Source organism: Chitinivibrionales bacterium (assembly GCA_014728215.1).
GTDB lineage: Bacteria > Fibrobacterota > Chitinivibrionia > Chitinivibrionales > WJKA01 > WJKA01.
The window spans coordinates 1-57671 of record WJLZ01000152.1 but is presented as its reverse complement, the minus strand read 5'-3'; the positions used below and the strand labels follow the sequence as shown (position 1 = coordinate 57671).

Here is a 57671-nt window from a genome sequence, read left to right as displayed (position 1 = left end):
AAGCATGGCAGTTAATCGATATACGGCCTGTGGATGCCTATAACGGGTGGAGAATGGATGGCGAATCACGAGGTGGGCATATCCCCGGCGCACGGAATATCCCGGCAAAGTGGCTCCGGTATATCGACTGGATCGAAATTGTCCGTTCGAAAGGTATCGATCCCCGGGAGCAGGTTATTATCTATGGATACTCTGCGGTGGAGGCCGAAAAAGCGGCCCGTCAGTTTTTCCGTGCAGGATACAAGGATATTGTCATATACGACTCTTTTGTCCGGGAGTGGTCCGGCGAGCCTGGGCTCCCTCTCGAAAAGCTTAGCCGATATCACCGGCTCGTTCCTCCGCAATGGGTCAAGGAATTAATCGAAACTGGAACCGCACCCGGGGTGGAGAATAACGACTATGTAATTTGTCACGCTCACTATCGTAATCCGGATGCTCATCACCAGGGGCATATCCCGGGAGCAATCGATCTGGATACCAACCAGCTGGAATCTCCGGAAACCTGGAACCGCCGTTCGCCGGAAGAACTCGAACAGGTTTGTACCCGGCTGGGAATAGGACATGAGACAACCGTCGTTCTCTATGGCCGGTTTTCTTTCCCCGACAATAACGATCCCTTTCCGGGGAGCAGTGCAGGACATCTGGGAGCCATGCGGTGTGCATTTATTCTGCTCTATGCAGGGGTCAAGGATGTCCGGGTGCTCAACGGCGGATTGCAGGCGTGGCTGGATGCCGGTTTTGATACCGAAACAGGAGCTGTTTCCAGAACGCCTGTTGATAAATTCGGGGCCTCCATTCCCGGCAGGCCCGAACTTGCGGTTGATATGCCGCAGGCAAAGGAAATGCTGCGTTCCAGTGATGCAAACCTGGTGTGCGTTCGTTCGTGGCGCGAGTATATCGGGGAAGTCAGCGGGTATAATTATATCGAAAAAAAAGGAAGAATACCGGGGGCCGTATTCGGCAATTGCGGCAGTGATGCCTATCATATGGAAAATTACCGCAATCCCGATCATACCACCCGCGAATATCCCGAGATCCAAAAGCGATGGGCCATGGCGGGAATAACTCCCGACAAACACAATGCCTTCTACTGCGGTACCGGATGGCGCGGAAGTGAGGCGTTCTTCAATGCCTGGCTTTTAGGCTGGCCCCGGGTTTCTGTTTTTGACGGCGGATGGTTTGAATGGAGTAACGATCCGGGGAATCCCTGTGAGACAGGGGGGCCTCAGAATGAGCCGTTAATGTAATCATTAAAAATATACCACACAAGGGGAGGACTCCTTGATATGAATCCGAATAAAACTTCTTCCTATTCCCGCCAAACGGTTGTCATCGAAGATGTGTTGTCGAGAATCGATAATGCCAGGATAAGTGAAATCATTATCGATGGACTTACCGCACCGCAGATGTATATAAACTCGATGTTTTTTTACGATGATACCGGTTCAAAGCTCTTTGAAGAGATCACGCACCTCCCGGAGTATTACCCTCCGAAAATAGAAAAGCAACTCCTCCAAGAAGCATCTCCGGCATTGGGTGACACCCTGAGCGATATCGATCTTGTTGAACTTGGAAGCGGTGATTGTTCGAAGATTTCGCTTCTTCTCAATGCAATCCCGTGGTATGAACGGGAATCGGTCAGGTATTTTCCCGTTGATGTGAGTCGTGCTGCTGTAGAGGATTCTGCACGGATTCTGATCGAAAAGTTTCCCGGCCTGCATATTCACGGGTTGATTGCCGATTTTCTCACCCAGCTTCACATGATTCCATCCGGTGCCAGGCGGTTTTTCTGTTTTTTCGGCAGCACCCTTGGAAATCTGGAGCGCGACCAGGCGCTTTCCTTTTGCACCGCCGTGGCATCTGTCATGCAACCGGGGGATATGCTGCTTTTAGGACTTGATATGGTTAAAGACAGGAGTGTACTCGAAGCTGCCTACAACGACAGTCGCAATATTACCGCCGCGTTCAACCGGAATATCCTCACGGTTGTTAACCGGCATATCGATACGGATTTTAATCTCTCCGATTTTGATCACCGGGCATTTTACAACAGCAGTAAACAGCGTGTCGAAATGCATCTTGCAGCAAACAAAGAACTGGTTATCACCAGTCCATACCTGACAGTACCGGTTCGTATGCGCCAGGGCCAGACAATTCATACCGAAAATTCACATAAATTTACCGAATCCCATGTCGCGCAATTTACCCACAGCAGTGGTCTTGAAATACGGCATGTTTTCACCGATCAGCTGAAATGGTTTTCTCTGGTATACATGGTCAAACCTTAAAAAAAGGCGTTCAATGATCGATGTCGACAGAGTACGGAATGATTTTCCGCTTCTTCAGCAGCAGGTATACGGCAAACCGCTGATCTACCTCGATAATGCTGCAACTACCCAGAAGCCCGTGAATGTTCTTGACCGGGTTTCTGAGTTTTATCGTAAGGAGAACAGCAACATTCACCGCGGGGTCCATCTTCTCAGCGAACAGGCGAGTGAGGCCTATGAAAATGCCCGGGTGGCGGTACAGCATTTTCTGAAGGCCGGTCATGCCCACGAAATACTCTTTACCCGCGGAACAACAGAATCGATCAATCTTGTCGCCTATTCCTTTGGCCAAGCGTTCGTCGGGGCCGGTGATGAAATCATCATTTCCGTAATGGAGCATCATTCCAACATTATTCCCTGGCAGCTTCTCTGTGAACGAACGGGAGCGACACTGAAAGTGATTCCTCTTACCGAATCGCTCGAGCTGGATCTGGATGCATTCGAGGATCTTATTTCGGAGAAAACAAAACTGGTCGCCCTTACCTGGGTTTCCAATGTGACAGGGGTTATCAATCCGGTCAGGCAGGTGATCGAAACTGCTCATGAGCATGATGTGCCGGTATTGATCGATGCTGCTCAGGCGATTCAGCACATGCCCGTGGATGTTACTTCGCTGGATTGTGATTTCCTGGCTTTCTCGGGGCATAAGATTTATGCTGAAACAGGTATCGGGGTATTGTACGGCAAAGAAAAGTGGCTCGACCGGATGCCGCCATGGCAGGGCGGGGGAGGAATGATCGAAAAGGTAACCTTAGAAAAGACAACCTACGCGTCGTTACCACTCAAATTCGAGGCAGGAACCACAAACATCGGGGCAACGATCAGCCTTCATGCAGCACTCGAGTATGTCCAGTCGCTGGGAATTACCGAGATTGCCTCATACGAACAGAAGCTGCTTCGATATGCAGTGGATGGATTGGGGCGCTGCGAGGGGTTGAATGTTTACGCTGATGTTCCGAGCCGGGGTGGCGCTGTTTCGTTGAGCCTTGATGGGATTCATCCCTATGATGCCGGCGCTGTTCTTGATAAGCTCGGCATTGCGGTTCGCACTGGAACGATGTGCGCCGAACCGCTTATGCGTCATCTTGGCGTTAAAGGGGCTCTCAGGGCAAGCATTGTTTTTTATAATACCCGATGGGAGATCGATCGGTTAATTGAAGCGATTCCCCGGGTACAGGCATTGTTGGGTCGATAGGAGATAAAATTGAAGAAAGCTTCGGGTACTGCAGGGCATTAAAAAAGGATGTGGTATGGAAAACAGATCTATTGCTGAAATACAGGATGAGATTATCCGCGAGATGGCCGCGGCTGAGGACTGGCTTGAGAAATATGAGTATCTGATTGATCAGGGGAAAAAACTCGATGGTCTTGCGGAGGATGAGAAAAACGATGAGAATTCGCTTCCGGGCTGTCAGTCAAAAGTATGGATTACCTGTAATAACCAGGGAGAGCGTCTTGAGTTTCGGGCCGACAGTGATGCTCAGATTATCAGAGGGATTTTATTTCTTCTTCTCCGGGTGCTCAATGCTCGAACGCCCCGGGATATTGCTTCTGCCGACCTCTATTTTATCGAACGAACCGGTTTGCGGGCCAACCTCTCGCCTTCCAGGGCAAATGGAGTAGGGGCCATTGTAAAACATATGAAATCTCGCGCACAAAAATGAAAATCATGGTCTACAATGGTATATAATTTGAAACTACTCAGGTGGGCCGAAATGACGGCGGAAATCGTCCACAGGGATCTGAGTATTTTCTAAAATTTTTTATATAATTATGGAATATCCGTGCTGAAATTGTATTTTAACCCATTATTTTAATAGTTTCCAACAATTTCTAAAAGGGAATCGGCGTTGTGGTTTCGAAAGGTTCAATAGTAATCGGCTGTGATCATGGAGGATTTGATCTGAAGGAGCAGATCAAAGAAGTGCTGGAGAAGAAAGGGTTTTCTGTTGAAGACATGGGGGCAAAGGATTTTAATCCGGAGGATGACTATCCGTGTTATACTTCGAGTGTAGCCCGCAAGGTGGCCGACGGCACTTTTGAGCGGGGAGTTGTTGTGTGCGGTTCTGGAATCGGAGCATCGATAACAGCAAACAGATTTGCCGGTGTACGGGCCGCTTTGTGTTTAACGCCCGAGATGGCAACACTGTCCCGGTCCCATAACGATTCCAATGTTCTGGCACTCGGCGGAAGAATAACTCCGGGCAGGAAGGGAATTGAAATTCTGGAGGCCTGGCTGGATGGTGCTTTCAAAGGCGGGCGTCATGAAAGAAGAATCAGAGATATTGAATCGTGTACCGGCGAATGTTGAATCAGAGAGGTTAGATAATGGCAGCCACGAATGGTAAAGCTGAAAAATACGTCCGTCCTTCCTGGGATGAATATTTTCTGGGGATTGCCAATACTGTTGCAACCCGGGCTACCTGTGATCGGGGAAGAAGCGGCTGTGTCATTGCGCGGGACAAGCAGATTCTGGTGACCGGCTATGTGGGCTCGCCGATCGGATTGCCCCACTGCGATGAAGCCGGTCATGATATGAAAAAGGTAGTTCATGAGGACGGAAGAATTACGCAGCACTGCATGCGGACCATTCACGCCGAACAAAATGCTATCTGCCAGGCTGCAAAAACAGGAATCTCCATTGAAGGCGCTACCCTCTATTGCCGGATGACCCCCTGCAGGACCTGTGCCATGATGATTATCAACTGCGGTATAGAGCGGGTGGTGTGTGAAAAGAAATACCATGCCGGGTTGGTATCTGAAGAGCTGTTCGATCAGGCCGGGGTGGAAGTTATTTTTATGTCCGAAGAGATCGTTTCCTACCAGAATCAGTAAGACACTTCCTACTTATACGGGAATTCCTCCCAGGCCTTATCCACAAATTCCTTGAATTCTCTTTCGAATCGCGCGCGCGGAAACTGCTCGGCGTTTTTGCGGATTACCGCCGGATCGAAATTGTCTTCGGTTTGAAGGAACTGCTTGATTGCAGTAATGATGCTTGTACAATCCTGTTTATAAAAGAAAATCCCCGTTTGTCCTTCGATAACCGTTTCCAGTGCACCGCCGCGTCCGTAGGCGATTACCGGTATGCCTGATGCCTGGGCTTCAACGTTGACAATCCCGAAGTCTTCTTCGGCCGAAAAGACAAAGGCCCGGGCATTACGAAGGTATTCATCGAGTTGCGGGGAGGGGAGATGGCCAAGGAAGGTGATGTTTTTACCGGCGATCTTCTTGAGGGCACTTTTGGAGGGCCCATCACCGATAATAACCAGCGGCAGGTCGAGTTCATTGAATGCCCGGATAATCAGATCGATCCGTTTATAGGGCACCAGTCGTGAAATGGTGATGAAATAGTTGTCCCGTCGGTTGCTCAGTTTGAACCGGTCGATATCAACAGGGGGATAAATCACGGTCGCTTCGCGGTTGTAGCATTGCCGGATCCGGTTGGCGATGTAATTGGAATTGGCGACAAATTTATTGACTCGTTTCGACGATATGGCATCCCATAAACGAATGTAATGAAATATCAAACGAACCAGGAAGCTTTTCAGTCCTCCGTTGAGGCCGGCTGTTTCGAGATATTCGAATGTCAGGTCCCATACATAGCGCATGGGGGAGTGACAATAGCAGATGTGGAGCTGGTCGGATGAGTTGAGTGCGCCTTTGCATACCGCATAGGATGATGAAAGAATGATGTTGTAATCCCGCAGATCGAATTGCTCAACCGCCATGGGAAAAAGCGGGAGGTAGATTCGATGATGCTTTTTTCCAAGGGGCATGTGCTGGAGCATGGATGTAGTGACGGTAACATTTTCCCACAGCGTATCCTTGACGCCCTCAGGATCGTGAAAGAGCGTGAAAATATCACCGGGATACAGATTGTAAATCGACTGGAGTACACTTTCGGCCCCGGCCACGGTTACCAGCCATTCGTGAATAATCGCAGTTTTCATCTGGTTTCAGTATATCATAACGGATTAGCTAAGGGTAAGAGAAAAATGAAGATATGATTAATCCTCTATTAAGCGTCGGTTTTGATGGGAATATGGGAGATGCGTTAATATATTTTAGAAAGTTCGAATGAAATAGAAAAACTAATGCAAACGCTGGAGGAAAGTTCCATGTACAGGCCTCAGATCAAAGTGACCGATTGCACAATACGCGACGGTGGTTTAATGAATGACTCCAAATTTTCACTGCAAACAGTCAAAAATGTTTACAAAGCCCTGTGTGCCGCAGGTGTCGATATTATCGAAATAGGATACAGAAACAGCAAAGATCATTTCTCCCCCAGTGATTACGGTCCTTGGCGTTTCTGCGACGAAGATATGGTACAGAAGGCCGTTGAAGGTGTTGAAAAAAACAATACAAAGCTTGCGGTGATGCAGGATGCACATAAAGCTTCTCCCGAAGATATCCTTCCTAAAGAAGAGAGCGCTGTCGATATGATCAGAGTAGCGACCTATGTGAAAGATGTTGACAAAGCAATTAAGCTGGCGAATAATGCAACCGACAAGGGGTATCTGGCCACAATTAATATTATGGCGGTTTCGCATGCGCTCGAGCGGGAGCTTGATGAAGCGTTGCATCAGATCGAAGAAGAAACCAAGATCGTTGCCTGTTATATTGTCGACAGTTTCGGTGCGCTCTACAGTGAAGATGTCGATTACCTGGTAAACAAGTTCAAACGGTACCTGAAGACCAAAGAGGTAGGCATTCACTGTCACAATCAGCAGCAGCTTGCCTATGCAAACACTATCGAAGCGATTATCAAGGAGGCCAATTATCTCGATGGAACCCTGTATGGCCTTGGAAGAGCTGCGGGAAACTGTCCGCTCGAACTCCTGGTTGGTTTTTTGAAAAATCCCAAATTCGATATCCACCCGATACTCGATGTGATCGGCAGCACGATCCTTCCTCTGCGCAAAGAGTTTGAATGGGGTTACTCGGTTCCCTATATGATTTCAGGTGTTCTCAACGCCCACCCATCCGAAGCAATGAAACTGATGAAACTTTCCGATGATAATCCCGCGAAATGGGAGTTTGCGAAATTCTACGAAAAGATGGCCGGTGAAGCGGATTGATTGAGGCTGAGGTTAAGTAAAAGTACAGACTTCGACTTTCGACTCTACATAAGGTGCCTCATGGCCCACACAAGGCGGGGGAATCGACTCAGGCTGGTTTTGAATATTTTTGACATGGTCATTTCCCGCTGGGGGATATCGCTGAGTGCGCGGGCGGCACTATTGTAGTCGGTATCCGGGACTTTTGCCAGTGAGTTTTTCACTTTTGCCAGTTTCTGGTGACGTTTCCCGCGTTTTTCATACCATGCTTTTTCGTATTCTTTTCCGAGTTTTGTAATCTGCTTTTCGGTTGATGCTCCAAGCATTTTCAGGGCATACTCACCGGCAAGCTTACCCGAAATCATGGCTTCCACAATGCCGGCCCGTGAGACAGGGTTGATTGTATTGGCGGCATCGCCGGTTTTTATCAGGCCCTTAACGGCGAGTGTGGAACGTTCATACCCGCAGGGGATCGGTCCGGCAAAGCGTTGAATAATCTCTCCCCCGGGAAAATAGTTTTGTATGTATGTATCGAGCAGAACCCTGATATTGATCTTGCTTCGATATGCCTTTCCCACTAAAACACCGATGTTTGCGATACCTTCTTCCCGTGGAAATACCCACGCATAACCTCCGGGGGCAAGCGCTTTTCCTACCTGTATGTGCACGGTGTCGGTAGGAATATCGACATTCTTCACTACGGCAAAATAGGCGGGTTCCAAATCGAAATTTTTCCAGGTGATTTTTTCGCCTTTTCCGAACCTGGAGTTCGGCCCTGATGCATCGATTATCCAGGAGCAGGAAGTCTGAGAACCGTTTGAAAAATGTATGGTGCGACGGGAGTTTTCGGGCACGGATACTCTGGTGACGGCAATATTTGTTCTGCAATCAATTCCATGCTCGATTCCTTCATTAAACAAATCCTGCTGCATAAGTGCGCGGTTGATAACATATCCTTTTTTTTTGTCGGAATACTGTATGACCGTGTTGTCGGGAGAGTGGAATGTAGCATTGCTGACTTCAAAACGGATCCACGATTTTTTGATTTCGACGGCCTCGTGAAAACCGAGTCTGCCAACAGCTTCAGCGCACGGAATCGGTCGCTCCCAGGGAAGCGATTTATCTACCAGCAGGATGGAGACTTTTTCTCCCGACCGGTTGATACTCCGGAGAGCATTCAGTCCTGATGGTCCGGCGCCGATAATGACAATATCATAATGGTCGCGTAGTGTGGGAGATGTGGATTGCATATAATTAAATTACGCGGTTAAAACAGGACTGCTCAAATTATCGTAAAAATCGACCGTGAAAGTGCATTTATGAACCGCTTTCCCCGATTCGGAACAGTACGGGAAAACCGAGATTGTTATGGTATACCAGCCAGCCTACATATTATAGATAATATAATTTATCTATTGATGGTGTGACCGTTTTTTTCTCTTCTCTGATCTCCGGAGAGTATATTTAAAGGAAATATGCGGCCTTAGCTCAATGGATAGAGCATCTGGCTTCGGACCAGAGGGTTGGGGGTTCGACTCCCTCAGGCCGTGATTTATACCTTGGCGAGTTCTTCTTCGTTTTTGCAGATTTTTACCAGATCAGTAAATCCCACAGTGTTGAGCACCTCGATAATGTCCTCGTTGGGATTGATCACCGCCATTTTTCCGCCGTGATCTCGTACCATTTCAAATGACTGTACCAGGCTCGCGATGGATTTTGTATAGAGATAAGAATCGTCGGTGAATTTCAATGCAATATTAATCGGACCCTTTTCGACGTACTCTTCGATGATCTGCCTGAGTTCGGTAAGATCGGAATTCAGATTCAGTTCTTTTTTGATTTTCAGAAGTTGGTACCCGTGGATATAGGTTGATTCTATCAGCATAGGAATGTCCCGGTAATGGTAGAATGGATGATTCTGGTTTTTTAGTATACTTTAGTGTACTATTGAAATCTCTCTAATTAACAACCTAAGGGCGCGTCATGCCGGACTTGCCTGTCTCTAACTTGATTCGGGAATCCGGCATCCATCTGTCGCCAAAAGACTGGATTCTCCCGATGTAGCATCGGGACCGGAATGACGGAGAACAGAGGCATTTAATTAGGGAGCTCTCAATAATATGCCCTGTGCCGCTCCAAGAAAATATATCAGGTATGGCTGTGGCGACAGGATATGAAATCATTTGATGGCGGGGGGTGAGAAAGGCTGTGTGTCAAGCCGTTGCAGGTGCCGGGTGTAAAGAGCCCCTTTTATTCGAATTTCCTGTTTGGGCGCAATCCTTTATTTTCCGGGGTAGTATGTACTATTTTCTTGATTTATAATAAAGTGTCTGTTTTTCTCAATTTAAAATATGGAGTTTTCATTCGTGGAAAACCAGGAACCAATTAATGATCAGATGCAGGCCCGCATCGATAAAATCAAAGATTTAAGACTGCTGTATAATAATGCTTATGCAGAACGTTTTGAAAGAACTCATAACTGTGCTATCGCCAAAGCGCTCGAGGATGGCCATAAACCTGTGCTTGTAGCCGGTCGTGTCATGTCGATCCGTCAGTTCGGCAAATTGATTTTCGGCCATCTTCAGGACTTTCACGGCAGGATCCAGTTTGCCGCTCAGAAAGATGTTCTCAGAGAAAAATTCGATCCTCTGAAAAAATTAGTGGATGTCGGCGATTTCATCGGTATTGAAGGCGAAATGATTACCACGAAAAAAGGTGAAAAATCGATTAATGTTTTGAAGTGGAAGTTTCTTTCCAAATCATTGCGGCCTTTACCCGAGAAGTTCCATGGGCTTACCGATCCCGAACAGCGCCTCCGGCGGCGATATCTCGATATGGCCATGTCACCCGAGGTGCTGCACCGGTTCAAAAAGCGTACTAAAATCGTGGCTGCAATTCGTAATTACCTGAACAATAACGGTTTTTATGAAATTGAAACTCCGATCCTTCAGAACAAAGCAAGTGGTGCGCTGGCCACGCCTTTTGTAACTCACTACAATGCTCTGGATATGGATGTCTATATGCGAATAGCTCCTGAAACATATCTGAAACGTGCTATCGCAGGGGGGTTCGAAAAAGTATACGAATTTGCCCGTTCATTTCGTAATGAAGGAGTCGATTCATCCCATCTTCCCGATTTTACGCTTTTAGAATATTATGTTGCCTATTGGAACTACGAAGACAACATGGTTTTTACCGAACGGCTGATTAAACACCTTCTCATGGAAGTCAATGGAAGTGTGGTGGTGAAATACGGCGATACGGAAATCAATTTCGAAACATCATGGCCCCGTATTTCTTTCCGGGATCTGATCCTTCAGGACACCGGTGTCGATATCTACGAATGTCCAAACAAAGAGAAGCTTTTAGAAGCAATCAAAAGTGAAGGGATTGATCTCAGCGAGGAAGTGGATTTGAAGAAGGCGGGACGGGGTACGATTATCGACCAGTTGTATAAGAAAATGTCTCGTCCCGATCTCATCGATCCGGTTTTTGTCATTCATCACCCCCTCGACCTCTCTCCTTTGGCACGACGGAATGATGAAAACCCCCGGGTTGTCGACCGGTTTCAGCTTGTGGTCAATGGATGGGAAGTCGTGAATGCCTATTCAGAGCTGGTTGATCCTCTCGATCAGGCAGAACGTTTCAAGCAACAGGCAGAGATACGGGCTGAGGGTGAAAGCGAGGCAATGGTTGGTGAGGATGATTTTCTTACCTGCATGGAATACGGGATGCCGCCTATGTCAGGGTGGGGAATGGGTATCGACAGAATAGTTGCCCTGCTCACCAATGCAAACACATTACGTGATGTTGTTTTGTTTCCGCTGCTCCGTCCTGAGTAGCCTGCTGCGGTTATTAATTATTTTTTATAAGATGCATCTTTCATTGAAAAGCTGTTTTAAGGCTGTTGATACGTATTCTTTATTTTGAGCCGGAGAATGCCTCCGGTAAACCGGGCTAATGGTGCACCGGTTATGAAACAGCAGATAAAATCAACAATCAACAAGAAATAGTAAAAAACCGAATGGAATGGTTTATTGCACTCCGCTATCTTCGCGGAAAAAGAAAAAACGGATTTATTTCCTTTATAGCTTATATTTCTGCTGCAGGAGTATTCTTAGGAAGCTTTGTTCTTATTGTGGCGCTCTGTGTTGCCAACGGATTTGAAAGGGAGGTTCGTAACCGGATAATCGGCATTTTTGCCGACGCACGTATTCTTCAGTATTTCAGTCGTCCAATCGATAATTACGATTCGCTCCGCACCAGAATACTCGATCATCCCGATGTCGTTGCCGCGTCTCCCTATATCAGCGGTAAAGGCCTTATCGAGCATGAAGGCGTGCAGGAGGGAAATCTTATCATGGGTATCGATGATTCTCTTGAAGCAACGGTTACCGATTTAAGAAATACCATTGTGATCGGAGACCTGAATCTCGATTCGTTGGAGTCGAATGAAGGAAATGTATTGCCCGGAATACTGATAGGAATGGGACTTGCCAATAAGCTTGGTGTCAGAACAGGGTCGGAGGTGATTCTGGGAACGATTCCTGCCGTTGAAGATCAAATGGATATCATGTCGAGTGTTCGGGCCGGAAAGTTTTCGGTCACCGGCGTATTTGAAACCGGTATGTATGAGTACGATTTGAACCTGGTCTATACCTCGATTGCATCGGCACAGGAACTCTTTGACACAAAAGGGGTCGAAGGCATTCAGATAAAAACCACCAACGTTTACCAGGCCGATAAGATTGCAGAAAGTGTTGTCGAGCATGTCGATGGGTATCCCTACAGATCCGTTGACTGGAAAAGTCAGAACAAGAGCCTGTTTAAATGGATGAAACTCGAGCGGTTGATAATTTTCATTGTTATCTCCCTTATCATTGTTGTTGCCGCATTTAATATTATCTGTTCTCTTGTCATGATGATCATGGAAAAACGGCGCGAAATCGGAATTCTCATGGGCATGGGAACCACGTCAAAAACAATCATGAAAATTTTCATGCTCAATGGCGTGATAATCGGTCTGATCGGCTCGACACTGGGTGTTCTGGCGGGTTCGGTTCTTTCATATATACAATATAAATACCAATTGATTCCTCTTCCAGGAGACATTTATTTTATTACGACTCTTCCGATTCATATCCGCACAATCGATATATGGAGCATATATCTTTCGGCCAATATTATCTGTTTTCTGGCAACGCTCTATCCGGCCTGGAAAGCATCCCGTATTCTTCCTGCAGAATCGTTGCGGATAGAGTAGGAACTAAGAAAATATTATGATAAAAGTAGACAATGTAACAAAATCTTTTGTTGATGATGCCGGGAAGCTCGAGGTTATTCGCAGCGCATCCTTTTCGATTGAAAAAGGAGGAATGGTAGCGCTGGTAGGTATTTCGGGAGCGGGCAAAACTACGCTGTTACAGATAATCGGCGGACTTGATAAGCCTACTACCGGCTCGGTCGAGATAGCACACAAAGACCTTGGCCGTATGAAGCCCCGGGAACTTGCGTCCTTTCGCAGCCATGAAGTCGGATTCGTCTTTCAGTTCCATCATTTGTTGCCCGATTTTACTGCAATCGAAAATGTGCTGATGCCCGGGTTGATCTGCGGTAAGTCGAAAACGGAGTGTATGCCCAGAGCAAAGGAATTACTCGATATAATGGGGTTGTCCCGAAGGGGCACTCATTTTCCCTCGGAACTCTCCGGAGGGGAGCGGCAGAGAATCGCTCTTGCGCGGGCCTTGTTTAATGAGCCCACAATTGTTCTTGCCGATGAACCTACCGGAAATCTTGACAGAGAAAACAGTCAGCTTCTTCTGGATCTCTTTTGCAAGGCAAATAAAGAACTCAGGCAAACCTTTATTGTGGCAACACATAACGACCGGCTTTCGCAAGGTATGACGCAAACAATTTATATTGAAGATGGGACGGTAATAAGTAAAACTTAGAATTGATCGGCACGACAGAGGCTTTGAGGCTCTGATTCGAGAGGGCAAAAAATGAAGACGGTTGCAAGTGTTTGTAAATAGATGCAATACAGAAAAAGGATTATCATATGAGCAAATGTGAAGTGTGTGGCGCGAATCAGGCCAATGTTCATTTGACACAAATAATCAACGGGCAGACAACCGTTTTGCATTTATGTGAAGAGTGTGCCCAGAAAAAGGGAATCAATGTCAGTGTTGCAACCGGTGATGTTATGCCGGAGTCGATAAAGCTTCAGCAACCCCCGATGGCTGCAAAAGAGATATATTGCAGCAATTGCCGCATGCCGTTTTCGCAATTTCAGACAAATGGAAAACTCGGATGTTCGGAGTGTTACCGTTCGTTTCAGAATGAGATCGACGGCATGTTGAAGCAGGTTCACGGCTCCTGCGTGCATCGGGGGAAGCGATATGTTCCGGGAGGGAGTGTGCAAACAAGCCCGGTATCTCTCGGGCAGTTGCGTATTCAGCTGGACCGGGCGGTGAAAAATGAAGAATTTGAACTTGCAGCTGCTATTCGCGATACTATCCGAAGCATTGAAGCTGATGCTGCTGAATCAAAAAATACTATTGAGCATAAGTAATGGTGTCATCACGGGTAGACATTGTCCCTCCGTGGCTGGACAATTCCGGTCCTGAAAATGATGTAGTCATCTCAACAAGAATACGGCTTGCCCGTAATCTAGATGGACGGCGCTTTCCCGGGTTGGCATCGCTCTTTGAAAAAAAGACAATTTACGAAGAGATTACCGGAGCAATCGGGCAAATCGAAGACTATAAATCGTGTCCTTCGGTTAATTTTTGCTCTCTTCCCGAAATAAATCGTCAGTTTCTTGTCGAGGAGCGCATTGTCAGCCCCGAATTTCTTCATTGCGAAGGCGATCGTGGGGTAATCCAGATAGATTCTCACCGCGTTACTGTACTGGTCAATGAAGAGGACCACCTGAGGATGCTCGGGATGGATTCGGGGTATCGTCCCGATGAACTGTGGGATACGCTCGATGAGCTGGATAATAAGGTTGGCCGTAAGCTTACCTTTGCCTTTGATTCACAGCGTGGCTTTTTGACCAGTTGCCCCACAAACTCCGGTACCGGTCTTCGGGTATCCTTTCTGCTCCATTTGCCGGGGCTTGTTCTTACAAAAACCATAGATCAGATTCTCCAGGCGGCAAGCCAGACCGGTATTTCAACACGGGGATTCTTTGGGGAGCATTCGGAAGTATACGGAAGCTTTTTCCAGTTTTCGAATCATGCGACCCTGGGTGCATCGGAAGAAAATTTCCTGGCAAACACAAAGAAGATGATTGAAGAGATTATCGATCATGAGAGGAAAGCCCGAAAAAAGATCGTTCGGTATGCAAAAGATGAGCTGATCGACAAAATTTATCGCGCATATGGTATTTTTTCTTTTGCGAGGATAATGACGGTCGATGAATTTTTCAATCTTGCATCCATAATAAGATTTGGGATTTATTCTAATTTAATTAATATAGTATCCATCGGCGAGCTGAATCGTCTGATGTTAATGGTTTTGCCGGCGCATATTCAGATGGCGGCCGGGAAAATTTTATCACCCGAAAAACTTTGCCGACAACGAGCAACACTCGTAAAAACCTATCTTGGAGGAAGAACTTAAATTATGAATGGTATGTTTACAGACAGAGTAAAAAAAGTAATGCAGATTGCCCGCGAGGAATCGGTAAGACTCGGAAACGACTATGTCGGAACCGAACATCTACTTCTGGGGCTTATTAAAGAAGGTGACGGCGTTGCTGTTGCAGTCTTAAGAAGCCTCGGGGTCGATCTTGACGTGCTTTCACAGAATATCGAAAAAGCGATTACGTCGACAGGCGGAATGATGACTATCGGCCAGATGCTACCCTTTACTCCCCGGGCAAAAAAAGTGTTGGAAATTGCGGCCAATGAGGCCCGTTCCATGTCACACAAGTATATCGGTACCGAACATCTGCTCCTTGCGCTGATGAAAGATACCGAATCGGCCGGGGCCAATGCTCTCGCCGCTGCCGGGCTTGAATACGATAAGGTCAAAGATGAAATCAATAAAGTGCTCCGAGGTGGTGAAACGGTCGGAAGTGCGCCCAGAGAAAAGAGTAAAACACCTTTCCTTGATCATTTCGGGCGTGATATTACTGCGTTGGCGACTGAAAGCAAACTCGACCCGGTTATCGGGCGGGAAAAAGAGATCGAACGGGTAGTTCAGATTCTGAGTCGCCGGAAAAAGAATAATCCGGTCCTTATCGGTGAGCCCGGCATTGGAAAAACGGCGATCGTTGAAGGTCTTGCTCAGAAGATCATTGCCAAAGAAATTCCCCAGGTGCTCGAGAACAAACGGGTGATTAACCTTGACATGGCATCGATGGTGGCTGGAACGAAATATCGGGGCCAGTTTGAAGAGCGGTTGAAGGCTCTGATGACTGAGCTGCAGAAAAACGAAAATATCGTGATATTTATCGATGAGCTTCACACCATTGTCGGCGCAGGCGGTTCTGAAGGCAGTCTCGATGCATCCAATATTTTCAAACCGGCCTTGTCCCGGGGCGAAATACAGTGTATCGGTGCAACCACGCTCGATGAATACCGCAAATATGTCGAAAAGGATGGTGCTCTTGCCCGAAGATTCCAGACAATTATGGTGGATCCGCCCAATGCGCAGGAAACATTCAAAATCCTTCGGGGACTTCGCCACAATTACGAAGATCACCATAAGGTTACCTATTCTGATAAGGCAATCGATGCGGCGGTCAGATTGTCCGATCGCTATATCTCCGATCGTTTTCTCCCCGATAAGGCAATCGATGTCATTGATGAAGCCGGGGCACGGAAAAGGCTTTCCAGTATGGAGATTCCCACCGAAATCCGGGACATGGATAAGGAGATATCCGAAGTTGTCAAGGAGAAAGAAAAGGCTGTCGAAAATCAGGAATTTGAACGCGCCGCCAAACTGAGAGACAAGCAGGAAAAACTCAAAGGCGCACTGCTTGAAAAGAAGGCTATCTGGCGACGAAATAAAACCGAAGAACGGCTGCTGGTTGATGAAAGCACGGTTGTTTCGGTAATCGCGACGATGACCGGGATTCCTCTTTCGCGGCTTGAAGAAGAGGAATCGAAGAAACTGCTTCATCTCGAAGATGAATTGCGGGAGCGGGTTATCGGCCAGGATGAAGCCTTAACGGCGATCGCCAAGAGTATTCGTCGTTCCCGTGCCGGATTGCACAGTGTGCGGCGTCCGATTGCATCCTTTATCTTCCTTGGACCTACCGGTGTGGGTAAAACCGAACTGGCCAAAACGATCGCCGAAAGCCTGTTCGATAGCGAAGATGCACTGGTGCGAATCGACATGTCGGAGTACATGGAAAAATTTGCGGTCTCACGGTTAATCGGAGCGCCTCCAGGATATGTGGGATACGAAGAAGGTGGCCAGCTGACCGAGAAGATCAGGAAGAAGCCTTACTCGGTAATTCTTCTGGACGAAATCGAAAAGGCCCATCAGGATGTATTCAATCTGCTTCTGCAGATACTCGATGATGGTATCCTGACCGATTCGTACGGTCGGCGGGTTAATTTTAAAAACTGCATCATCATCATGACCTCGAATGCAGGGACGCGTGATGTCAAAAAGAGTGGTACCGTCGGCTTTGGAAAACCTACCGAATCTTCCGATTATGAAGCCATGCGTAGCAAAGTCATGGATGAACTCAAGCGGATATTCAATCCCGAATTTCTTAACCGTGTGGACGATACGATTGTGTTCCGTCCGCTGGGCAAAAAAGAGATCGGTCAGATTGTCGACATTCAGCTTCGCGAAGTTGAAGACCGGTTGGCGGATCGTAACATCAAATTACAGGTCTCAAAAAACGCGAAGAAATTTATCGTCGAGCACGGGTTCGATCCGATCCTCGGGGCCCGTCCGTTGCGCAGATCCATACAGCGACTGCTTGAGGATCCACTCGCTGAAGAGTTCCTTAACGAACGCTTCTCAGATAATGATACGATCAATGTCGAATTAAAAGGCGAGAAGCTGTCTTTTACCAAAACAAAAACAGCACATGAAACCACGTAAGTGGGTACTTGTCTTTTTCATTTCGATTTTTACTCTGAGTATTGTGTTGTATCAGGGGGTCAGGTTCCTCGAAAAACAAAGGAACCTGGAGCGCATCCTGATACAACATATCTCTCCCCTTGTTGGCGGTTCTTTTGATGTCGAGAAAGTCCGCCTCGGTTTCCTCTCCGCTCTTCTGGTTAATGTCAGGCTCGACATCCCCCTCTATGCCCTTAATCTGACGGTCAACGACATTAAAGTCAGTTTTTCTCTTCTTAAATTGCTGCAGACAAAAGGTGATTTCGGACGGAGTATCGATAAGGTGATTTTGCTCGAACCCCATGTGGCGGTCGCATTGTTTAACCCGGATACTTCATCCCGGAAAGAACGGGATACCGGGCCCGGGGCGCCGGCCTTTTCTTTTCCCGACGATTTACCGCTCGAATATCTTTATATAAAAAAAGGAACTGCCCGCTTTATCGACAACCATGGAAATCCTCTTGATTTCGGCGAGCAACTTGATGGACGGATATGGGCCGATGATGCAGGGGTGTTTTTTGATTGCAGAGGGAAAATAGCTTCACGAAAAAGAAACATGTCCTTTTCGGGAATGTTTTCCCGGAAAAAAGAACGGCATCGGTTGTCATTACGCCTCGACCATGCACGTATCCGAAAACCCCTTTATCTTAAATCGGTTGTACTCACGGAAGGTGTTGTTGATGGTGTATGCGAGTTTTTTATCAGTGATACCCTTCGTGCAGGACTGGTCGATGCCCGGGGCTGGTTTACTGTAGATAATGGGGTCTGTTCCTTTGGCAAGGGAGATGAAACCTTGTCGGATATCGCGATTCGGCTGCGATGTGACGGTGCGACTGTCTTCGTGGATTCGGCCTCCTGTTTCTGGCGCGATGTTGATGTCGATTGCAGGGGACAGTGGGATTTTGCTCAACAGGATGTTTCGAAGATGTCATTTGCCGCACAGAATATTAATCTCGACAAGTTGTTTCCCTCTATGCCCGATTTTATGGGACAAAATATTCTGGGCAATGCCTGGCTTACCTTAAACGTAATACAAAATATAAATGAACCATTTCCCGCTCTCCGTCTCTCTCTCGGCGGATTGAGTGTATTGGGAATACCCTTAACCGAAAGCAGTGGGTTGATAAGGCTTGAAAAAGGAGAAGCCCTGGTAGATTCCCTTTTTATTCAAGGTGAAGGCATACAGTTCGGCACATCCGGAAAGGTACGTTATGCCGGGAAGTCGCCGTCCTACTCAATGGATTACATGATTACCATCGATACACTTCCTGCTTTGGAAAATTTCCGCGGCCGTATAATTTCCAGCGGCAGTATAGAGGGAAAAGGGGCCCGTATACTGGTACGTTCAAATGCAAAGGGGGAAAATGTCGTTGTTGGTGAAACACCGCTGGGAGATCCTGCGCTTGAGCTGACACTCAGAAATAATACTATCACCTTTGGCAGTTCACCGGAAAACAATGCCGGATTTACTATCAAAGGTATTCTCGACAGTGCCTGGAGCAGCAATCCGGGATTGACATGCTCTCTGGAGGTCGATCATAAATCAACCACCGCTCTGCTGTCGTTTATGCCCTCCGATTTCATGAATTCGATACAGCACTCGAGATTGAACGCTACCATAAAAGGGGCCTTGCCGCAATTTGAAGGAAGTGCTCTTTTAGGTATTCATTCTTCCCGGCTTAAGGGTAATATTTACCTTGGATTTCAGCGCTTAAGAGGAGATTCGGCACCGGTCTACTGGAGAGTCAGTGAAAAGCAGCTGCAAATGTCCGATACGCTCTTTCCGATCTGGGCTGAAGGTATCTGGCGTAAAGATTCGATTGAAATCGATTCACTTCATCTGTTGGGAGGGCTGGCAGGCAGCGGGATTATCCGCCCGGGAGCGCGGGGAAGTATGGACCTTGAGTTCAATGCGGACAGTGTCTCTTTGCGTGCCTGCAACAAATGGTTTTTTGGGGGTGATGCCCCGATAACCGAGGGAAGTATCTATGGAAAATTCCGGTGTACAGATATAGCCGATGAAATCATAAGCCATGGTGAGATGCATGTTCGAAATGCAACAGTCGTCGGGCTTGATGGTTTATCGACAGATCTTGCCGTTGCCGTAAAAGGAAAAACAGTAACGGTCCTTCCCGCGGTAATCAGAAAAGATAAGAGAGCAATTATTGCTTTGGATACACTTTTTGCCGACGAGGGGTTTTCTTTTTCGGGCTCCTTTGAAGACGTCCCTCTGGTTTCGCTTATCGAATCGGGTAATTCTATCAGGGAGAGTCTTGATGGTTCAATATCGGGAACATTCCGGAGCGAGCTTTCGGAAGATGATATTATTGTTGATGCTCACTCGAAGAGAATAGCTTTTGACAAATGGAGCTTCGATAGTCCTGGCTTGTCTTTTATTGTAACCGACGGCGGGCTGGATTTTACCCATATTACCGCGTCCGATTCAAACCGCTCGACAGTAGAAGCGTCCGGTTTTATTCCCTTTTCGTTTATCGCCAATGAGCCTGGCGAGTTCGATACGCTTGCGCTGACGGCTTCGGTTGAAGGTGATTTGCTTGCGACACTCAATCACAATCATGAAGGCCCGATCGGCGGCACGGGAAAGGGGACGGTCAATGCTTCTCTGCAGGCCACTGCAGACCGATGGGTCGTGCAGGAAGGTACGCTGTCGATTCCTGAGGGAGAGCTGGAAGTCGGCGTTTATGTGCCCGACCAAGTAAAAGATTTTTCCATAGAGTTATCGGTCGATAAATCGGCAAGGGTTCATGCTTTTCTTGAAGGAAAAATCAGGAACAAGCCCATATCCATTACAACGAGTCATGCAATACCCAAGGGATATGATCCACTGATGGTTGGTCCGCTGGATTTCGGGGTATTTCTGGTCCAGACGCCCAAACGGGGGGTAGACCTTCATATTCCGGGATTCATGGAAATAGGCGCCGTGGGTGGCATAGAATTCGCTGCAAAATCACCATTTGAGGCTTTTGCCCTTTGTGGACCGATCGACCAGCCGAAAATAGTCGGTACCATGGTTCTTCGTGATATGGAATTCACTTTTCCCTTCATTTACGAGCCTCTTCCGTGGGAGTTCGATCCCTTGCCGTATGTTGAGTGGGAGATCGATGTGAAACCTCGACGAAACACAGTGTATTTTTATGAACTGCGTGGGAAAAAACGAGCATACATGCGTTTCTGTAATCTCGTTGTAGATCAGAACTCGGTTATTTCTCCCCGTGGTAAAATTGATGATGGTTCTTTCAGGATCTATGGTAGTGCAACCAGTCATCGTGGTGATGTTTTCTTTGGAAAAACATTTAACCGCAATATCGATGTTGGCGTTGAATTTGCTCCTCAAAAAACCGGTAATGGTGATTATAACAACTATCCGATAATTTGGGGGAGCGCCGAAGCTTTTTCCGACACCAGTCGTATCGACCGGGTCAAGCTTTCACTCAAGGTGACCGACCCTGTTACCGGTGCGGTCTCCGAAAAGGGGAGAGTGGCGTTAATGCCGCCCAAACGGGTGCGGACCGGTGGAGACCGTGAAAAAACCGGTGATAATGAACAGATTGACAGTCTTCCGAATTTCACTTTTCATGTGTCATCATCCTTTGAAGAGATTCCCGGTGGGTCGGAACGGGATTTTTACCGGGAGGCCGGCCTTCGCTTTTCAACCTTTGAGGGCGCCGGCGAGTTTGTTACAAATTTCGGCGAGCAGTATATTCATCGCTACTTTCTTCAGCGATTTGAAAGGAGACTGGCTAAAAAGTTGCGGCTTGATGTCATTAGCTTTGAAACATCAATCGCATCGAATTATTTTTACTACCTTTATAAGCGAGAATACGAGCAACTTGGAAACCAGTGGAACTTACTGGCAAATATGGGAATTACCATCGGGCGCTACTTTCTTCGAGATCTCTTTTTTGTAAAGGCTCGCGGTGAATTGATGCCGGTTGATACACTTCTGAGACCCGAATACAGCATCGGTCTCGAATTTGTGCCGGCAAAATATTTCATGATGGAATTGACTCAAGGATTTTACATGGGCGATGATGCGTTGCAGTATAATCCGCAGGTGCGGATGCAGCTTCAGGTGCCCATTAAGCGATTTAGAAACTATTAAAATTTTAAGGGTGATTTATATATGACTTCACTAACGAAATTGTTTTTATCCGGTGTTGTTTTTGTTGTTGTCCTCTCAAGCGTTCTCAGGGCCGAACGGCTTGTTCTGGATACCATTAAGGTTGATGGTTTGGTGGTTGAGAGCCGGGCGGCAATGGTGCGTGGTCAGATTCCACTGAAGGATGGAGCGGAATTTGATTTAAGGAAAATCCAGGAGGGAATTAAAAACCTGTACCGGCTGGGGCTTTTTGAATCGGTAAAAGTTTTGGTCGAAAACGAGACCGATTCAACGGTGTCACTTGTTCTGCAGGTGAAAGAGTATCCCATTATCGAATCAATCGAATATGCGGGAAATAAAAAGCTTAAAGAAAATGATTTCGAAGAAGTTTTGACGATCAGCAGCGGCCAGGCCCTGAGTAATTCGCTTGAGTATGAGAGTATTCAGGCACTCAAAGATCTCTATGCAGAGAAAGGGTACATGCTTGCCGATGTCTCCTGTGAACGAATCGAAACCAAAGCACCCGGAAGAATCATTGCCAAATTCAAAATAAATGAGGGCCAAAAGGTTCGGGTGAAAGAAATCACCTTCAAAGGCAATGAGGCGTTTAAGGAAAGTAAGCTTAAAAGAAAATTCAAAACAAACGAACGAAAATTTATTTTCGGCGGTGATTTTGATATTGAAGACTACCGGTCCCACCTCGATTCGCTTATCCTTTTTTATAACAATGAAGGATATCTTGATGCCGAGGTGGTGGATGATACATTCTGGGTTGGTGACGATAAGCGAAATGTTTATATCATGGTCGAGATTAACGAAGGAAAGCAGTATTATTTCGGTGATGTATACTTTACGGGCAATAAAGTGCTCGAAAAATATCAGCTCGAGGCCCAGGTAGCCCTGCAAAACGGAAAACCTTTCAATAAAACCAAATTCGATTTTACTAAGGAAGCGCTTACCACTCGGTATCGAGAGGAAGGGTATTTGTGGGTGCAGCTTGATGATCAACGGCATTATCGCGGGGATACCATTGATGTAACATTCGACATATCTGAGAGTATTCCTGCTATTGTCCGCAAGGTCGATATCGTAGGTAATAACAAAACGCGGGAGAAGGTGATACGCCGGAAAATCAAGCTGATGCCCGGTCAGAAATACAAGCAGTCGCTCATGATGCGGAGTGTGCGTGATATTTATCAGCTCAACTATTTCGATAATGTCGTGCCTGATTTGCGGCCCAATGAAGACGGTACAGTCGATTTTGTATTCGATATTACCGAAAAGGAGAATATCGGCCAGCTTCAGCTTGGCGCGGCCTACAGTCAGGTTGACGGTTTTGTGGGAACATTCTCGACTTCCATACCCAATTTCCGCGGCGCAGGACAGCAGCTCGATCTGGCGCTCGAATACGGAAAGCGGCGTCAGCACCTCTCGGCCGGTTTTACCGAGCCCTGGGCATTCGACAGTCCCACCCGTCTTTCGGGAAGTCTCTTTTTCAGCAGGACCCAGTATAGTGACGATAACGATGATATTCTGCAGAGCTATGGAGCGACCTTTGGTATAGGGCGGGAGCTTAAATGGCCCGACGACTTCTTTTATGCATCCATGAGCTACCGAATCAGTAGGGAAGAAGAGTACTGGGATCAAGATGTTCTTTATAAAAGCAACCGTCTGGAAGTAAAGCATAAAGGATGGCTCAGCCGGGTGAGTTTTACACTCAGGAGAGACGATACCGATATGCCGCTCTTTCCTTCACGGGGTTCGAATTTTTATATTTCACCTGAGATCTCCGGTCTTGGCGGAGATTTCAAATACCTGAAAGGCACGGTAGGTATCGATAACTATTTCCCTCTGTTCTGGAAATTTGTCCTGGGCAGCAGGGTTAAATTCGGTCTTATCGAGCCGCTGGGCAAAGGACCGATTGTCATTTCCCGCTACGATCTGTTTACCGCGGGTGGTGTCTATGGTGTCGATGCCGTTATCAGGGGGTATGATGAATTTTCCTTTGGTGGTCGGTATGAACGGGGCTTTATGAACGAAGACGGTATTGCCATGCTGTCGCTATCGTCGGAACTCAGATTTCCGATTCTCGAACAGCAGCTCTATCTTGCAGCTTTTGCCGATCTTGGAAATACCTGGAGTAGTCTCGATGCGGTCGATTTTGCCGATATGTATCCGGGCCTTGGTCTCGGATTCCGCCTCATGGTTCCCATGCTCGGACTTATCGGGTTTGATTTTGGTTGGGGCCTCTCGGATCCTGATAAGAAAGGCCATTTTTACGACCGGTTCCAGCCGCACCTGAAGACACATTTTATTATGAACAAAGGGTTCTAAAACTGGAACAATCCCGAAAAAATCGGTACAGGATCCTGAGTGAGGCAGTGGATGATTGGGTGTCCACTGCACAATATCGTATTTTGTGTTTCGAAATTTAATAACCTAGGAGGTTTTATGCTTTTATCACGTCATGTCCGGATTGCCGTTCTGGCCGTTTTGGGCGCAAGTTCACTAATTTTTGCCGAGTTGAAAATCGGATTCATTAACTCGCAGAAAATATTCAAGGAGTATGAGGGCACAAAAGAGGCCCAGGAGAAGTTTGACAAGGAAGCTGCCAAATGGGAGCAGGAAGCAACCGATCGCCAGAAAGAGATCAAGGAACTTCAGGAACAGCTCGAAAAGCAGAGCCTGATGCTCAGTTCCGAACGGCGGAAGGAGCTTGAAGACAAGATCAAACAGAAATACGCCCAGTATCAGGAATTTCTGCAGCAGAAATTTGGTCAGGAAGGCGAAGTTGTCAAAAAGAATGTCGAGCTTACCAAGCCGATTATTGAAAAAATGCGGGTGATTATCGATAAAATCGCCAAAGAAGAGCATTATGATTATATCTTTGATGAAAGCGCGGGTGGCGTAATCTTTGCCAAAAAAGGTTTTGATCTGACCGGGCGTGTCCTCAAAGTGCTCAACGCTCAGGAATAAGAAGAAAAAAGGAGTAATGAAGCAGGGTAAATATAAAGAATCCCGTTACTTCATTACTCCATCATTCCATCACTCCAATTCTTTAAAAAAGTAGACTCCGGCACTGCCCGTTTAGTATCTTCACGAGGGCCGAAAACATCAATTATTTTGACTATCAATGAAATTATCAGAAATTGCCGAAATATTACAATGTTCAATTCCACAGGAAAGTGCCGGAATTGAAATAGACTCAATTACTTCTCCGGAATATGCTTCAGATCGAAGCATCACATTTCTTTCTAATCCCCGTTTTATTGATGCTGTTCGAGATTGTAAAGCCCGAGCGGTTATTACCCGCAAAGATCAGGAAGTAGAAGGTAAAATCTCACTTGTTGTCGATAATCCTTATGTGGGTTATGCAAAGGTAGCCCAGCTTTTTGAAACCTGGCTTCCAGCGGACGGCACGGTTCATAATACTGCCATCGTCGGTTCCGATACAACTATTGCCGATGATGTGCGAATAGGTCCTTATGCCGTAATCGGTGATGATTGTTCTATTGCGGCGGGAACTGTGATCGGTGCTCACGTTGTTGTCGAACACAATGTTTCGATCGGCGAAAACTGCCGGATACATGCTGGTGTAAAAGTGACCCGTGATTGTTGGGTCGGCAATCGGGTAATAATCGAATGCGGTGCAATAATCGGCAGTGAAGGGTTTGCCAATGGCCGCACCAAAAACGGAGAATGGGTCAGGATACCATCATTTGGTAATGTTGTTGTCGATGATGATGCCTGGGTTGGCGCCAATACCTGTATCGACAGAGGGTCGTTCGGTTCTACCCGGATCGGCAAAGGGGCTCGACTGGATAATCTCATTCATATTGCCCATAATGTTAGGGTTGATGATCATACTGCCATGGCTGCACAGACCGGTATTGCAGGAAGCTGCAATATCGGTAAAAGAACGATTCTTGCCGGGCAGGTTGGGGTTGCCGATCATGTCAATATTGGGGATGATGTTTTTATCGGGGCAAAAGCTGGTATCAGCAAAGGTGTTGAATCGGGAAGAAAGATGACCGGTTGTCCGGCGCGGGATATCATGAAAATACGTCGTATTGAAGCGGTGCAGTTATCACTTCCCGATATGGCAAAGGAACTCAAAATGCTCAAAAGGGAAGTTCAGCAATTAAAAGAAACCTTGTCTTCTGATGAGGAATAGATAGAGAAAGGACCGGTAGATATGGCTCGTCAGCATACAATCAGCACATCGGTTTCCCTTGAAGGGATCGGGCTTCATACCGGGGAGCCGGCAAAGATCACTCTGAATCCTGCTCCGGAAAATTATGGTATCCGATTTGTAAGAACCGATATCGACAAGCGCGTTGAAATTCAGGCTGATATTGACAATGTTGTCGATCTGGAATGGAAAACCGCTATCGGCAAGGATGGTGTCAATATTTATTCTATGGAACACCTGATGGCTGCATTTGCCGGGCTGGAGATTGATAACTGTCTTGTTGAAGTTCACTCATCAGAAATTCCGCTCATGGACGGCAGTGCGCTTCCCTATGTTAATTTAGTTAAGGAAGCCGGCATTATAGAACAGTCTGCCGAACGTGAGTTCCTTACCATTGAAGAGCCTCTGACGTATGTCGAAGGGGAGCAGGCACTGGGTGTATTCCCCTGCGATCACTTCAGATTAACCTGCGCTATCGATTATAAACATCCGGCCCTGGGGGCTCAGTATACGACGATGTTTTCGCTGAAGGAGTTTGTTGATGATTTCGCTCCTGCGCGGACATTCACGTTTTTATCCTGGATTGAAAAACTGCGGGAACAGGGCCATATCAAAGGCGGCACCCTCAGCAGCGCCCTTATGGTGCAGGATATAGACATTACCCAGGAACATGTTGAATATATGCTCCGGCTTTTCAATGAAAAAGGTCCGATCAAGCCCGGCAAAAACGGATTCGTTAATAATGTCAAACTCCGGTTCTACAACGAACCCTGCCGTCATAAAGCCCTCGATATCATAGGTGATTTGTACCTTCTGGGCAAACCGCTGAAAGCCCATATTCTTGCTTCCCGTCCGGGTCATGAGGCCAACCACCGCATGGCTAAAGAGATACGTCAATCGATTGCCCGATCAAAACGGGCCAAGACCGGCGAGATTAAAAAAGCATTGAACCATTCGGATATCCTCGACATTTTACCGCACCGGTATCCATTCCTGCTTATCGACAGTGTGCTCGATATCGAACCCAACAAGAGTATCGTTGCAACAAAAAACATTTCGTTCAGCGATCCTTTTTTCCAGGGACATTTCCCCGGAGACCCGATTATGCCGGGCGTTCTTCAGGTGGAAGCAATGGCGCAGGCCGGGGGTATTATGGGACTCTACGGCCAAAAACTCGGAAAAGATAAAGCCATAGCTTTTCTGGGTATCGACAGAGCGCGTTTTCGGAATCCGGTTCGCCCCGGCGACCTTTTGCGTATTGAAGTTGAACTGTTGCAGAACAGACGGGGAACTATTCGCTTTGCAGGAAAATGTACTGTCGACGGCAAAGTTACCTGTGAAGCCGAATTAATGGCAATGCTGACAAAACGATGATATGACTCAAAAAAACATACATGAAACTGCACTCGTAAGTCCCGGCGCCCGAATCGGTGATAATGTCCAGATAGGACCCTACACCATCGTCGAAGAAAATGTTATTATTGATAATGGCTGCACGATCGGTCCCCATGCCCTGATCGGTTTTGGGACGAGACTTGGAAAAAACTGCAAAGTATTCAAAGGCGCTTCCCTTGGAACTGTCCCTCAGGACCTGAAATTTGGTGGTGAAGATACCGAGCTTATAATCGGTGATAATACCGTTGTTCGTGAGTTCTGTACGCTTAACCGGGGAACAAATGCCCTCGGGAAAACCACGATCGGTAAAGATTGTCTTCTTATGGCCTATTGCCATGTCGCCCATGATTGTGTTATCGGTGAAAATGTAATCATCTCGAATAATCTTGCCATGGCTGGTCATGTGACTGTGGGTAATTATGTCACCATCGGAGGTGTCGTTGCTGTTCACCAGTTCTGCAGAATAGGGGATTATGCCTTTATCGGCGCAACAAGTTACCTTAACATGGATGTTGTCCCCTTTGCCCTCTGCGCTGGAAATCCTCCCAGTATCCGAAGTATCAACAAGATCGGTCTCGAGCGACGAGGCTTTGACGTGGAGCGTCAAAGAAAAGTCAAACGGGCCTACCGCATGCTTTTCAAAGACCATCCCTTTATCAATGACGCCATTCAGGATCTTACCGATTCATTCCCCGGTGATGACGATATCCGTCAGCTGGTCGAATTTGCTCGTGACAGCAGTCGTGGATTAGTGAGAATGTGAGGGTAATGGATCAGGATGGCGCTCTAATTACACCAAAATGATTCTCAGGGCCAGAGCAAGCATTCAGTTAATGAATTTCTCCAGATAGCATAATGGCACGGCATATTCATCGGCTGTTGTAAATACCCGATATCCGAGTTTCCTGTAGAGGAAGAGACTTTTTTCTGCAGATCCAGTATTTTGGGAATGTCATCTGGATTTGCAATCGATATGGTAACGGGTATTCTGGTTTTCACGACTTTATGATGGGGTACGATTGGCAGGAATAACGGTAATGACCTCTTCCAGTCTGCTGTCGGTGATGAATTCTTTGAGCCAATTGTCGGGGACGGCGAGAATTAGTTCGATGCCTTCTTTTTGGAACACACCGTTATAATAGAGCAGGGCGCCCACACCGCAACTATCGATAAAGGATACTTCTTCCATATCCACGATAATTTTTTTAAAGAGCCCACCGCCGTGGCTTTCGAGTAGTTTACCCAGCTCAATACTCCGTTTGCCTTTAATAACGCCATCTAAAGGGATAGTTTTGGTATGGATAGATTGTGTCATAAGGGTTGTTCCTTTTTAGAATCAGAATAGTCCGCGGACTTTTCCGGTCGATGTATCTACATCGATTCTACGGAACGCGGGATCGGATCCGGAGCCGGGCATGAGATTTATTTTGCCCGCCACCGGGCATATAAATCGGGCGCCTTCGTAGGTGAGGAAATCTCTCACCGGAAGCGTCCACCCCCGGGGCGCTCCTTTCAAGGTCGGGTCATGGGAGAGTGATAAGTGGGTTTTTACCATGACCGTTGCGTAGTCGTTGTATTTCGGATCTTTTTCGAACGCCCTGGCTTTTACCTCGGCTTCGGGCGAATAAAAAACGCCGTCGGCCCCGTATACTTCTTTTGCTATCAATTCTACACGGCGGCGAAGGGGAGTGTCAAGAGAATAAAGATATTTGAACTCTTTGGGCTCTTCGCAGGCATCTAAAATGGCGTCGGTAAGTTCCTGTGCTCCTTCCCCGCCGTAGCGCCAGTGGTTTGAAACCGCCACCCGGGCACCGGCATCCTCGCACAATTTCTTGACAAGCTTTATTTCATCGGTGGTATCGGTGGGAAAAACATTGATACAGACAACGGGAGGAATGCCCGATTTCTTGACGGTTTTAACATGATGCAAGAGGTTTTTAAAGCCCTCTTCAAGCCACGCAAGATTTTTGGAGAAATACTCCTTGGGGATCGGTTTGCCCGGAGGGCAGGGGGGAGCGCCGGCCCGGACTCCATGATGTTTCAGGCCCCGGATCGTTGCGGTAATTACCGACACATCGGGAATATGGTTGGAGAGGCGTGACTTTACATTCCAGAATTTTTCGAACCCGATATCGGCGCCGAAACCCGATTCGGTGACATGATAATCGGCAAGCTTCAGACAGAGCTTGTCGGCAACAATCGATGACTGCCCTAAAGCAATATTGGCAAAGGGACCGGCATGAACCAAACAGGGCTGCCCTTCGATCGACTGCATCAGATTCGGATTGATCGCACTCATCATCCAGGCGGTCATGGCGCCGGCACATTCGAGATCTTCGGTAGTAACCGGGTTGCCTTTCCTGTCATAGGCAACGACAATTTTTCCCATACGCTCCCGGAAATCGGCCAGGTTGTTGAATATGGCCAGTATCGCCATGACTTCGGAGCTGACCGCGATACTGAACTTGGACTGCATCATGAAACCATCCATTTTACCACCGATTCCCATGATGATGCTCCGAAGCGCCTGGGCACAGAAATCGATTACCCATCCGACATTGATATTATAGGGGTCGATATTAATCCTCTTAAGGTTCCGCTTCGCCAGTTGTTGGTCGTCGTAATTAAATTCATGCTGCATACGGGCGGTAAGGGCAACCATGCAGAGGTTGTGGGCATTCATGACTGCATTGATATCGCCGGTAAGTCCAAGAGAAAAATCGGTGAGAGGGATACACTGGCATAATCCGCCGCCGGCGGCAGAGCCCTTGATATTCATCGTGGGGCCACCTGAAGGCTGACGGATGCAGGCGGTGGTCTTCTTGTTACGCTTTCCCAGGCCCTGCAAGATACCCATCGTGGTGGTTGATTTACCCTCTCCAAAAGGAGTCGGCGTTATCGCCGTGACTTCAATGAATTTTCCATTTGGGTTATTTTTTGTCCGCTCCAGCACCGATGCATAATCCACCTTGCCGATATAATGACCGTTAGGAATAATCTCTTCTTTGGTCAAACCAAGCTCATCACCGAGCTGGAATATGCTCTTCATCCGTTTCTCGGCGTCTTCGGCAATCTGCCAGTCAGCGTATTTGGTTGGATCCAGGGGCATGGGCGTTTCCTTTATACAAATGAGGTAACCACTCAATTTCACGGATGTTCTCAAAAAAAATATAATACATTGAAAGCATCAACAGGATAGGGCAGAGAAAAATACTTCGAACACCTTATTTTAATGCTTGAACGACCGTTCTCCGGTATAGACCATCGCAACATTCGCCTCGTTGCAGGCTTCAATGGATTCAAAGTCGCGCAATGAGCCTCCGGGCTGGATAATCGCCGAGATGCCTTCATTAATTCCCACTTCAACACCGTCTTTAAAGGGAAAAAACGCATCCGATATCATGCAGCTTCCGATAAGCCCGCCCTTTTTCTCGACAACCTCATTATCGACTGCCTTTTTCGCTTCAGCATCATCCAGCAGCGCGTAGCTTGTTGTATGCCGTTCCCAGCAGATTCGGTCGGCGAGTTTCCGGTATGCCTTATCCCGGGCGATTTCCGCAACGCCCACGCGATCCTGCTCACCGGTTCCGATTCCTACCGTAACGCCGTCTTTGACATAAATTACCGAATTTGAAGTAACCCCGGATTCCACAAGCCATCCGAACAGAAGGTCTTCGTATTCCTTGTCGGTTGGAAGCCGTTGTATTTTGTACTCATTACCTTTGTAGGTTGTTTGCGCCGGGGTCAGATCATCTTTAGTTAACGCCCTGGGCGAATAAGACCATTGGGCAATTATACCGCCGTCCATAAGAGATTTGAAATCGATGAACCGCTGTCCTACATACTCCTGGAGTTTTGCGATATTTTCGATTCTCATGACCCGCAGGTTCTTCTTTTTCGCAAACATGTCCATTACGCCGTCGGCAAATTCCGGTGCAGCAACGACTTCCGAATAACTTCCGCAAATCAATTCGGCGGTTTCCTTATCGACCTGGCGGTTGAGTGCAATTGCTCCGCCGAACGCCGCAATCCGGTCGGCCATGAGTGCCTTATGGTAAGATTCGGCGAGCGTTTTCCCTTTAGCAACGCCACAGGGGTTATTGTGCTTCACAATTACCGTGCAGGGTGTGTCGGAGAAATAGCGGAGGATATTCAGAGCATTATCGACATCGGTGACATTGATTTTTCCCGGATGCTTACCCGACTGGAGAAGTTCGATATCGGAGGCCAGATATTTTCCTGGAAGGATTGTTGACACTCCGCCAAGGGATATGTTGCCGTTTATCAATTTGTACAACGCCGCTTCCTGCCCCGGATTTTCGCCGTACCTCAGCCCCTTTTCGACACCGTCGATTATCCATGATGCCTTCTCGAACATAAGTGTCTGTTTGCCGTTCTCACCGGTAAATGAAATCTCCATTGTTTTGGGAAAATGATCATCCATGATTGTTTTGTAGGCTGCCTTGAAATCCTGCATTGCTCAACTGTCTCCTTACTTTATGATTAAGAAATTATTTACCCTCCGAACACACCGAAAGGCACGGAAAAAGAAGGTCGAATCCCTCAGCTCAGCGTCATCAGCGTTCCAATCTTCGCTTCGCCGATTCGACTGTATTATACATCAGCATGGTAATGGTCATGGGGCCCACACCGCCGGGAACCGGAGTGATCAGACCTGCTTTTTCTTTGACCGCATCAAAATCGACATCGCCCACCAGACGGTATCCCTTTTTCTTCGATGCATCTTCGACCCGGTTAACCCCCACATCGATTACAACGGCGCCTTCCTTGATCATATCGGCAGTAATCGTATTGGGCCTTCCTGCTGCGGCGATAATGATATCACCCTGCCGTGTGTATGAAGCTATGTCTTTTGTCCGGGTATGACAGACGGTCACCGTGGCGTTGGCGTGCTCTTTTTTCTGAATCAGCATGTTGGCGATCGGCTTACCGACAATATTGCTTCTTCCAACCACCACAGCATGAGCTCCTTCAATGGTGACCCCACTGCGGATAAGGAGCTGGATAATACCGTGAGGGGTACAGGGAAGGAATGTGGGTTCACCAACCATCATACGGCCGATTGAGACAGGATGAAACCCATCGACATCTTTCTCCGGAAGGATTGCTTCAATGACTGTTTTTTCATCACAGTGCCCCGGCAGCGGCAGTTGGACAAGGATCCCGTCGATTTTAGGATCATTATTCATCCGGTGGATAAGCTCCAGAAGCTCCTGCTGAGTAGTTTCGGCAGGAAGATGATTGTTATCCGAATAAATCCCGAGGTCTTCACAGGTACGTTCTTTTCCCCGCACGTAGGATTGTGATGCCGGGTCGTCTCCTAAAAGGATAACGCCCAATCCGGGGGGTATTCCCTCTGATTTTAGCTTTTCGACTTCCTTTTTGAGTTCTTCACGAATATTCTGCGATACCTGTTTGCCGTCGATAATCCGGGCTGCCATTAAAAATCTCCTCCTGTTAGTGAAACCAGTACTCAGGCACACAAAAATAATATTAGGGAGGGAAGTGAGTTTGGAGAGAGGCGATTTTATGGAGTTCGATTTTTATATATCGGCAAAATCCATATCCTTTGCCGCCCTGACTTCATCCAGCCGGGTTACCGGCGTTGAGAGGGGAGCTTTTGTAAGCTTTTCGGGATTATCCCGGGCTTCCTGTGCCAGTTCAAGCATTGCCTGAGCGAATGCATCCAGCGTTTCCTTGCTCTCTGTTTCGGTCGGTTCGATCATGAGTGCCTCTTTAACGATGAGCGGGAAATAGGCTGTTGGCGGATGGAATCCTTTGTCGATAAGTCCCTTGGCAATATCCAGGGCATGAATGCCATGTTCGACCTGTTTTTTTGCCGAGATTACAAACTCGTGCATGCAGGTGCGCAGATGAGGAATATCATAATGATTTTTCAGACTGTGCATGAGATAATTTGCATTGAGCACTGCATTTTCAGATACCCGCACAAGACCTTCAGCACCCAGGCTCAGGATATAGGCATAGGCCTTGAGACAGACGGAAAAATTTCCATAGAATGGAGCGATATAGCCGATAGAGTCGGGGTAATCATAATTGAGGGCATAGGTGCTGTCGTTTCTTTTCACGATACGGGAAATCGGGAGGAATTTTTCGAGATGTTTTTTCACGCCCACCGGTCCGGAACCGGGACCACCGCCACCATGGGGAGTCGAAAATGTCTTATGAAGATTGAGATGAACAACATCGAAATTGGCGTCACCCGGACGGAATTTGCCCAAAACAGCATTCAGATTGGCGCCGTCATAGTAGAGAAGTGCATCGTGGCTGTGAACAATGTCGGCGATTTTTGCGATATCAGCATTGAATATACCCAGCGTGTTGGGGTTGGTCAACATGAGTGCAGCCGTTTCATCGGTGATCATTTCTTCGAGCTTTGCAACATCGAGAGCCCCGGTTTTTGCATTGGTCGGCACTGCACGCACCGCATAACCTGCGGTTGCCGCACTCGAGGGATTCGTCCCATGTGCTTCATCGGGAATAAGCACTTCGGTTTTTTTATTGCCTTTGTTTTTGTGGTAGGCGGCTATAAGCATCATTCCGGTGAGTTCCCCGTGAGCACCGGCCAAGGGCTGCAGCGTGAAAGCATCCATACCGGTAATCTCGTTAAGCAACCCTTCCAATTCGTAAAGTACGGTAAGGGCTCCCTGGGTCAGCATTCCGCCCCGTCGAAGCTGGGGGAGAAGGGGATGGAGTTCGGCGAAGCCCGCGAGCTGGGCAATTTTCTCATTGATTTTAGGGTTATATTTCATGGTGCAGGAACCAAGGGGATAGAAATTAGTATCCACACCGAAATTTTTCCTCGAAAGCTCGGTGAAATGACGAACCACATCGAGTTCGGAAAGTTCACTGAGATTCAATTCGGTAGAGCGGGCATACTTTTCGTCGATTTCTATGTTAATGGGAACGTCGGTTGCCGGAAGGTTGACTCCGGTTCTTTCTTTAACGGATTTTCTGAATATTACCGACATACAACCTCCTCGAGTGCTTCGGCAAACGTGCCGATTTCGGATTTTGTTCTTTTTTCGGTTACCGCCACCAGCAGGTAGTTTTCCATTCCCGGATAATAGCGACCAAGAGGAAATCCTGCGGCAAAGCCCTTTTCGATCATTTTCCCGACACATTCGCCGGCATCCATGGGCAGACGGATGGTGAATTCATGAAAGGTAGGCGATGATTCCATGACCTGCACACAGGGGATGGCTTTAATGCGCTGTTTGGCGTAGTGTGCTTTGTCAAGGCATAGTTTTGCAGTCTTTTTAAGCCCCTGCGTTCCCATAAGGCTCAGATAGATATGTGCTCTCAACGCGCATAATGCCTGGTTGGTGCAGATATTCGATGTTGCTTTTTCGCGACGGATATGCTGTTCCCGGGCCTGGAGTGTCAGAACAAAGCCTTCTTTGCCGTTACGGTCGAGTGTTTTTCCGACAATTCGTCCGGGCATCTTACGGGCGAGTTTCTTTGTTGAGGCCATGAATCCCAGATAGGGGCCGCCAAACGAGAGCGGAATACCAAGCGGCTGGCCTTCACCAGTGGCGATATCGACACCTATTTCACCGGGAGACTTAAGAAGTGCCGCAGCAATGGGATTCACCGACTGGATAGCAAGAGCGCCATGCTCATGACATTTCTTGACAATGTCGGTGTGATCGTCGACAACCCCGAAGAAATTAGGGTTTTGAAGGATTACCGCTGCGGTGTCGTTGTCGAGAAGTTCGAATATTTTGTGGCGTTCACTCTGGCCGTGACTGACCGGAACTTCATGAAAATCGATCGAGAGATTTGCGGCGTAGGAATAGATCATTTTGCGGTAGATCGGATTAACACCGCCGTCCATGACAATTTTCCGCCGCCGGGTAGCCGAGATAGCCATCTGACAAGCTTCGTAGAGAGCCGTGCCGCCGTCGTAGAGCGATGCATTGGATACCTGCATATCGGTCAGTCTGCAGATATGGCTCTGGTATTCATAATAGGCTTGAAGGGTGCCTTGCGAAAGCTCGGGCTGATAGGGGGTATAGGAAGTATAAAACTCGCTCCGTCCGGTAAGTGCATCAACAGCAGCCGGAATGAAATGGTCATAAAATCCCCCGCCTAAAAAACTGGTCAGATGCGAGTAATTCCGGGATGCAAGCTCTTCAAAGTAGCGCATAACCTCAAATTCGGATTTGCCTTTGGGGATATCAAGCGACAATAACCGAAGCGGGGCGGGGATATCGGCGAAAAGATCACTCATGGATTTTGCTCCGCATTTCTTGAGCATCTCCTGCTGTTGATGAGGGGTATTTGCAATGTATGCCATGTCGGTCCTTTGTTAATGAACGGAATAGAACGCCGATTTTGCTGATTTTCGCCGATCTGAGATCAGGAGAAATGAAGATATTGAATAATGAATAAGGAGTTTTAAATGTCGAAGAAAAGGGAAAAAAGATCGGATTAAATTCTTTACTTCATTATTCCTTGTTCAGTATTCGATATTGCACGCTCTCATCATCAGCGAAGATCCGCGCAATCTGCGTTATCAGCGTTCTATCCTCTTAAAAAAAATCGATAATTTTTTTCCAGCGGGTAGCCCTTTTGTAAAAGGGCTTTTCGACAATTGAGCCTGCTAACTCATTGCGTTCACCCCGGGCGATTATTTTGGTGCCGGGCGAAGCCTGCTCCGGGGATACATAACCCAGGGCTATGGCTTTTTGTAATGAAGGCGAATAAGAGCCACTGGTTATTATTCCTGTTTCTTTTCCGGAGGGGTCGATTATTTTGTCGCCATGACGAGCCGCCCGCCGGCCATCGAATTCGATTGCAACAAGGCTCTGCTTATGTCTGCTTTTATCGCAAACGACTGAGCTGCCGACAAACTCTTTGGAGCAGTCGATCAACTTACCGAATCCCATCTCTCCGGGATTGCGATGTTCATCCATTTCGTGACCAAAGAGAGGAAAACACATCTCGAGCCGGAGTGTATCCCGGGCACCGAGACCTGCTGGTTCTGCCCCCAATTTTATGAGCATATTCCAGATGCCCGGAGCAGCATCCTGCTCGCAATAAAGCTCAAAGCCGATTTCTCCGGTATAGCCGGTCCGGCTGATAAGAACTGTGTGGCTATTGATTTTGCACGTTCGGTGTGTATACGATTTCATATCCGACAAATCGCAGTCTACCACTTTCTGCATGATCGGAGGAGATTTCGGGCCCTGAAGATCGAGTTTGGCATAAGGGATCTTTTCAACCTTCGTATCCGCCGATACCCGCGATTGAATCCATTTCAGGTCGGAATCCTGTGTTCCTGCATTGACCACCATCATAAAATCATTCTCGTCGAAGCGATAGATGATGAGATCGTCGATAACCCCGCCACGTTCATTACACATAAATCCATTGCGGCATCGGCCTACAGCACAACCGGGAACATCGCAGGTCGTGATCCGATTCAGGTCGGAACAGGCCGCGGGGCCCGAAATTTGTATTTCTCCCATATGGCAGGTATCGAACAGGGCGGCAGCATCGCGGGCCGCTTCATGCTCTTTAATAATGCCTTTGTACTGTATCGGCATTTCAAATCCTCCAAAGGGGGCCATTTTAGCGCCGAGATCGACATGTTTTTCATATAATGCTGTTTTTTTCATAAGACACTTAACATGTGGTAAGTCGTTTCAAAGAAAAGGAGTGTTTCAAAATATATAAAACAAAGCTGGAATTCAAATGGAAGAGGCGAGAAGCTAAAGGGCGAAATATTATTTTATTATCCTGAAGATATTACTGCCTTGTTCAAGGAGACATGCCATGGATGATCCCTGGGAAATTATCCGCAAGGAAAAAGGAATCCCTCATAAAGGTGAGTATGTCCGGAGTAAAAAATTCGGCACGCTCTGGAAAGTCATTATCGAAAAAGAGGGGTATGTCAATGTTGAAGACCATCCTGTAACACAAGACCCCCGAATGGTCCCCGCCATAACGCTTACCTACTGGAAAGAAGAGGAAGGGTTATCCGAGGGTGAGGGCAAGACGATGACCTTTGACTACACCCGGTTCGATACGACTTTTGAGCTTCATTGGGAACGTGTAGAGGAGGATAAAGGGTAAAGATTACGGGTTAAGATTGAATATGAGAAATACTGATTTTTCTTATATCGTAATCTTTCCCCGTAATCTTACACCGCTATCATTATCTTATGCTTTTTTCGGCGGTTTCAGCGCAAGTGCAATTCCTGCAGCGATAAGGCAGGCAACTGATGCGATGATAAAAGGTTGTCGCCAAGCCTCAACTCCCGCGCCCGATTTGGCGGCGGCATCTTTGAAAAAACCGGCAACCTGCGGACCGGCAATACCGGCAATAGCGTATGCCAGAAATACCCATCCGTAGTTGGGACCGAGGTTTTTCGTTCCGAAGAAATCTGAGGTTGCCGTTGGAAAGAGTGAGAAATTACCACCAAAATTAAATCCGATGACGCTTGCTCCCACTATCAAGCCGATAACCGTTCCGCCCATTTTCAGAAAAAGGAGCATGATTATCCCCTGAAGCAGACACATGGCGAAAAGGGCCATCTTACGGCCGATTTTATCGGAGACAGTTCCCCAGACGATTCTTCCCAGGCCGTTGAATATGGCATACCAGGCCATTGCGGTTCCAGCGATCGTTGCAGCACTTTGAGCTGTTGCAACACCGCTTGCCTGAAGAGCATCGATACCAAAGAGACGGATACAGTAGATGACCATCAGACCGGCAAGGCCGGATCCGGTGAACATGAGAAGAAGCATATAATACTGCGGGGTACCGAGCATCTCTTTACTGGTCATGTCGACTGTCCCAGGTTTGCCTGAAGCTGCAGAAGGCGGTTCCCATCCCGTCGGCAAATATCCCTCCGGCGGATCAATCATCACCAGACTCCCAATTAAAACGACCAAGGCAAAGATAATCCCATAGATCAGGAAAACGCTCTGAACACCGGGAAGACCAAAAAAACTGGTTGTATTTAAAAGGCCACCGAACCAGGAACCGGCGAGTTTAACCCAGATCGTTGCACCGAAACCGAATCCGGCGACACCAAGGCCCGCGATCATCCCTTTTTTGTCGGGGAACCATTTGAGTCCGACTGCAATGGGCACAACATAGGCTATACCGATACCCGCACCGCCGATAACTCCGATGCAGATAAACTGGGCAGCAAAACTGCTTCCAAAAAATCCTCCAAGTATGTAACCCAAACCCAAAACAAATCCCCCGAGCATCGTTGCTTTCCGGGGTTCTTTTTTTGCCCATGGTCCTACAAGAACCATAACAATAGCAAAAGTTGCCAGTCCTGCAGAAAAAATCCAGGCAGCCTGCGTTGCAGAGAATCCATATTCTCCGCCTTCCGCAAGTGGAACCGTAATCTTTTTAGTAAATACACTCCATGCATAGATAGCTCCGAGGCACAGTTGGACAAGTACTGCGCCCACTACGACAAGCCACCGGTTTTGTACCTTTTGATCAGCCATAATACGGCAGTCCTTTCAGCAGATAAAACGTGAAAAACGCCGGGCGCGTTTCATTAAAAAAACGCCCGGCGCCGTAATGTACCAGATTAATTACTACTGACGACCTTCGATAAGAGAATCGACTACCGAAGGATCTGCAAGTGTAGATGTGTCGCCCAGAGTTCCTCTGTCGCTCACACCTTCGGCTATTTTGCGGAGAATACGACGCATGATCTTACCGGAACGTGTCTTGGGCAGTGATGGTGCAAACTGAATTTTATCAGGAGCTGCAATCGGACCAATCTCCTTACGGACATGTTTGACAAGCTCTTTTTTCAGTTCTTCGCTTTCGGTGACACCGTCAACAAGAGTTACGTAGGCATAGAGTCCCTGTCCCTTAATCTCGTGGGGCATGGGAGCAACAGCAGCTTCAGATACTTTGCTGTGGCTGACAAGCGCACTTTCAACTTCAGCAGTACCGATACGATGACCCGATACGTTTACAACGTCATCAATACGGCCCATCAACCAGTAATCACCCTCTTCATCAACACGGCAGCCGTCACCGGTGAAATAGAGATTCTCATACATGCTGAAATAAACATCCATAAACCGATCATGATCACCCCAGGTGGTACGCATCATCGAAGGCCATGGCTTCTTGATACAGAGCTTGCCGCCTTCATTTTTTTCGGCTTCACTGCTGTCATCACGAAGGATCACCGGTTCAACACCGAAGAACGGACGGTTGGCGCTACCGGGTTTGAGCGGCGTCGCTCCGGGAAGCGGCGAAATGAGGATACCACCGGTTTCGGTCTGCCACCAGGTGTCCACAATCGGACAGCGGCCTTTACCGACCTTTTCATAGTACCACATCCATGCCTCAGGATTGATCGGCTCACCAACTGAACCGAGCACTTTCAGGCTGCTCATGTCATATTTTGCCGGCCACTGGTCGCCCTGACGAATCAGTGCACGAATAGCGGTAGGCGCAGTGTAGAATTGAGTAATCTTGAATTTGTCGATCATCTGCCAGTACCGTCCTGCATCAGGATACATCGGTGTGCTCTCGAACATTACCGAGGTCGTACCGTTGCAGAGCGGACCATAGACAATGTAGCTGTGACCGGTTATCCAACCGATATCGGCGGCACAGCAGTAAATGTCATCTTCGTGAATATCGAAGATATATTTATGGGTCAGGCTTGTGTAGAGAAGGTAGCCTGCGGTTGTGTGGACAACACCCTTGGGCTTGCCGGTTGAACCTGAAGTATAGAGAATAAAGAGAGTATCTTCTGCATTGATGTGTTCGGCTTCACACTCGGCCGATGCATCTTTCATAACATCGCCGTAGAAAACGTCACGACCTTCGGTCATGGCACATTCGGAATCGGTTCTCTGAATAACGATCACTTTTTCGATGCTCGGCGTATCTTTAACAGCTTCATCAGCAATCTGCTTCAGAAGAACATCCTTACCCGCACGTTTCGAAACATTGGCGGTGATAAGAATTTTACACTGGGAATCGTTGATCCGGTCACGAAGCGAATCAGCACTGAATCCACCAAAAACGATCGAATGGATTGCACCGATACGGGTACAGGCGAGCATCGCTACAGGAAGCTCGGTTACCATGCCAAGATAGATACAAACACGATCGCCTTTTTTCACGCCGAGACCTTTGAGTACGTTGGCGAATTTGCAGACATCTTCATGAAGCTGCTTGAAGGTGATAGTTTTCTCTTCATCGGGTTCATCGCCCTGCCATATAAGCGCAGCTTTGTCACCACGATCTTTTAGATGACGGTCGAGGCAGTTGTAAGATACATTCAAATCACCATCTGCAAACCAGGTGTGATTTACATTTCGTCCTTTGGTATCCCAATTGTACTCGCGTACTTTCGTTGGCTTTTTAAACCAGTCCAGTGTCTCTGCCTGTTCCATCCAGAATCCATCAGGATCGTTGATCGAACGATCATACATTTCCTGATACTGTTCCAAATTCGAAATGTGTGCAATCTTCTTGAGTTCTTCCGGCGGCGGAAATTTGCGTTTTTCACTCATCAGAGATGTCATTGATCCTTGTTTCGGTTGGTCCGACATAACTGGAGCTCCTTTCAGTTGTTGGTGAATGATGAAAAAAGATGAAATCAATATTTTAAAAGTTGCTGGACTGAAACATCTCAATATACTAGCTGTACGATATCCTATCCAAGGGGTAATTGTGGATATTTAAATTAATAATAAATCTTAAATAAACAGCTGTGGCAGTAAAGGTTAGGGTGGCCGATTCTGCGTCGTAAAAAGAGTAAGGGAGAGGCAACGTTTCGGGAGAGGGGTGAGGTGAAAAGGAAGAATGGATACAGGCTCCGGGATATCCCACAGGGCAGGACTTCTGCATCAGATTGTCTTTAGTCAAAGAAACTGTAGCGTTGGTAGGGCCTGGGCGGCCCTAGAACCCAGCTTGGAAAATGCTCCTCCTGAGAGCCCAACCCCCGGGCTCCGCCCACCCCCATACTTGGGGACAAAGCCGGAGTACAGACCCCAAGCATTTTTCTCTCAAATTCTCGTTTATAGTCCTCAACCTCAATTTTCACGTTCCTCTTGCTCCTGCCTGAAGAATAATACATATTAAAGCACAAACTACTTCAGTGATCGTATTTATATATGCTTAATACCGCAGAATTTCTCGAGCGCCTGAAGCGCCTTCCGTTTTTTGAAAATCAGATCGTGCATGTTAACACCATTCCTGAGAGGGAACCGGTATATGGGGATCTTGACGGAGGAATGGATTCTGCTGTTTTTGCAGCATTGCAGAAACGGGGGGTAATCCGGCTCTATTCTCATCAGGCCGAAGCTGTCGGTCAGGTTCGCAAGGGGAATAATGTCGTTGTCGTTACGGCAACGGCATCGGGTAAAACCTTATGCTACACAATACCAGTGGTCGAATCGATCCGTTCGGACAGCAGTGCGACCATGCTTTTTTTGTATCCAACCAAGGCATTAGCCCAGGATCAGCTTCGGGGATTGAGTTCACTGCAGGAAAGCGAGTCTGATATTTCTTTTATTGCCGGTACCTACGATGGCGATACTCCAGCGAATCTCCGCCGTAAACTCCGGGACAGTGCTCATATTATTCTTTCCAATCCCGACATGCTTCACCAGGGTATTTTGCCCCAGCATGCACGATGGAACCGGTTTTTCACCCATCTCAGGTACATTGTCATTGATGAAATACATGCCTATCGAGGAATTTTCGGTTCTCACCTTTCCAATGTGATGCGCCGGTTGCGGCGAATTTGTGCACATTATGGGTCATCACCCCAGTTCATATGCTCTTCAGCGACAATCGCTAATCCTGGAGAGCATGCAGAAAGAATCTGTGGCGTTCCCATGAAGCTCGTTGATAACGACGGTTCTCCGCGAGGCTCAAAACAATTCGTGCTGTGGAATCCTCCTCCATTGAAAACCGCAGCTACCGGTGACAACACCAACTGGCGGGCAGGAGGGGATCGGCGAAGTCCGGTCGGTGATGCGGTTTCGTTGATAACTACCCTTGTTAAGGAAAGGGTACAGACCATTGCCTTTGTACGGACCAGACTTGCCGCCGAACTCATTTATAAAAGCTGTCGTGACCGCCTGATGCCGGTTTCGAGAAAGCTTGCCGAATCGGTTCATGCATACCGGGGAGGATATCTTCCCAAGGAACGGCGCGAAATCGAACGGAAACTTGCTGCAAAGAAGATCATGGCGGTGGCAAGTACCAGCGCGCTGGAATTGGGCATCGATATCGGCAGCCTGGATGTCTGTATTCTGGTGGGATATCCCGGTACGATTGCGAGTTTGTGGCAGCGCTCCGGACGGGCCGGGCGGGGAAGAGGGGAGTCGATGGTTTTCCTGATGGGACAGAATGCTCCCATGGACCAGTATCTCATGACCTATTCCGATTACCTGTTCAAACAAAATCCCGAGCATGCGGTTGTTGACGCCGATAATCCCCATATCGTGGTGGGTCATCTGAAATGCGCCGCTAATGAACTCCCCCTCAGTGATGAAAATACCGAGGTGTTTGGTCCGTATGCCCAGCCGGTACTCGAGCTTCTGGAAGAAGATAATGAAGTCTCTCATATCGATAAGAACTGGTACTGGTCCACCTCGGAGTACCCTGCTGCATCGGTAAACCTGCGCAATATCGCCGGGCCCGTATATACGATTCAGGAACAGGCGGAAAATGAGCGGATTATTGGAACACTCGATGAGATCAGTGCACTCTCCCAGCTTCACGATCATGCGGTCTATCTTCACGGCGCCGACACCTATTTTGTTAACAAACTGGATATCCATCGGAAAATCGCGTTCGTGGAACGCAAAGATCTCGATTATTATACACAGGCGGTCACTGTCTCACAGATACAACTCGACAGTAAAGAGATAGAAGAGCCGTGGCATGACGGCGTATTGGGATTTGGTGAAGTGACGGTTACCACTACCACTCCCATGTTCAAGAAAATCAAATTTCACTCCCGAGACAGTCTGGGATTCGAAAAACTGGAGCTTCCCCCGCAATCGCTGGAGACCGTGGCGTTCTGGTTTGCCCCGCCACAGCGGGTCGTTGATCTTATGCTCAAAAAACGCCTGCTGGTTGGTGAGGCCCTTATCGGGATTGCCAATGTACTGGTTGAAGTCGCTCCCTTCTTTGTCATGTGCGATCAGCAGGATATCGGGACTGTCGTGGATGCCCGCAATCTCAACCGTGACGCGCTCTTTTTTCATGATAAGTATCCCGGCGGTATGGGATACGCCCGGCGATGTCTGGAGCAGTTCGACGATATTATTACAACTATTAGGGATGTAATTGCGAATTGCGCATGTGATGACGGTTGCCCGTCGTGCGTCGGTTCGGCGGTTCCGCAAACTGCCATGACCGATATGGACAATGCGGTACGGGGGAGAATTCCCAACAAAGGAGCGGCGGGGTTTATGCTCGACTTCATTTTAAAAAAAGGAAAATTCAGGTAAATGAACAAAAAACAGCTCTATCTTATCGACGGGCACGCGCTGGCATACCGTTCCTATTTTGCAATGCTGCGTACCCCCTTGTCAAACTCAAAAGGCCGGCCCACCGGCGCAGTCTACGGCACGGCAATTTCCATGCTCAAACTTCTGCAGGATTTCAAATGCCCGTATATCGCTGTCGTGTTCGATTCGGCCAAACCGACATTCCGTCATGAAATGTATGCCGAGTACAAGGCGAATCGTGAGGCAATGCCCGATGACATGTCAATGCAGATGCCGCTGATCGACAAGCTGATCGAACTTCTGAATATACCGACCGTGGCGCAGGATGGCCTCGAAGCCGATGACCTTATCGCCTATATGACAAAAAAAGCGGTGAAAGACGGGTTCGAAGTCTTCCTGGTGACAAAAGATAAGGATCTCATGCAGCTCGTGAATGATCATGTCACCATGCTCGCGCCTGAAAGCGGCGGGAAACTGAGTGTTTATCATTCGGCCGAAGTCACCGAAAAGATGGGCGTGGAGCCGGAAAAAATCCGCGATTTTCTGGCACTCACCGGGGATACGTCGGATAATGTCCCCGGCGTTCCCGGCGTCGGACCCAAAACCGCGGTGAAAATACTCGAACAGACCGGCGATATCGATTCGCTCCTGAAAGATCCGTCGAAATTGGACAATCCAAAGCTTGTTGCTAAAATCGAAGAACACCGGGAGAAAATCCTTCTCAGCAAAGAACTGGTCACACTCAAGGATGACCTCGATCTGGAGCTGTGTTGGGATTCCTTTATATCCCGGCCGGTTAAAAAAGAGGAGTGTGTCGAATTTTTCAAAGAGTTGGAATTCAAGTCGCTGCTCAACAATCCGCTCTTTGAAAATTCTTCCACCCTGGATTTCGTGCCGGTGGTGCCCCGTTCCCTCGAGGAAGTCGAATCATTCTGCAGAAAAATTGTCGAATGCGGTTTTGTGTCAATCGACACGGAAACAACGAGCACTGAACCCCGTGAAGCCGAGATCGTTGGAATCGCCCTGGCGATTGACACGAAAGAGGCGCTCTATGTCCCGGTCGGTCACGAGCACAGCACCAGGAATCTTCCGCGTGATAAGGTGCTTGCATTGTGTAGGGATATGATCGAGTCGCCTGCTGTAAATAAGGTCGGGCAGAACCTGAAATACGATTACCAGATTTTCAAAAATTACGGGATCACCATGGAGGGAATCGATTTCGATACCATGGTCGCCGCGTATGTCATCGATCCCGGCAAACGTCAGTACAATCTCGACATTTTGGCGCTCGATTATCTCAACATCAAAACAACATCGATTGAAACGTTGATCGGTAAAGGCGTCAAACAGATTTCGTTTGCCGCGGTTGCAGTCGATGATGCTGCAATGTATTCCGGTGAAGATGTTATAGTTCCGCTGCTTCTTCGGGAAAAATTCGAAAGACTGTTGAGAGAAAAAAATCTCGAAGAACTATATAAAAAGATCGAAATTCCCCTTGTTACCGTTCTTGCCGAAATGGAATGGCGGGGAATATTCGTTGACAGAAATCTGCTGCACGAGCTTTCCGGAGAATATCAGCTAAAACTTGAAGAAATATCGAAGGCTATTTATGCACTGGCCGATGAAAAATTCAACCTTAATTCACCGAAACAAATCAGCGAAATCTTTTTCAACAAGCTGGGCCTTCCAAAATCCAAGCGGACCAAAACAGGGTTGTCGACAAATGTCGATGCGCTTATGAAACTGGCGCCAAACTATCCTGTCGCTCAGTCGCTGCTCGAATACCGTGAAGTTCAGAAACTGCTGTCGACCTATATCGACGCCCTTCCGCAACAGGTCTCAAAGCGGACCGGACGGGTGCATTCATCCTTTAACCAGACGATTACCGCAACCGGACGTCTCTCCAGCACCAATCCCAACCTTCAGAATATCCCGGTGCGTACCGATGACGGCAAAAGAATTCGGGAAGCATTCATTGCCCCTGAAGGCTCGGTCATTGTCTCGGCAGATTATTCGCAAATCGAACTGAGAATACTGGCCCATGTCTCCAAAGACCCTTTGCTGATACAGGCATTTAAAGAGAATCAGGACATTCATACCCAAACCGCATCGGTGATGTATAATTGCGCTCTGGAGCTTGTCAGTCAGGAGATGCGCCGTAGTGCCAAGACCATCAATTTTGGTCTCATGTACGGCATGGGCCCGGCAAACCTCTCCCGTCAGCTCAACCTCTCTTTTAAAGAAGCGCGGGAGTTTATCGAAACCTATTTTGAACAGTTCCCGACAATCCGTTCCTATATGGATACAACAATCGAGAATACCCGCAGAGACGGGTACACCGAGACGCTTTCAGGACGGCGGCGGTATTTACCTGATATCAATGCGAAGAACAGGCAGGTCCGTGAAGCTTCCGAGCGCACAGCGATCAATACGCCGATTCAGGGAACCGCTGCGGATATCATTAAAATTGCCATGATTGGTATCCACCGGGAAATCGATGAGCTGTTTCCCTCAGCAGCAATGCTTCTTCAGGTACACGATGAACTCGTGTTTGAATTGCCCGAAAAGGATGCCGATACGTTTGTGACCTGGGTTGTTGATAAAATGAGCAGTGCCTATGAGTTGTCGGTGCCCTTGAAAGTTGATGCCGGGATCGGAGTGAACTGGAGTGTGGCGCACTAGGGAGAACGAGCGCACGAGCACACGAGCACACGAGCACACGAGCACACGAGCACACGAATGGGTGCTGGTCGCTGGATGACCCGATTCGAGAAAGAGTAAATAAACAGAGCCCCGATCGTAAGGGAGGGGAGTCGGATTATAACAAAAAGGAGTACTCCACTATGCAATGCCATGAAGTTGATTTTGAGATTTTCGGTGATGACATGCAGGTTGTTGAAGTAGAACTGGATCCGCAGGAGACCGTTATTGCCGAAGCCGGCGCCATGAATTGGATGGAGGATGGCATCGGTTTTGAGGCGAATATGGGCGACGGCTCAAAGGCTGACAGCGGATTTCTGGGAAAGCTTCTGGATGTCGGCAAACGGGCATTTACCGGCGAATCGCTTTTTATGACCCATTTCACCAACAACCGCCCGGGCAAAAAGCGGGTGGCCTTCGGCGCACCCTATCCCGGTAAAATAATTCCCGTTAATATGGCCGAGGTTGGGGGAGAGCTTCTGTGCCAGAAAGATGCCTTTCTGTGCGCTGCACTGGGTACCCAGGTCTCGATCGCCTTCACCAAACGGTTCGGCACCGGCTTTTTTGGTGGTGAAGGATTTATTCTTCAGCGGTTGCGCGGGGATGGCATGGTGTTTATTCATGCCGGAGGTACTATTGTGAAAAAAGAACTCAACGGTGAAACGATCAATGTCGATACCGGCTGTATTGTTTCCTTTACCCAAGGTATCGATTATGACATCCAGATGGTCTCCGGGCTTAAATCCATGTTTTTTGGTGGTGAAGGACTCTTTTTAGCAACACTCAGAGGAACCGGGACAGTGTACCTTCAAAGCCTTCCATTCTCACGCCTTGCCGACAGAATAATCCAGCACGCGCCACGGGCAGGAGGGGCACGAAAAGGGGAAGGGTCGATCCTTGGTGGATTAGGGGATTTATTGAATGGGGATCGATGATGGATTATAAAAATTTATTTATATTACTTTAACGAACCGATGGGCAGCATTTCCAGCAAATAGGGGAGAGGGGTATGAAATTTCCTGGACAGGGCAGTTCCATGAAAAACGCCGGTATTGTTCTTTTGTACATGGTAATTACTCATGGGGTATTTGGCGGAACTGCTGTTAACCGGTCTTATTCAAGTTCGATTCTTTTAAGAGATATTTCCTATACCGTAATTCTTCCGGATGATTATGAGCAGCAGGTTGAATCCGGGAAACAGTATCCGGTAGTGTATCTTCTTCACTGCGCAACCTGTTCCAAAGATGACTGGACCAATGGAGCGGAGGTCCAGAATTATATCGACAGTGCGGAATTCATTGCCGTTGCTCCCGATGACGGTTCCGGCCGGGATTCCTGGTGGCTGGACAGCCCGATCAATGACAACTGGAATTATTCCACCTGGCTGGCCGAAGAATTCAAACCGCTTATCGACAGTCTGTATGCGACTGGTTCTTCACGGGAATTAAATGGCCTGTGTGGGCATAGTATGGGCGGATTCGGTGCACTCCATAACTTGATCAGGCATCCCGACATTTTCAGCGTTGCATTCAGTATCAAAGGATGCGTCGATATCATGCCCTATAACGGCAAATATTTTCTGAATACTGTTTTGGGGGACCAGAGTACCAACGATAATGAGTGGAAAGCCGTAACCCCGGTCGATAATATCTGCGCACTCAAAAACCGGAATGTGCATATCGGTTTTTACAGCGGACCAAACGATAAGTTTCATGAGGTCAACGCTGCGCTGCACGATACCCTCGAGGGATGCGATATCGAGCACCTTTATTATACCAACGGGGAAGATCATTATACCGTGCCGCCTTCGTCAATGGAAGACGTTATGATGTTTTTTGATTCGGTGTTTACAGTTTCATCATCGGTAAAAAATCCCGAAAAAAAAGAAAGGACTGGTTTGTTTTTGCCGCTTCAGGAAAAATACGGTGTTCCGGTGATTTATAATACCAGGGGACGGCGAATTAAAACTTCACAAATGTCTCATTGTGCATTTGGAAAGGGCATATATTTCATCAGCTCCGACAGTCATATCCCCAACAAAGCATATCTTCATATCGATTGAATGGAAATAACGGCAGGCACTCCCTGATTCTCAGGAGATCATGCCGTCGCGTCTCCGTGTCGCCGAGTCGTCGGGTCGTTTTCTCCCCGCTCCGCCGCGCACGCTCGTTTTATCGCTAATCAAGCATGCCGTACTCGCGTTTCCAGCGGCGTTTGGGGGTTCCGGTGGCTTTAAAGATGTCCATATTGGTAGTCATGGTGAGCGTTCCCTTGGGAGTATACCGTTCGGCCCAGAAGATATCGAGCGTATATTCGTTACCGGTTGTGATTCCCAGACTCCCTGCTTCTGTGTCGAGATCGACACTTGCCGAGTCATCCATATAGACGCCGCCCATGTCAATGACAAGCTGGTCGTTGATAAAGACAAAGTAGTCGTCTCCGCCGTGGAATTTGAGTACCTGCCCGGCTTCATAGGTGAATGTTGTATGGAGTTCCATGGTAAAAGAGTAGTTGTGGTCGATAGTCGGAGAATAGGCCCTGGAAGCATCCATGCACGGCCAGACAGGATGTGTCATTCCGCGTCGGGGACATCCGTGTTTATTCAAGCATAATTCATTACCCTTTGGTGTGGCACGCGCGGCGTCCGGCGGCTTGAAGCCTTTACCGTCAAGAGGATAGTACTGGGGTTCGAGAAATTCTCCCGGATGATGGGGATCGGGAAGAGGAGGGTTGCAGATGAAACTGTTGGGTGGAACAGGAGTTCCGTCCCATAACGTATCACCCTCCACACGATGGAACTCAAGGTCGACATACACAACAACATTGGCCATCATGTAGTCTTCGTCCCAGTTGATACCAACCCTGCCCCGTTCCGGTTCGGCCGGATCATAATAGTCGAGTTCATCGTTGGTACCGGCCTTATACCATCGCCACCCGGGGACTGGATCGTCTTTTCTGAATTCAACACCGAGGTCCCTGCCGCCGTTGCCACTGGGCCAGAACCAGTCGTTGAAAAAATCGCTGGTACGGGGACCGCTACCGTCAGCAAATCCGGCTTCGTTGGCGGGGCAATTGTCATCTCCAGGATCAGCTCCCCACTGAAGGCAGGTATCGTTGTATGGCTGGTTACAATTTGCAATGTCCGGGCAGAAATGTCGATCCCAACTAATACAGGGTACATCAGTGATACTGAGAGATTTCTGAGGTTTCCGGTGAGCGGTTAGGTTATCCTGAACAAAATGCATACTGCGGTGTTTCAGGAACCGTTTTGTTGCTTCGCAGTTCTGAAAATTAGGATTGGTTCCATTGCAGTGATAATCGTAAAAAATGGCTTCAAGTTGTACCACGTCCGCTGCCGCAGTTCCCTGGGCTGAAAAGAACTGTTTCAGGGGCGCCGAATAGATTTTATTACCATCGCCGTCGATCTTATAGGCGTCGGTGGTCAGATCGAATACCAGATTGCTTTCATCTTTGGGGACCATTTTGGCGTCAACGATAAAATCATCCACCTGCCAGGTCCCGGCGCCTTCACAGACATTTTCCTCCGGGCCGATTCCGGAAACAGTGTAATCGGACTTGTTCGAGATGATAATCTTGTCGATAACAAAGCCGTCCTCAGACATCCATACATTAACGACATGAGAGCTGGCGGAGGGAATGTCGATTTGAATTTGCTGTCCCTGTCCTTCGGTGGATTTCCAGGACCAGGATGTTGAAAAGTCTTCGATTGAATCGGCGCCAGCGACGGCTTCGTAGTTGAGTCCGATATGGCATGAATTGTCGCTTTCTGTTTCTCCCTTCCCACGTATCCAGACATAATGGGGCCCCGTTTCGGTGAAGCAGACATTGTAGTCGAGCCGAGGGCTGTTGCCGATATAATTGGTGGTAAAGGACCCACCGCTGTTGGGCAGAACCGCCATGGCGCCACTGCCGGAATGATCTGAAGAATAATCGTCTTCCCACCCACGGCCCCCGGCGGATTCCTTGTTCGCATAATTCTCGGCTTCGATAGTTATTGAGTCATCCGACCCGAGATACTCCTGTGCATTGCCGTTGATTATTTCCTGCACCAGAAAGGTCATGACGCCGTCGGAGGCATAGAACGCCTTGGTCTTGTTTTTCAGGGTCTGTGCTGCAACCGCGTTTTTCCCCGATGCTCTGACCATGAATATGGCCATGGCCGTCGATGCCACAACAACAACGGTTGATGCGATAAGAACATAACCCTTTCGGTTTCCGCATAATTTTTTCAGCTTTTTCATGATTCCTCCTCAAAGGAGTTCTGAAAATCAAATTTCCGGTTGTAGTATCGAATACGACCGGTCGTTTCTACAGGCTTGGCGATCCCCCGGCCGGTCTGCTCTATGACCCGCTTCCAACGGGTATTTTATTCCGCAGATAAAACATTTTCGTAAGCGCTGTTTCCTTGACTTCGCCCCGGCCCATACCAACGGGGGATGAGGTTTTGCCTACCACCCGGAGGCTGCACACCCGCATGTCGGCCCAGTCGGTTTTCTCCACCTTTGAATCTTTATGCGTGTCGTAAAATTTGATCATGAATTCTGAGATGTTGTCGGCAAGAATATCTTCGTAGCCGTCGACCGTCATATAAACTTTTGCGGAGGAGGGGTCATGTTTGAATGAGTATGTTTTGTAAGCATAAAGCTCATCATCGGGGGCAAAGGAGACACTTTGGGCTAAATAGACGGCGTCATTAGTTGTGTCGACGCCCTTTTCCCAGGGCGGGGTGTTCTGAGAAATGTCGATAGAATACTGCTCCGGGGTCTGGCCGGGGGTCTTTTTCCAGACTGTCTGGTATCCGATAAATCCCCGCGCATCTTCGACCGGCGCCTGGTTGGTATCGAGAGCTGCATCGAAGGCATGATACGCCGCACTTCGGTTGACTTTGATTGTTACATAATCGCCGTTAAAGGTGATAACATCTTCATCCTCCGGCAAATCAACACCGGCTTCCATGAAAAACTCTTTGATTTTGTTCATCGTCATGTAAGATGTATGTTTCATGTCAATAAGTTTTTCTTCGGTCGAATAACTATTTACCGATGCTATAAAAACGCGCATGAGCCCCATGAGAACAAGACCCCCGATAACAACGGCGATAAGCAGTCCCAGAAGCGTTATTCCTTTATCTGATTTTATTATCTTTTTCATGATTAAAAATCTCTGGCAATATAGGTGCTGATACTCAAGGTGTCGGGAGTACCGATAAGTTTCCAACTGGCAGTAATCTCAACTTTTTGCAGGTTATCGGCAACAGTACCGTCATTTTTAAGAGCATCGTCAAAACACATCTCGAAATTGATTCCCGATTTGGTAAAACTGGAACAGCAGGGCGTGGAAGCGCAGGGTGGCCAATCGGCTGACGGGTCTTCGACAATGTCCATGCGGACCCTCTCGATTTCGTTCTCGATAATGTTAACCGCCTGGGTCGTCTTGTTTGCGCTTTTAAACGTTGCCCATTTATTTCTTTCACCGAGCATGATGATCATCACACTGATACCGATTATCGCAAGGGCTATCATAACTTCAATAAGCGATAAACCGCTCATATCCTTGTATAATGATTTTCTGTTTTCAGATTTTCTATGCATCTCTTCAACTTCTGCAATGGTGGTGAAAAAAGAAATCTCTCTATCGGAAAATAAAAATATTTATTGCTCAACAAGGACCTGAGGAGATCATCTTTCAGACAGACATGATAAAAACCGAAATGTTGAATGTCTGGTATGCGAGTGATGTGTGGGATAAGATTTCAGTCTTTATCTTTCTTGTTTCCCCTGTTTATAATTATATCTTAAAAAAGCCGATGCGTCAATAGTTATTTATATAATATAGATCTCATTAAACATATTTTTTTGAGCTCGATTTTCCCAAACCTGCTCGACATTACTGGATCTGAATTTTGCCGCTCTGTTTAACTACGGTTATGGTTTTTGTCTGATTGTATTTGGTGTCTTTTGCCTGGATGGTCGCCCCATTTTTCGCAGAGCCGTCCCCCCGGAATATTACAACGTCATTTGGAACTGACGTGAGTATGAATTTCGTTGATTTGTCCAGGGAGTAATTGTCTTTGTAGATACGGTCGGCGCCCGAATCGTAGTGATTATTTTCGTTGTCGTCAAAAAAAATCAGCATTTTCTGGTCGCTTGTGTTAAAATAGACGCCACAGTGCACCCGGGGATTTGCAATCGCCCGTGCCTGGGCAAGGGCAAGGGTGCTTTTGATTTCATTGACACTGTTACGAGTGTGAATACGGGACAGCATGCGGCCAAGATTGGGTACCGCCACAACGGCAAGAATGGCGGCAATGACAATGATAATCATCAATTCGGCGAGGGTAACCCCCGAAATTGAGCGTCGCTTATCCACTGCATTCCGGTAGAGGGCATTTATTTGCCTCATGCGAAAGAGATCGGCCATCGTACTTTATCCCCTTCCATTAAAAAGTATACAATAGTATGGCTCAGGTGGTCAATAAATAAATCGAGAAAACACAACCTTTTGTATATCACGTGCTCTTTCTTAACAATATCTTGGCGTCGTTCATGTATGGATTAATTGACAAAGCTTTACGGCAGCTTTGCCTGCACTCTTTCAGGCGGCTGGCGGCATAAAAAAGCCGGGCTTTATTGAAATGCGGTTGTGCATAGGTGGAGCACAATTGGATCGCACGGTTAAAATGTCGAAGCGCCTGCCTGAAACGACGCATTCTGTAGTAACACACGCCCAGGGAGTTATGGACCGTTGCCGAGGCCAGCTCAAGCGTTAAAGCCCTCTGGTATGATGCTTTTGCCCGATCGAATTCTCCCCGGGAAAGAAATTGTTTCGCCCCGCTTAAGGCTTCATAAAGGCGTGCTTCACGATACGAATACCGGACATGCACATTTTCCGGTTCTTCCCGGAGAATCTTTTCATACAGAGTTGCAGCATGACTATACTCCCCTTTGTAGTATTCACCTATAGCACGCATGGAAAATGACCGTCTCTTTAAATGTTCCTGCAAATATTTCCGAAAACCATAATCGGAAAATGTGCAGTAGGGTAACACAGAGGCTTCAATCGAGCGAAGATAATCAAGAGCTTTCACCGTGCTTTCGTTGCCGGTGGTTTGCTGCATGGGAATCAAACGGGGGAGAACCAGACGGTCGTCATCGTTTATTACCAGGCTGTCGTTTTCTCGTGCATAGACGGTCTCATCGGTGATGAAACAGCTGAGGATTGTGTGTATATTGTCAAGACCGATTTCATCGAGGCTCTCAGCGATTTCAGGTTGTTCCGTTTCCTGCGAAAGGATTTTACAATTAATTGAAAGTTTTTTGTTCATTCCCAGGATAAGGGCATGTTTATTGTTATACCGGGGGTAATACCAGATCATAACATGGGGAAAGACCGCGTGGAGGGTGGCGATCATGGTACGGATATGATTTTTGCTGAGATAATAAAGCGGTATCCATGAAGAAAAGATTCCTTCTTCGCTCAGACGGGACCTGCAGATTTCGAAATATTCTTTTGTATAGGTGGCAAGGTCGATATCGGGATGGACTGCATCGCTTTCGATTATGTCATAGGTTTTATCGGTCGAAAGGAGGAATGTACGCGCGTCTTCAGTATGGAGTGTCATTTTTTTGTTTGACAATATTGCATGGTTGACTTCTTTGAATTCTTTCAGCGCTCCGGTTTCGGCCGCGACTATTTCGCAGCAGTCGAGATTCTGTATGTCGTGAAGGGTTATACAGTGGGATGACTCTCCGGTGCCCAGGCCCAGAATAAAGGCCTGGTTTGCATTTCTTCCGGTTGAAGCTTTGAAGAGAAGTAAGGGGAGGTGTCCCTGAAGTTTCTGGGTGGTTCGGAGCGTGGGAGATGTCCCCGCAACATTCACGCCATTGACTTCGATAACTTTATACCGGTTGTTGTCCAGGGGATGGGGGGCGTACTGTCGAACGGTCACTGTTGCCGACGGCGCCTCTTTGTACCAGGTGATTGTGTCGCCCTTTGCGAGATTGCGATAAAAAGGGCTGGAGAGCCAGTACGGCCTGTTATTGGTGATGACAAAAAATAAGGCTACACAATATCCACCGGTCAAAATTATCTGAGGGACAAGTTTTTTATCGGCTGTTTTTTTGGTTTCGGAAAAAAAGAGCAACAAACCGGCGGTAAGGTTTATGAAAGAAATAATGGCCGTCGTTGACGTTGTACCGACAAGGGGAATGAATATAAACCCCGCGGCAATCGCTCCAAGTATTGCGCCGAGGGTGTTTATGGAATATACCAGGCCGGTCCGGTGTCCTGAGGTAGCATAGCCGGCGGCAACGATCCGGCAGAGCAGGGGGAATGTCATGCCCATCAGTATTGAAGGGATCAGCATTATGAATGCAGGCGCCGCAAAGGAGGTCACAAGCAGGGTTTTCCATGGCGATATTTCCTTGATGGTTATCCAAGCGACAAAGTCGCCGAGAAGCGGGTAAAGAAAAAGTCCAAAGAGAATAAAAATTGCGACTCCTGTCTGGATCAGTCCCGCAGAAAGTGATCGTTTTATTCTGGTGTCGATAAAAAGTGTGACGATGAGACTTCCAAGACCGGTGCCGGCAAGAAAAATTGCAAGCATGGCAGGGAAAGAGTAGAGCGAGGTCTGCATGAAATAGGCCAATGAACGGCTCCAGGCGACTTCACCCGCAAGGGCGCAAAATCCCGAAAGGCCGGCAACAAAAAGGGCGATTTTTCTTTGAAATTCTCCCGGAAGTTCGTATCGGGGGGCTTTCGGAGGGAGATGATCGGCCTTCTGGTGTTTTACCGATGGCAGAATGCCTGCGAGGTTCGCAGAAAGAACGGCACTACCGATAAGGCTGTTGAAACCGGCAGCGATCCAGGTAGCGTGAAGAGCACCGAATTCTGCAACCAGATAAAATCCCGCCAGAATAACGCCCGCAACCGCACCCAGTGTATTGGCGCCGTAGAGAATGCCGATATTTTTTCCGGACATGCCGCAGCATCGCGTGTAAAATTTGACTGCCGCCGGAAAGGTGCCGCCCATAAGCGCGGCAGGAATAACAAGGCCCGAAAAGCAGAGTGTAAATTTCAAGAAGATTACCGCAAAAGCGGAAAGCTCAAGGGTCCGGTCCAGGTAAATGTACAGATGTTTTATGGCTTCGAGAAGCGGCGGAAAGAGCAACGCCGAGGCGGCGATGCCGAATTCGAGCAGCGCATACAGCTTTTTGGGGGATTTCATTGTATCGGCAACCTTACCGAAGAAAAGACTCCCCAGGGAAAGGCCAGCCATAAAGGCGGCAAGGACTGTCGCGGTCGCAAAGGCGCTTTGACCGAAAATGAAATAGAGCATTCGCTGCCAGATAATCTCGTAGATCAGCGCGCACATGCCGGAGAGAAAAAAGAAGACCGGCAACACAATTCGGGGAGCGGAGATGGTTTTCATAGATGAATTTTAAGATATATTATGGATCGGTTTAAATGATGAAGGCTACAATAAAAGAGGGCAGAGCAGCGAAGTTTCAAATTGCGGATTGAGGATTCTAAAATGTTACAAATTTAAGTTCAAAGGTAATATCCCCAGAGAAAGCTATAATGTCTTTTGCATGATACTACGACGCCGGTTCAATAACTTCAGGTTCGATCCGAATACTCATCCTCAAAGTTGAGCGGTCCGCTAAAGTCTCATCATTCCGTAATTATTTGCAGTGTCCGTTGATATATTTTCTGTTGTACAATTGTACTTGATCTTTATGCGGGAGTATTTATGAATTATGTGGCTGTTGATACATCTTCAATAATAGCCGTTGTGCTTAACGAGCCTGAAAAATCAAAATTGATCGAAATAACGAGCGAAGCCGAACTTATCGCTCCACCTTCCGTACACTGGAAAATGGGTAATGCATTTTCTGCGATGTTCAAAAAGAAGCGACTTAAGCTGAGAGAAGCGATTGCTGCTATAAAGGAATATCGCAAAATACCGATTCAATTTGTGAATGTCGAACTTGAAAGCTCGATCAGGATGGCGGAAAAAGAAAATATATATGCCTACGATGCATATATCCTTGTCTGCGCAAAAAAATATAATGCTCCCTTGCTGTCACTTGATGAAGCTCAAAGAGTTAAGGCCGTAAAAAACGGAATAAAAGTTCTGGAGGTATAACATGACCGTATTTACGTATTCACAGGCGCGGCAACATTTTTCAGAAGTTTTGGACAGGGCAAAAAGAGAAGGTTCGGTACAGATCCGCCGGAAAGGCGGCCAGTTGTTTTCGATTGTTCCTGTTAAAAAGGCAAAATGTTCACCATTTGATATACGCGGGGTAAAAACAAAAGCAACAACGAGTGATATATTAGACGCAATCAGAGAATCGCGGAGTCGATAGTGAGATACGGGCGACCAGATTGCCGGTTCTTTGTTGTAATTTTTCAGAAAGAGAGGATGAGGACGAAGGCGAGAATGGCTCCTACAACCTTAGCTCTCCTGCAAGCTGCTCAAGCTGCACCTGCGTCACTTTATACTGAAACAGCGCACTCTCCAGTCGCACCCGGGACTGAGTGAGCGACAATTGGGCTTCACGGAGTTCGATATCGGAAATTGCTCCCATGCTGTACTGTTCTTTGCTGATTTCGAGGGATTGCGATGCCAGGGTGACGGCTTCCCGCTCGAACAGGGTCTGCTCATAGGCATTGTTCAGACGTTCCCATTGTTGATACACCAGGGCTTCGAGTTTTTTATGCTTCTGTTCGAAAGAGAGTTCCGCACTTTCCCGGTCGAGTGTGGCGTTTTGTGCGGTAGTAAGGGGCTTGAAACCGTTGAATATGGTCCAGCCGAGATTGAGGCCGATCTGGGAGCGCGACTGCTCGGTATCGCCGAAATATTGTGTATGCGAGCCGCCGGCCGAAAGGACCGGCCAGAATGCCGCTTTGGCGATGCCTTCCTGACTGACTGCGATACTGCGCCGTATATCAGCGATCGCAATTCCCGCGTTATGTTTCTTTGCCTGTTCAAACCACCAGCCGGGCTCGTGCTGCGGCTCGGTTACCAGTGTGTCGGGTACAATGGTAATGTCTTCAGCAGGGGAGCGTCCCAACGCAACGTTGAGCGTATGGACAGCACTGGTGACATCCAGCTTACGCGATGCTACCGATGATGAATCCGCGTTGACCAGTACTTGTTGACGAAGTACAAGTCGTTTTGTTGTGCCGCCGAATTCATATTTTGCTTTTGCTTTTTCCAGCAGGGTGCGTGACAGAGTAAGCTGTTC

General features: G+C 47.7%; 43 protein-coding genes, 1 tRNA gene and 1 pseudogene. 27 read left to right on the top strand and 18 right to left on the bottom strand.

From position 1 onward, the window contains the following. Window positions 1-5: 5 nt before the first annotated feature. The 6 genes and pseudogenes from GF401_13395 (at window position 6) to GF401_13370 (ending at window position 5162) form a co-directional block, all read left to right on the top strand. A pseudogene (locus tag GF401_13395) lies at window positions 6-1247 on the top strand (thiosulfate sulfurtransferase). 39 nt (window positions 1248-1286) lie between these two features. Further along, on the top strand, window positions 1287-2288 hold the full coding sequence (gene egtD, locus GF401_13390) for an L-histidine N(alpha)-methyltransferase (GenBank protein ID MBD3346050.1): 1002 nt from the start codon (window positions 1287-1289) through the stop codon (window positions 2286-2288). Between the two features lie 13 nt (window positions 2289-2301). Beyond that, complete coding sequence (sufS, locus tag GF401_13385) at window positions 2302-3522, top strand: SufS family cysteine desulfurase (GenBank protein MBD3346049.1); 1221 nt, start codon at window positions 2302-2304, stop codon at window positions 3520-3522. Window positions 3523-3577: 55 nt separating this feature from the next. Beyond that, the gene (locus GF401_13380) at window positions 3578-3991 is read left to right on the top strand and encodes a SufE family protein (GenBank protein ID MBD3346048.1); all 414 of its coding nucleotides are present in this window, start codon (window positions 3578-3580) and stop codon (window positions 3989-3991) included. A gap of 206 nt (window positions 3992-4197) precedes the next feature. Continuing rightward, window positions 4198-4638, top strand: a complete 441-nt coding sequence (gene rpiB, locus GF401_13375; protein ID MBD3346047.1) for a ribose 5-phosphate isomerase B — start codon at window positions 4198-4200, stop codon at window positions 4636-4638. A 17-nt stretch (window positions 4639-4655) separates the two neighbouring features. Continuing rightward, window positions 4656-5162 carry a cell division protein DedD gene (locus GF401_13370; GenBank protein MBD3346046.1) on the top strand — a complete coding sequence of 169 codons (507 nt, stop codon included), beginning with the start codon at window positions 4656-4658 and terminating at the stop codon, window positions 5160-5162. 8 nt (window positions 5163-5170) lie between these two features. Here the strand turns inward: GF401_13370 and GF401_13365 are convergent, their stop codons facing one another. Then, window positions 5171-6280 (bottom strand): glycosyltransferase, encoded by a 1110-nt coding sequence (locus tag GF401_13365; GenBank protein MBD3346045.1) that lies wholly within the window; start codon window positions 6278-6280, stop codon window positions 5171-5173. A 168-nt stretch (window positions 6281-6448) separates the two neighbouring features. Here GF401_13365 and GF401_13360 point away from each other — a divergent pair, with 168 nt between their 5' ends. Next, window positions 6449-7411, top strand: coding sequence for a nucleoid-structuring protein H-NS (locus tag GF401_13360; GenBank protein ID MBD3346044.1), 963 nt, complete (start codon window positions 6449-6451; stop codon window positions 7409-7411). Window positions 7412-7455: 44 nt separating this feature from the next. Here GF401_13360 and GF401_13355 read toward each other — a convergent pair whose 3' ends face one another. Further along, entirely contained in the window at window positions 7456-8640 is a 1185-nt protein-coding gene (locus tag GF401_13355; GenBank protein MBD3346043.1) for a geranylgeranyl reductase family protein, read from the bottom strand. Between the two features lie 227 nt (window positions 8641-8867). Between GF401_13355 and GF401_13350 the strand changes: the two genes are divergently transcribed. After that, window positions 8868-8940 (top strand) — tRNA-Arg (locus tag GF401_13350). Between the two features lie 2 nt (window positions 8941-8942). Here GF401_13350 and GF401_13345 read toward each other — a convergent pair. Then, on the bottom strand, window positions 8943-9275 hold the full coding sequence (locus GF401_13345) for an STAS domain-containing protein (GenBank protein MBD3346042.1): 333 nt from the start codon (window positions 9273-9275) through the stop codon (window positions 8943-8945). Between the two features lie 466 nt (window positions 9276-9741). Here GF401_13345 and lysS point away from each other — a divergent pair, with 466 nt between their 5' ends. The 12 genes from lysS to lpxA all read left to right on the top strand — a co-directional run bounded on the left by lysS (window position 9742) and on the right by lpxA (window position 27946). Continuing rightward, entirely contained in the window at window positions 9742-11232 is a 1491-nt protein-coding gene (gene lysS / locus GF401_13340) for a lysine--tRNA ligase (protein MBD3346041.1), read from the top strand. A gap of 182 nt (window positions 11233-11414) precedes the next feature. Then, window positions 11415-12653, top strand: a complete 1239-nt coding sequence (locus GF401_13335; GenBank protein MBD3346040.1) for an FtsX-like permease family protein — start codon at window positions 11415-11417, stop codon at window positions 12651-12653. A 16-nt stretch (window positions 12654-12669) separates the two neighbouring features. Beyond that, window positions 12670-13341, top strand: coding sequence for an ATP-binding cassette domain-containing protein (locus GF401_13330; GenBank protein ID MBD3346039.1), 672 nt, complete (start codon window positions 12670-12672; stop codon window positions 13339-13341). Window positions 13342-13448: 107 nt separating this feature from the next. After that, on the top strand, window positions 13449-13961 hold the full coding sequence (locus GF401_13325) for a hypothetical protein (GenBank protein MBD3346038.1): 513 nt from the start codon (window positions 13449-13451) through the stop codon (window positions 13959-13961). Further along, complete coding sequence (locus GF401_13320) at window positions 13961-15013, top strand: ATP--guanido phosphotransferase (protein ID MBD3346037.1); 1053 nt, start codon at window positions 13961-13963, stop codon at window positions 15011-15013. Before GF401_13325 ends, GF401_13320 begins: the two co-directional genes overlap by 1 nt. 3 nt (window positions 15014-15016) lie before the next feature. Further along, window positions 15017-17458 carry an AAA domain-containing protein gene (locus GF401_13315; protein ID MBD3346036.1) on the top strand — a complete coding sequence of 814 codons (2442 nt, stop codon included), beginning with the start codon at window positions 15017-15019 and terminating at the stop codon, window positions 17456-17458. Continuing rightward, a complete protein-coding gene (locus GF401_13310; GenBank protein MBD3346035.1) occupies window positions 17445-21599 on the top strand; it encodes a hypothetical protein in 4155 nt (1384 codons plus the stop codon). Before GF401_13315 ends, GF401_13310 begins: the two co-directional genes overlap by 14 nt. Before the next feature lie 21 nt (window positions 21600-21620). Beyond that, window positions 21621-23930 (top strand): outer membrane protein assembly factor BamA, encoded by a 2310-nt coding sequence (gene bamA, locus GF401_13305; GenBank protein MBD3346034.1) that lies wholly within the window; start codon window positions 21621-21623, stop codon window positions 23928-23930. 39 nt (window positions 23931-23969) lie between these two features. Beyond that, window positions 23970-24572 carry an OmpH family outer membrane protein gene (locus GF401_13300; protein ID MBD3346033.1) on the top strand — a complete coding sequence of 201 codons (603 nt, stop codon included), beginning with the start codon at window positions 23970-23972 and terminating at the stop codon, window positions 24570-24572. A 157-nt stretch (window positions 24573-24729) separates the two neighbouring features. Beyond that, window positions 24730-25770, top strand: a complete 1041-nt coding sequence (gene lpxD, locus GF401_13295) for a UDP-3-O-(3-hydroxymyristoyl)glucosamine N-acyltransferase (protein ID MBD3346032.1) — start codon at window positions 24730-24732, stop codon at window positions 25768-25770. A gap of 21 nt (window positions 25771-25791) precedes the next feature. Then, entirely contained in the window at window positions 25792-27162 is a 1371-nt protein-coding gene (locus GF401_13290) for a bifunctional UDP-3-O-[3-hydroxymyristoyl] N-acetylglucosamine deacetylase/3-hydroxyacyl-ACP dehydratase (GenBank protein ID MBD3346031.1), read from the top strand. Between the two features lies 1 nt (window position 27163). Continuing rightward, on the top strand, window positions 27164-27946 hold the full coding sequence (gene lpxA, locus GF401_13285) for an acyl-ACP--UDP-N-acetylglucosamine O-acyltransferase (protein MBD3346030.1): 783 nt from the start codon (window positions 27164-27166) through the stop codon (window positions 27944-27946). Window positions 27947-28186: 240 nt separating this feature from the next. On the opposite strand, the gene GF401_13280 is transcribed toward lpxA, so the two are convergent. The 7 genes from GF401_13280 to gcvT form a co-directional block, all read right to left on the bottom strand. Beyond that, the gene (locus GF401_13280) at window positions 28187-28498 is read right to left on the bottom strand and encodes an STAS domain-containing protein (GenBank protein ID MBD3346029.1); all 312 of its coding nucleotides are present in this window, start codon (window positions 28496-28498) and stop codon (window positions 28187-28189) included. Window positions 28499-28519: 21 nt separating this feature from the next. After that, window positions 28520-30292, bottom strand: a complete 1773-nt coding sequence (locus tag GF401_13275) for a formate--tetrahydrofolate ligase (GenBank protein ID MBD3346028.1) — start codon at window positions 30290-30292, stop codon at window positions 28520-28522. Window positions 30293-30412: 120 nt separating this feature from the next. Continuing rightward, window positions 30413-31660 carry an IMP cyclohydrolase gene (locus tag GF401_13270; GenBank protein ID MBD3346027.1) on the bottom strand — a complete coding sequence of 416 codons (1248 nt, stop codon included), beginning with the start codon at window positions 31658-31660 and terminating at the stop codon, window positions 30413-30415. Between the two features lie 100 nt (window positions 31661-31760). Continuing rightward, window positions 31761-32645 carry a bifunctional methylenetetrahydrofolate dehydrogenase/methenyltetrahydrofolate cyclohydrolase FolD gene (folD, locus tag GF401_13265; protein MBD3346026.1) on the bottom strand — a complete coding sequence of 295 codons (885 nt, stop codon included), beginning with the start codon at window positions 32643-32645 and terminating at the stop codon, window positions 31761-31763. A gap of 102 nt (window positions 32646-32747) precedes the next feature. After that, the gene (locus GF401_13260; GenBank protein MBD3346025.1) at window positions 32748-34196 is read right to left on the bottom strand and encodes an aminotransferase class V-fold PLP-dependent enzyme; all 1449 of its coding nucleotides are present in this window, start codon (window positions 34194-34196) and stop codon (window positions 32748-32750) included. Further along, on the bottom strand, window positions 34187-35524 hold the full coding sequence (locus tag GF401_13255) for an aminomethyl-transferring glycine dehydrogenase subunit GcvPA (GenBank protein MBD3346024.1): 1338 nt from the start codon (window positions 35522-35524) through the stop codon (window positions 34187-34189). The genes GF401_13260 and GF401_13255 overlap by 10 nt, the downstream gene beginning before the upstream one ends. A 235-nt stretch (window positions 35525-35759) precedes the next feature. Then, on the bottom strand, window positions 35760-36848 hold the full coding sequence (gene gcvT / locus GF401_13250; GenBank protein MBD3346023.1) for a glycine cleavage system aminomethyltransferase GcvT: 1089 nt from the start codon (window positions 36846-36848) through the stop codon (window positions 35760-35762). Window positions 36849-37005: 157 nt separating this feature from the next. On the opposite strand from gcvT, the gene GF401_13245 reads away from it, so the two are divergent. Further along, entirely contained in the window at window positions 37006-37305 is a 300-nt protein-coding gene (locus GF401_13245; GenBank protein ID MBD3346022.1) for a hypothetical protein, read from the top strand. An 87-nt stretch (window positions 37306-37392) separates the two neighbouring features. On the opposite strand, the gene GF401_13240 is transcribed toward GF401_13245, so the two are convergent. Then, window positions 37393-38700 (bottom strand): MFS transporter, encoded by a 1308-nt coding sequence (locus GF401_13240; GenBank protein ID MBD3346021.1) that lies wholly within the window; start codon window positions 38698-38700, stop codon window positions 37393-37395. Between the two features lie 93 nt (window positions 38701-38793). Next, window positions 38794-40743: an acetate--CoA ligase gene (gene acs, locus GF401_13235; protein MBD3346020.1), complete on the bottom strand. Its 1950-nt coding sequence runs from the start codon at window positions 40741-40743 to the stop codon at window positions 38794-38796. A 603-nt stretch (window positions 40744-41346) separates the two neighbouring features. Between acs and GF401_13230 the strand changes: the two genes are divergently transcribed. The 4 genes from GF401_13230 (at window position 41347) to GF401_13215 (ending at window position 48460) form a co-directional block, all read left to right on the top strand. Next, entirely contained in the window at window positions 41347-43698 is a 2352-nt protein-coding gene (locus tag GF401_13230; GenBank protein ID MBD3346019.1) for a DEAD/DEAH box helicase, read from the top strand. Continuing rightward, window positions 43699-46380 (top strand): DNA polymerase I, encoded by a 2682-nt coding sequence (gene polA, locus GF401_13225; protein ID MBD3346018.1) that lies wholly within the window; start codon window positions 43699-43701, stop codon window positions 46378-46380. Between the two features lie 161 nt (window positions 46381-46541). Beyond that, window positions 46542-47333, top strand: a complete 792-nt coding sequence (locus GF401_13220; GenBank protein ID MBD3346017.1) for a TIGR00266 family protein — start codon at window positions 46542-46544, stop codon at window positions 47331-47333. A 74-nt stretch (window positions 47334-47407) separates the two neighbouring features. Continuing rightward, on the top strand, window positions 47408-48460 hold the full coding sequence (locus tag GF401_13215; GenBank protein ID MBD3346016.1) for a hypothetical protein: 1053 nt from the start codon (window positions 47408-47410) through the stop codon (window positions 48458-48460). 115 nt (window positions 48461-48575) lie between these two features. Here GF401_13215 and GF401_13210 read toward each other — a convergent pair whose 3' ends face one another. From GF401_13210 to GF401_13190, 5 genes are all read right to left on the bottom strand, one after another. Further along, the gene (locus GF401_13210) at window positions 48576-50660 is read right to left on the bottom strand and encodes a fibro-slime domain-containing protein (protein ID MBD3346015.1); all 2085 of its coding nucleotides are present in this window, start codon (window positions 50658-50660) and stop codon (window positions 48576-48578) included. A 100-nt stretch (window positions 50661-50760) separates the two neighbouring features. Next, window positions 50761-51570: a hypothetical protein gene (locus GF401_13205; GenBank protein MBD3346014.1), complete on the bottom strand. Its 810-nt coding sequence runs from the start codon at window positions 51568-51570 to the stop codon at window positions 50761-50763. 2 nt (window positions 51571-51572) lie between these two features. Continuing rightward, window positions 51573-52010, bottom strand: a complete 438-nt coding sequence (locus GF401_13200; GenBank protein ID MBD3346013.1) for a prepilin-type N-terminal cleavage/methylation domain-containing protein — start codon at window positions 52008-52010, stop codon at window positions 51573-51575. A gap of 295 nt (window positions 52011-52305) precedes the next feature. Beyond that, window positions 52306-52839: a hypothetical protein gene (locus GF401_13195; protein MBD3346012.1), complete on the bottom strand. Its 534-nt coding sequence runs from the start codon at window positions 52837-52839 to the stop codon at window positions 52306-52308. Window positions 52840-52927: 88 nt separating this feature from the next. Further along, the gene (locus tag GF401_13190) at window positions 52928-55849 is read right to left on the bottom strand and encodes a tetratricopeptide repeat protein (protein MBD3346011.1); all 2922 of its coding nucleotides are present in this window, start codon (window positions 55847-55849) and stop codon (window positions 52928-52930) included. A 321-nt stretch (window positions 55850-56170) separates the two neighbouring features. On the opposite strand from GF401_13190, the gene GF401_13185 reads away from it, so the two are divergent. Both GF401_13185 and GF401_13180 read left to right on the top strand, forming a co-directional pair. Next, window positions 56171-56566, top strand: coding sequence for a PIN domain-containing protein (locus tag GF401_13185; protein ID MBD3346010.1), 396 nt, complete (start codon window positions 56171-56173; stop codon window positions 56564-56566). A 1-nt stretch (window position 56567) separates the two neighbouring features. Then, window positions 56568-56789, top strand: a complete 222-nt coding sequence (locus GF401_13180; GenBank protein ID MBD3346009.1) for a type II toxin-antitoxin system prevent-host-death family antitoxin — start codon at window positions 56568-56570, stop codon at window positions 56787-56789. An 81-nt stretch (window positions 56790-56870) separates the two neighbouring features. On the opposite strand, the gene GF401_13175 is transcribed toward GF401_13180, so the two are convergent. Then, window positions 56871-57671 (bottom strand): hypothetical protein (locus GF401_13175; protein MBD3346008.1); only part of this gene is annotated, 801 nt, incomplete at its 5' end.

What these genes read in the sequence shown, in the direction of transcription:
- GF401_13290 (MBD3346031.1), top strand. Translation starts at nt 25,792, where the DNA reads ATGGCTCGTCAGCATACAATCAGCACATCGGTTTCCCTTGAAGGGATC.
- GF401_13190 (MBD3346011.1), bottom strand. Translation starts at nt 55,849, where the DNA reads ATGAAAACCATCTCCGCTCCCCGAATTGTGTTGCCGGTCTTCTTTTTT.
- lpxA (MBD3346030.1), top strand. Translation starts at nt 27,164, where the DNA reads ATGACTCAAAAAAACATACATGAAACTGCACTCGTAAGTCCCGGCGCC.
- GF401_13310 (MBD3346035.1), top strand. Translation starts at nt 17,445, where the DNA reads ATGAAACCACGTAAGTGGGTACTTGTCTTTTTCATTTCGATTTTTACT.
- sufS (MBD3346049.1), top strand. Translation starts at nt 2,302, where the DNA reads ATGATCGATGTCGACAGAGTACGGAATGATTTTCCGCTTCTTCAGCAG.
- GF401_13330 (MBD3346039.1), top strand. Translation starts at nt 12,670, where the DNA reads ATGATAAAAGTAGACAATGTAACAAAATCTTTTGTTGATGATGCCGGG.
- GF401_13370 (MBD3346046.1), top strand. Translation starts at nt 4,656, where the DNA reads ATGGCAGCCACGAATGGTAAAGCTGAAAAATACGTCCGTCCTTCCTGG.
- folD (MBD3346026.1), bottom strand. Translation starts at nt 32,645, where the DNA reads ATGGCAGCCCGGATTATCGACGGCAAACAGGTATCGCAGAATATTCGT.
- GF401_13335 (MBD3346040.1), top strand. Translation starts at nt 11,415, where the DNA reads ATGGAATGGTTTATTGCACTCCGCTATCTTCGCGGAAAAAGAAAAAAC.
- GF401_13230 (MBD3346019.1), top strand. Translation starts at nt 41,347, where the DNA reads ATGCTTAATACCGCAGAATTTCTCGAGCGCCTGAAGCGCCTTCCGTTT.
- GF401_13365 (MBD3346045.1), bottom strand. Translation starts at nt 6,280, where the DNA reads ATGAAAACTGCGATTATTCACGAATGGCTGGTAACCGTGGCCGGGGCC.
- GF401_13210 (MBD3346015.1), bottom strand. Translation starts at nt 50,660, where the DNA reads ATGAAAAAGCTGAAAAAATTATGCGGAAACCGAAAGGGTTATGTTCTT.
- GF401_13380 (MBD3346048.1), top strand. Translation starts at nt 3,578, where the DNA reads ATGGAAAACAGATCTATTGCTGAAATACAGGATGAGATTATCCGCGAG.
- GF401_13325 (MBD3346038.1), top strand. Translation starts at nt 13,449, where the DNA reads ATGAGCAAATGTGAAGTGTGTGGCGCGAATCAGGCCAATGTTCATTTG.
- GF401_13220 (MBD3346017.1), top strand. Translation starts at nt 46,542, where the DNA reads ATGCAATGCCATGAAGTTGATTTTGAGATTTTCGGTGATGACATGCAG.
- bamA (MBD3346034.1), top strand. Translation starts at nt 21,621, where the DNA reads ATGACTTCACTAACGAAATTGTTTTTATCCGGTGTTGTTTTTGTTGTT.
- GF401_13255 (MBD3346024.1), bottom strand. Translation starts at nt 35,524, where the DNA reads ATGGCATACATTGCAAATACCCCTCATCAACAGCAGGAGATGCTCAAG.
- lpxD (MBD3346032.1), top strand. Translation starts at nt 24,730, where the DNA reads ATGAAATTATCAGAAATTGCCGAAATATTACAATGTTCAATTCCACAG.
- GF401_13320 (MBD3346037.1), top strand. Translation starts at nt 13,961, where the DNA reads ATGGTGTCATCACGGGTAGACATTGTCCCTCCGTGGCTGGACAATTCC.
- GF401_13360 (MBD3346044.1), top strand. Translation starts at nt 6,449, where the DNA reads ATGTACAGGCCTCAGATCAAAGTGACCGATTGCACAATACGCGACGGT.
- GF401_13195 (MBD3346012.1), bottom strand. Translation starts at nt 52,839, where the DNA reads ATGGCCGATCTCTTTCGCATGAGGCAAATAAATGCCCTCTACCGGAAT.
- gcvT (MBD3346023.1), bottom strand. Translation starts at nt 36,848, where the DNA reads ATGAAAAAAACAGCATTATATGAAAAACATGTCGATCTCGGCGCTAAA.
- GF401_13215 (MBD3346016.1), top strand. Translation starts at nt 47,408, where the DNA reads ATGAAATTTCCTGGACAGGGCAGTTCCATGAAAAACGCCGGTATTGTT.
- acs (MBD3346020.1), bottom strand. Translation starts at nt 40,743, where the DNA reads ATGAGTGAAAAACGCAAATTTCCGCCGCCGGAAGAACTCAAGAAGATT.
- GF401_13260 (MBD3346025.1), bottom strand. Translation starts at nt 34,196, where the DNA reads ATGTCGGTAATATTCAGAAAATCCGTTAAAGAAAGAACCGGAGTCAAC.
- GF401_13205 (MBD3346014.1), bottom strand. Translation starts at nt 51,570, where the DNA reads ATGAAAAAGATAATAAAATCAGATAAAGGAATAACGCTTCTGGGACTG.
- lysS (MBD3346041.1), top strand. Translation starts at nt 9,742, where the DNA reads ATGGAGTTTTCATTCGTGGAAAACCAGGAACCAATTAATGATCAGATG.
- GF401_13355 (MBD3346043.1), bottom strand. Translation starts at nt 8,640, where the DNA reads ATGCAATCCACATCTCCCACACTACGCGACCATTATGATATTGTCATT.
- GF401_13180 (MBD3346009.1), top strand. Translation starts at nt 56,568, where the DNA reads ATGACCGTATTTACGTATTCACAGGCGCGGCAACATTTTTCAGAAGTT.
- GF401_13280 (MBD3346029.1), bottom strand. Translation starts at nt 28,498, where the DNA reads ATGACACAATCTATCCATACCAAAACTATCCCTTTAGATGGCGTTATT.
- GF401_13345 (MBD3346042.1), bottom strand. Translation starts at nt 9,275, where the DNA reads ATGCTGATAGAATCAACCTATATCCACGGGTACCAACTTCTGAAAATC.
- egtD (MBD3346050.1), top strand. Translation starts at nt 1,287, where the DNA reads ATGAATCCGAATAAAACTTCTTCCTATTCCCGCCAAACGGTTGTCATC.
- polA (MBD3346018.1), top strand. Translation starts at nt 43,699, where the DNA reads ATGAACAAAAAACAGCTCTATCTTATCGACGGGCACGCGCTGGCATAC.
- GF401_13200 (MBD3346013.1), bottom strand. Translation starts at nt 52,010, where the DNA reads ATGCATAGAAAATCTGAAAACAGAAAATCATTATACAAGGATATGAGC.
- GF401_13185 (MBD3346010.1), top strand. Translation starts at nt 56,171, where the DNA reads ATGAATTATGTGGCTGTTGATACATCTTCAATAATAGCCGTTGTGCTT.
- GF401_13315 (MBD3346036.1), top strand. Translation starts at nt 15,017, where the DNA reads ATGAATGGTATGTTTACAGACAGAGTAAAAAAAGTAATGCAGATTGCC.
- GF401_13270 (MBD3346027.1), bottom strand. Translation starts at nt 31,660, where the DNA reads ATGCAGGATTTCAAGGCAGCCTACAAAACAATCATGGATGATCATTTT.
- GF401_13240 (MBD3346021.1), bottom strand. Translation starts at nt 38,700, where the DNA reads ATGGCTGATCAAAAGGTACAAAACCGGTGGCTTGTCGTAGTGGGCGCA.
- GF401_13245 (MBD3346022.1), top strand. Translation starts at nt 37,006, where the DNA reads ATGGATGATCCCTGGGAAATTATCCGCAAGGAAAAAGGAATCCCTCAT.
- GF401_13275 (MBD3346028.1), bottom strand. Translation starts at nt 30,292, where the DNA reads ATGCCCCTGGATCCAACCAAATACGCTGACTGGCAGATTGCCGAAGAC.